The following is a 53,545-nucleotide window of genomic DNA, read 5'->3' as shown; positions in this document are numbered from 1 at the left end:
TTGCCGCGGGCAGCTGCGCTGCTTTGCTTTTCTGTGGGAGCGAGCCTGCTCGCGAAGGCGGCCTGACAGCCGACCTGATTCTTGGATATACACCGTCCCTTGGCGTTTAGAACACGTCGGGCGGCTAGGGTGTTGTGGCCGTCGAGCCGACAAGCCACGGCGAAATTGCGCGCGTTGATCGATCATTTGTCCACGCGGCTTTTTCCTGATGGCCATGACCGGTAAAGTTGTAACCGATTCTTGACACTATTCCATGCGCCATGGGGCGGCGATCTGTTGCACAATACGCCCCGGACTGTTTTCCCTCAGGATGTTCAATGTTGATTTCCACTCCCATGCGTGTTGTCGGGCTGGCGCTTTTGTTGACTGCGGTGGCCGGTTGTTCGAAGGACAAGCCGATCTATGAGCATGAGAACTTCGATGACTCCGGCACCTTTTCGCGCAATTATCCGGTAACCGACACCGCCAGTTGCGAAGCGGCCCGGCGCGCGTTGCTCAGTCAGGGCTACATCATTACCAGCAGTGATCCGAAGCTGGTCAGCGGTCACAAGAGCTTCCAGCAGACCGGCGAGACCCATCTCGAGATCAGCTTCAACGTGGTCTGCGCCGAAGATGGCAGCGCCGGGCATCATGCGACGGTGTTCGCCAACGCCTTGCAGGATCGTTATGCGTTGAAGAAGACCAACAACTCGGCCAGCCTCGGGGTTGGTGTGTTGGGCTCGGTGTCGATGCCGATCGGCTCCTCGGATGATTCGATGGTCAAGGTCGCCAGTGAGACGGTCACGGCGCAGAAGTTCTACGAGCGTTTCTTCACACTGGTGGAGCAGTTCCTGCCCGCCGATGCGAAGAAAGCGGCGCATATCGAAGAAAAACCGAAAACCGACCTCGGCGTGCCAGAACCAAAAGCCGCGCCTGCACCTGCTCCTCTGGCGCCTGCAGCGGAACCGGCAGCAACGCCAGCGCCGGCTGCAGAACCTGCACCAGCCCCGGCTGAAACCGCACCAGTGAGTTCCGAGCCGGTGGTACCGCCAGCGGAGTCGACGCCGATTACGCCGGCGCCAGCGCCCGTGGAAGAGCCCGCGCCGGCCAGCGAAACCATCACGCCACCGACCAACCCGGATATTCCTCCACCGTCCGAGCCGATTCCGGCGATGCCAGCGTCGGGCCAATAAGAAACCAAGCGAGACCCTGTGGGAGCGAGCCTGCTCGCGAAGGCGGTGTATCAGTCGACAGATGATCAGACTGAAATACCGCCTTCGCGAGCAGGCTCGCTCCCACAGTGGTTTTCGGGTTGGCTTAAGATCTGGTTACATACCTGCGACATCAGCGCCGCGATAAATCCCCAACCGCCTGCTACGTTTTATTCATGAAGGTCGCGTTTCACTTTTCCTTCATACGGGCACTTTATGCTCGGGGCACAGGTCGATTGATCAGGCCATTTTCATAGCGAGTAGTTGGGGGATTTATACGATGGATGAGTATCAGGAAGAACTGCTCGAATACCAGGCCTTTGAACTGGATCAACCAGAACCGGCTGACGACGCGACGGAGCTCTGAGCTTCAGGCTCCCGAGCGGTAATTTCGTCGGGATTCGCCGGGCGTCTGCCCGCTCCAGCGTTTGAATGCACGCTGGAAGGCTTCGGCTGAGGCAAAGCCCAGCAGGTAGGCGATCTCGCCGAACGCCAGTTCGGTGTCGCGGATGTAGGTCATCGCCAAATCGCGGCGTGTGTCATTGAGGATCGCGCGAAATTGCGTGCCTTCCTCTGCTAGTTTGCGCCGCAGGGTCCAGGTCGGCAGTTTCAGGCGTGCCGCGACTTCCTCAAGATCCGGCTCGCGGCCGCCGTTGAGCAACGGGCCGAGCAACTGAGTGATGCGCTCGCGCAAACTGCGGGTGCGGGTCAGTTGTTCCAGCTCCCGCTCGCACAATTGCAGCAGATGTCGCCAGGTGCTCGGGCAATGTTCGGGATTGCGCAGGGCAAGGCTGTTCAGGCTCAGGCGCAGCTGATTGCGTTCGGCGCTGAACTGGATCGGGCAGTCGCCAAGCATTGTGTAGGCTTCGCGGTAATCCGGCGCTTCGAATTCGATTTCGATTCTCTCGGCCCGCAACGTTTCGCCGCACAGGCTCGACAACTGATGCAGCCAGCCGGCGAGGATCGAGTCGACCACGAAGCGGTTATAGGCGTTGTACGGGCTGATCGAGTAGAAGCGCAGCCACGCACCGTTGGCGTCTTCGTGGAAACTGGACTGCCCGCGATAGTTGGAACCGTATAGCGGTTCGAAGCGCGTCAGGCAGCGGGCCGCTTCGCGCACGGTGGGTGCTTGCGCGGCGGTGATGCCGGCCAGCCCAGCCTGATTCAAGCGGATCATCCGGCCCATGCGCAGGCCCAGGGCCGGATCGCCGGTCAGTTGAATCGCCGCATGGCCCAGGCGCATGTAACGCGGGATCGACAAGCGTGCCCCGGCCTCGGCCAGTCGCGCGGCATCGAGGCCGTATTGCTCGAGCAGAGGCAGCGGATCGGCGTCGTGGCTGCGCACGGCGTCGGCCAGACTGTGGACGAAGCCCACCGACAGATCCCCGAGGCGCATCGGCTGCGGCTTCATGGTTTACAGCCAGACGTTCAGCAAGCGCGCACCACGGGCCTCGCCATCGGCGAACTGCTGGCCGTTGCTGCTGAGAAAGCTTGTGCCGGTACTCGGCTTGTCCCAGAACTGCCCGCGCATGAACACACTCATGCCGGCAATCGCGTGGCTGCTCGGTGGTTGTGCGGTGAGGGTCAGTCGGTGCCAGGCCTGACCTTCACTGAGGTCGCCGGGCTTGAGGCTGACCGAGCCCGGCGTGCTCGAACCCTTGTAGCCACGCCATGGCTTGTCCCATGCGCCTTGGCCGATAACCTGCGCCGGCACCGCCACCAGTTGCGCGCCTTGCTCATCGAGGGTGCGGTAGTTGGCGGGGTACCAGCTGTCACTGCCGATCAGGATGCCCAGGCGTCCGGCCGGGGTATCGACGACCTGTATGGCGTGTTTGTCTTCGGCCTGAATCACACCTTGCTGATCAAAGATCGGATGCATCTGCCGCTGCGGCTGGCCCAACGGTACGCCGTCGCGACCAAATACCACGCTGCTGTTGAACAGGGCGCCGCTGCCGGGCTTGAGCCGGCCGTCGCGGATGCTTGGCTCCGGCAGCACGATGGAGCCGGCCACCAGGGTGACCTGGAACTCCTTGGCCAGACCGCCGAACAGCGCCTGGTAATCCTTGGCCATGGCCTTCGCTTTCATCCGCAGATAAGCGTCATCCAGACGTTGCTCGCCCTTGGCCCGCAGCCAGGCACGGGCAAACAGCAGTGGATTGCTCGCCGCCAGCCAGTTCATTGCCTCCGCCAGCGTTGGCGCCTGATACAACTCGTCTTTCTCGCCGCTGATCATCAGCCAGGTGCCGACGTGCTCGGGCAACACCACCACGGTTTTTTCGTTGAGCAAGCCCTGATCGCGGGCCTGCTGCAGATACGCCGCGAGTTTGCGGTGCAGGCGTGCGGAGCTTTGGTAATCGGTGGGGAACAGTTCGGGCTGAATGCCGAGCAGATTGCCACGGTCGGCGGGCGTGCCCTGATTGACGGCGAGCTTGATGCGCAGGTCCGACAGGTAATGTCCCGCCGGCCGGTCTGCCGCCCACATGGCGTAGGTGGTCAGGGCGGCAACGAGGGCCATGGAGAAAAACAGATACAGAAGTTTGCGCATGAAAACCAACAACAGCCGGGTACAGAGTGTGGCGCCTAGGGTAGGGCCCATGGCCCTGATTGCCAAGGGGCGCTGCGCATTTGGATCAATAACTTGTCAGTTACGGTCATTGAGTGACAGCGGTGCGACTCTTAGTCTGTCGAACATGACTGACGGGGGACGCAGAGCTCCCGCAACTTTTCCGTGATCGCTCGTTGTGGAGTTACCGATGACCGCCGCTCATTACCCGCATTTGCTGGCCCCGCTGGACCTGGGATTCACCACGCTGCGCAACCGTACCCTGATGGGCTCGATGCACACTGGCCTTGAAGAAAAGCCGGGCGGCTTCGAGCGCATGGCGGCGTACTTCGCCGAACGTGCCCGTGGCGGTGTCGGCCTGATGGTCACCGGCGGCATCGGCCCGAATGACGAGGGCGGCGTGTATTCCGGCGCGGCCAAGCTCACAACTGAAGAAGAGGCGCTCAAGCACCGCATCGTCACCCGCGCGGTGCACGAGGCGGGTGGCAAGATCTGCATGCAGATTCTTCACGCCGGGCGTTACGCCTACAGCCCGAAACAAGTAGCACCGAGCGCGATTCAGGCGCCGATCAACCCGTTCAAGCCCAAAGAGCTGGACGAAGAGGGCATCGAAAAGCAGATCAGCGATTTCGTCACCTGCTCGGTATTGGCGCAAACCGCCGAATACGACGGCGTCGAGATCATGGGCTCGGAAGGTTACTTCATTAACCAGTTCCTCGCCGCGCACACGAATCACCGCACCGACCGCTGGGGTGGCAGCTACGAAAACCGCATGCGCCTGCCGGTAGAAATTGTCCGTCGTGTGCGCGAAGCGGTCGGGCCGAATTTCATCATCATCTTCCGCCTGTCGATGCTCGATCTGGTCGAAGGTGGCAGCACCTGGGATGAAATCGTCATGCTGGCCAAAGCCATCGAACAGGCGGGCGCGACCATCATCAACACCGGTATCGGCTGGCACGAAGCGCGGATTCCGACCATCGCCACCAAGGTTCCGCGTGCAGCGTTCAGCAAGGTCACGGCCAAGTTGCGCGGCTCTGTGAGTATTCCGCTGATCACCACCAACCGCATCAATACCCCGGAAATTGCCGAGCAGATTCTTGCTGAAGGCGATGCCGACATGGTCTCCATGGCCCGACCATTCCTCGCCGATCCGGACTTCGTCAACAAGGCCGCCGCAGGGCGTGCCGACGAAATCAACACCTGCATCGGCTGCAACCAGGCGTGCCTCGACCACACCTTTGGCGGCAAGCTCACCAGTTGCCTGGTCAACCCGCGTGCCTGCCACGAAACCGAACTCAATTACCTGCCTGTGCAGCAGATCAAGAAAATCGCCGTGGTCGGTGCCGGCCCTGCCGGTTTGTCCGCCGCCACCGTGGCCGCCGAGCGCGGTCATCAGGTGACGCTGTTCGATTCGGCCAGCGAGATCGGTGGCCAGTTCAACATCGCCAAGCGCGTACCGGGCAAGGAAGAGTTTTTCGAAACCCTGCGCTACTTCAACCGCAAGCTGCAAACGACGAATGTCGAGGTGTGCCTGAACACCCGTGTCGACGTGGCCAAGTTGGTTGAGGGCGGTTACGACGAGATCATCCTAGCCACCGGTATCGCCCCGCGCGTGCCGGCGATTCCGGGCGTCGAGAATGCCAAGGTCCTGAGTTATCTGGATGTGATCCTCGAGCGCAAGCCGGTCGGCAAGCGTGTCGCGGTGATCGGTGCGGGCGGGATCGGTTTCGATGTCTCGGAATTTCTCGTTCATCAAGGCGTGGCCACCAGTCTGGATCGCGCGGCGTTCTGGAAGGAATGGGGCATCGACACGCAACTGGAGGCCCGTGGTGGTGTGGCGGGAATCAAAGCGGCACCGCATGCGCCGGCCCGTGAGGTGTTCCTGTTGCAGCGCAAGAAAACCAAGGTCGGCGACGGTCTGGGCAAAACCACCGGCTGGATTCATCGCACCGGTCTGAAGAACAAGCAGGTGCAGATGCTCAACAGCGTCGAATACCTGAGCATCGATGACCAAGGCTTGCACATTCGCATCGGCGAAAGCGGTGAGCCGCAACTGCTGGCGGTGGACAACATCGTGATCTGTGCGGGGCAGGATCCGTTGCGTGAATTGCACGATGGTCTGGTTGAAGCCGGGCAGAACGTACACTTGATCGGCGGCGCGGATGTCGCGGCGGAGCTGGACGCCAAGCGCGCGATCAATCAGGGTTCGCGGCTGGCGGCTGAGTTGTAAGCGCACCGCATCACCTGTGGGAGCGAGCCTGCTCGCGAAAGCGGAGCGTCAGCTATGAGGATTTCGCCTGACACGACGCCTTCGCGAGCAGGTTCGCTTGCAAACAGCAGGTTTTTTGCCACTGCTGTTAAGATGCCGGCTCTGCAGACAGAGCCGGCATTTATGCTTTTGCCTCCCCCCGACTGGCTAGCCCAAGCCCCCCTCGAACCGCTCCGTCTAGGCTGGCTGGCAGACGCCGGCATCGAGGTCGCGATCCTGCGCCTGGACCGCATCGACCCGCTGATCAGCGGCAACAAGTGGTTCAAACTCGTTGAACATCTCAAAGCCGCCGAGCGTGCCGGCGCCGAGGGCATCATCAGCCTTGGCGGTGCGCATTCCAATCACCTGCACGCGCTGGCGGCGGCGGGCAAGCGGCTGGGATTCAAAACCGTGGGACTGCTGCGCGGGCACCCGCAGGACACGCCGACAGTGCGGGATTTGCAAACGTTCGGCATGCAGTTGCATTGGCTCGGTTACGCCGGCTACCGCGCGCGGCACGAAGCGGGATTCTGGGTGCCATGGCAAGCGCAATTTCCTACGCTGCATGCGGTGCCCGAGGGCGGTGGTGGACTGGCCGGCGCCTTGGGTTGCGCAGCGATCAGGCAGCAGGCCGAAGAGCAATTGGCCAAGCTGGGCTGGAATGATTTCGACGCCTGGTGGCTGGCCTGTGGCACCGGCACGACACTGGCCGGACTGGCGCTCGCCGAGCAAGGCAAGCGCGTGGTGTACGGTGCTCTGGCAGTGCCGGATGATCACGGCGTAGCGCCGAACATCGAGTCGATCCTCGCGCACGCCACCGAGCCTGCGGCTGACTATCAACTGATCGATGCCAGCCGTGGTGGTTTCGCCAAAGTTGACCAGGCGTTGCTGACCTTCATCGATCAGACCGAGCAAACCAGCGGCATCCCTTTGGAACCGCTGTACACCGGCAAGGCCTTGCTGGCGCTCAAGCAGCATGTCGAGTCAGGCGAATTCGCGGTCGGCACGCGTCTGGTCTTTGCCCACACGGGTGGCCTGCAGGGACGGCGCGGATTTGCAGCGATGTAGCCGATGGTCGCGATCAATACATGCCAACCTGCGGCGTGATGATATTTGCAATCAATCGAAGTGCGAGTTTTACGGTTTATGACTTCTGTTTATTGAAAGTTATTGTTGTACGTTGGTCTGTGCAGCGTAACTCTATGTTGTTTATATCTTGTGGTTTCTTTTGGTTTGAATAGTTGGTTGTGCGTGATTATTGTCGGGTCGGCTCTTTAGTTTGTTATTAAAGATCAAAACTATATTTATCAATTTGAGTGTGAATATGAAAAGTCCGATCTCGAAGCCTCGCCCTATTACCACTACGTCAAAGCCGGTAACAACAAAGCCAGTTGCGCCAACCAAACCAGTTGCGCCAACCAAGCCAGTAATTCCAACCAAACCAGTGGCGCCGACCAAGCCGGTAGCGCCGACCAAGCCAGTGGCGCCGACCAAGCCAGTTGCGCCAACCAAGCCAGTGGCCCCGACCAAGCCGGTAGCGCCGACCAAGCCAGTGGCGCCAACCAAGCCGGTAGCGCCAACTAAGCCAGTGGCGCCAACCAAACCAGTGGCCCCGGTTGACACCAAGCGTCCGCCAATGCCATGGCCGACCCTTAACATCAACATCGATCCTGTGGCCTTGATAACGCTGATTCAAACAATTGGTGCGAAAGTCAATGTCGATGGCTCCACCACACTGCCTGACGGCAGCGTAGTCGCTGTAGATAAAACTTCGATCAAGCGTCCCGACGGCATCATTCAATATGAAGACGGCCGGGTAGAGTATCCGGACGGGCGAATCGTCTGGCCGGATAATACCGTTGAATATCCGGATGGCCGTATTGTCTGGGAAGATGGAACTGAACAATTGCCGGACGGAAGTGTTAAACATCCCGATGGTCTTGCGTACGATGCGCAAGGTAACCTTATTTCCGAATAAGTCATAACCAAGCGATGTCTTCATTCAAGGCCGTGCAAAAAAAACACCGCTGATTACCATCAGCGGTGTTTTAGTTTTCCAGCCTCAGGCGTTTTGCGGCATCTCACCGTTGGCCAGACGCTTGTTGATGTCGGCGATCACTTTCGGCAGATCGCTGATGGTGTCGATCATGTAATGCGGCCGCGAATCTGCGAACAGCGCGTGGATGCGCTTGCGCTCGCTGGCCAGTTCATCGCTGCCCAGCGCGCGGAAACCCTCATAATCCAGACCCAGCGCGTTGCCCGAGCAAATCAGCGCAACCGTCCACATGCCGGCCCGGCGGCCTTCGAGAATGCCCGGCACGGTGTCGTCGATCTTCACGCACGCTGCAACATCGTCGATGCCCAGAGCGATCACGTTGGCCAACGCTTGCGCCGGCCATGGACGACCGTTTGGCACTTCGTCGGTGGCGACCACGTGGTCGGCGACGTAGCCGTTGCTGGCGGCGAGTTCGACGACTTTGTCCATGACTGCTTTCGGGTAGCCGGAGCAGGAACCGATCTTGATGCCTTGCGCGCGCAGTTGGGCGATGGCGTCCAGCGCGCCGGGAATCAGGGCCGAGTGCTCGGCGATTTTCTCGATCTGCAACGGCATGAAGCGGTTGTAGATAGCGGTGACGTCATCGTCGGTCGGCGTGCGACCGAACACCTTGCGATAACGCTCGGCCACTTGCGGCTGATCACAGAGGGTGCGGATGTGGTCCCACTTGCCCATGCCCATCGGCCCACGGGCTTCTTCGATCGATACCTGGACATCGAACTCGGCGAAGGCTTCGACGAAGATCTGCGTCGGCGCGAACGAGCCGAAATCGACCACGGTACCGGCCCAGTCGAGGATCGCGGCTTGCAGCTTGCTTGGATTGGTGTAGTTCATGGCGTGAATTCCTGATTTGAATATGAGATCAAAATGTGGGAGCGAGCCTGCTCGCGAAAGCGGTCTGACATCAGCCTATGTGTCGCCTGGGACGACGCTTTCGCGAGCAGGCTCGCTCCCACAGGGGATTTGAGGTGAGGCTCAGATGTCGAGCACTTCCATCTCGCGCAGCACTTCACCCACTGCTGCTACGGCCTTGCGCATTTCGTCCGGGGTGACGTGGCCAATGCAGCCGACGCGGAATGTTTCGACCTGGGTCAGTTTGCCGGGGTAGAGGATGTAACCCTTGGCCTTGACCCGCTCATAGAAGTCCTTGAACTGGTAGCGCGGATCCTGCGGCGCATGGAAAGTCGCGATGATCGGCGCCTGAATCGCCGCCGGCAGGAAGCTGCGCAAACCGAGCTTGTTCATCTCTTCCATCAGCGCCTGACAGTTCGCCGCATACCGCGCATGCCGCGCTGGCAGGCCGCCTTCTTCGCTGTATTGCAGTAGCGCTTCGTGCAGCGCCGCGACCACATGGGTGGGCGGGGTGAAGCGCCATTGCCCGGTTTTCATCATGTAGGCGTGCTGGTCGTACAGGTCCATCGCCAGCGAGTGCGAGTTACCGGCAGATGCGGCCAGAGATTCCTTGCGGGCGAAGACAAAACCCATCCCCGGTACGCCTTCCAGGCACTTGCCGGAGGCTGCGATCAGCGCGTCGAACGGTACTTTTTGCGCATCCACGGGCAATGCGCCGAATGAGCTCATGGCGTCGATGATCAGACGTTTGCCATGTTGCGCAACGACCTCGGCGATCTCGGCCAGCGGATTGAGAATGCCGGTGCTGGTTTCGCAGTGGATCAGCGCCACGTGGGTGATGTCAGCGTCGGCGCGGAGCAAGCGGTCGACGTCGGCGGCGGTGGTCGGTTCGTCTTCGGCGGTTTCGAAGGTGCTGAACGACCGGCCGAGCACTTCGCAGATCTTCGCCAGACGCTTGCCATACGCGCCATTGATCAGCACGAGGATTTTGCCGTCGCGCGGCACCAACGTGCCGATCGCCGCTTCGACAGCGAAGGTGCCGCTGCCCTGTAACGGTACGCAATGGTGGCTGGCGGCGCCGTTGAGGATGGCCAGTAATTGCTCGCACAGGCTGGCGGTCAGCTGGTTGAAGCGGTCATCCCACGAACCCCAGTCGACCATCATGGCCTGACGGGTGCGGGCCGAAGTGGTCAACGGGCCGGGAGTGAGCAGAATCGGTGCGGCGGTACTCATTCGTGTGTCCTCGCGAAAACGCTGTGGGATGAAGCTACGGGGCCTACGTTGCAATTCGCCGTTGCATCAATCAAATTGTTTGTTGTTATGCCAGCCATCAGTGAAGGTTATCCATGAATCTGTTTCAGCTGCGCGCCTTCGATGCCGTGGCCCGCGAAGGCAGCTTCACCCGCGCGGCTGCGCGGTTGTTCATCAGCCAGCCAGCGGTCACCGGACACATCAAGGCACTGGAAGAGCATTACCAGATCACCTTGCTGCGGCGCACCGCGCGACGGGTGGAACTGACCGAGGAGGGCACCAAACTGGCAGCGATCACCCGCGCCATGTTCGGCCTGGCGGAAGAAGCGCAGACGCTGCTCGAGGCCAATCGGCAATTGTTGACCGGGCGTCTGGAGGTGGCGGCGGATGGGCCGCACATGGTCATGCCGATGCTGGCGAGCCTGCGCGCACGCTATCCGGGCATCACCGTCAACCTGCGTCTGGGCAACGCGCAGGAAACCCTGGCGGCGCTGTTGTCGGAACACGCCGATGTCGCGGTGCTGACCGAGGTCGAGCCGCGCAAGGGCCTGCATCTGCAAGCGCTGAGCGAATCGCGGATCTGCGCGCTGGTGCCGGCGGGGCATCGCTGGGCGAATCGCTCAGGCGAAGTGAAACTCAAGGAGCTGGATCAAGTGATCATGGTCCTGCGCGAGCCGACTTCGATTACCCGGCGCACGTTTGACCAGGCGTGTATGCAGGCGTCGATTCAGCCGCGGGTGTTGCTGGAGCTGGACAGTCGCGAGGCGGTGACCGAAGCGGTCGCGGCCGAGTTGGGGGTCGGTGTGGTGTCATCGGTGGAGGTCAGTCATGACCCGCGCGTGGTGGCGGTCCCGATTGGCGGGGAAGGGCTGGTGAACCGGCACATGATTGGCTGCATGGAGCGCCGGCGCGAGTTGCGCCTGATTCAGGCGTTTTTTGATCTGGCGCCAGCCGCACCGTGATCGTTCCCACGCTCTGCGTGGGAACGCAGCCCGGGACGCTCTGCGTCCCATCCAAAGCCGAACGCGGAGCGTCCGTTGAGGCATTCCCACGCAGAGCGTGGGAACGATCAGGACAGGGAGTGAGTCAGGTCAGGCTCTCGCGAACCATATCGAGAAACGTCGCCACCACCCGCCGCGAACTCTGTTCGCGCAAGCACACCAGGGTTTCGGTCAGGCGCCTCGTGCAGTCGGTGATCGGCAACGCGCAGACCCGTGAGTCGGCGCCGAACTCCGCCGCTGAAACCACACCAACTCCGATCCCCACCACCACGGCTTCGCGCGCCGCTTCCCGACCTTCAACCTGAATTGCCGGGCGAATGCGCAAGCCCGCTCGAGCCATTTCCTCTTCCAGGGTCTGCCGGGTTACTGAACCGATCTCACGCAGCACCAGTGGCGTGTCATCCAGATCGGCCAGACAGATCGATTCGCGCTCGGCCCACGGATGATTGCGCGAAACGAACGCCACCATCGGATCGTTGCGCAACGGCACGCACAGCAAGCGTTCATCGGTCACGTCGCGGCCGAGCAGCGCCAGATCGGCCTGATAGTTGAACAGGCGAAACAGCGATTCATCGGTATTGCCGGTTTCGATTTTCACGCTGATGCCCGGGTAGCGTTCGCAGAACCGTGCGATCTGCGGCAACACGTGGATCGGCGCGTCCACCGCGAGAATCAGGCTGCCGGTCTGCAGGGCCTGGGATTCCTGCAGCAATTCCTGCGCTTCGGCTTCGATCACGAACAGGCGCTGGGTGATCGCCAGCAGGCGCTCGCCCAGGTCGGTCAGGCGCACGGAACGTTTATTGCGGTGAAACAGCAGCACGCCGAAGCGTTCTTCGAGTTTGCGTACCTGGTCGGAAATCGCTGGTTGCGTCAGATAAAGCCGCTCGGCGGCGCGGGTGAAGCTGCCATGGACGGCCACCGCGTGGAACGCTTTGAGTTGGGCGTGAGAGACGGACATGGTGGCTCCAGTAACAAGCTCAGCTTATGTGTGAAATACGATAAATCGATTTTATTTATTAAACAGTAATTGCTTTGATCGGCTCACGCCATCGCTGACTGTTCGGTCGAACAGCAGCGCCGGCCCATGAGCCTGTGCGTGCAACAGCAGACTCATCTGACCGCTATCGCCGAAGGGAAGGGGCGGTAACGCAGTGCTCAACAATAAAAAACACAGGCGTTTTTCTTAATCGATTCTGCCGGCACACTCACACCCTGAGGTCAGAACCACCATGAACAAGCACATCGGCACCCTGGCGCGTTGGCGCGTGCAGATCTTCGCTATTACCTGGCTCGCGTACGCCGCGTTCTACTTCACCCGCAAAGCCTTTTCGGTAGCCAAACTGGGCATCGCCGAGGACCCTGATTTCACCCTCGACAAAATGGCCATGGCCAACCTCGACGCGATCTATCTGGCGGCGTATGCCCTCGGACAGTTCACTTGGGGCATGCTCGCCGATCGCTTCGGTCCAAGAGTCGTCGTGCTTGGCGGTTTGCTGATATCCGCCGCTGCGGCGCTGGTGATGGGCAGTTTCGCTACATTGCCGATCTTCGCCACGTGCATGTTGATTCAAGGTTTGGCGCAGTCCACTGGCTGGTCCGGGCTGTGTAAAAATCTTGGCAGCTTCTTCCCGTCCGAGCAGCGCGGGCGGGTGCTCGGCTTGTGGAGTTCCTGTTACGCGTTTGGTGGTCTGGTCGCCTCGCCGTTCGCCGGCTGGTGGGCCTACACGCTGGTCGGCACCTGGCACGCGGCATTCATTTCCAGCGCGGCGGTGGTCGCGGTGGTCGCCGTGCTGTTCTTTATCTTCCAGCGCAACAAACCGGAAGACGTCGGCTTGCCGGCGGTGGAGCCCGAGCCGGAACTGACCGCCGAAGAAGCCGCAGCCAACAGCAAACTCAGCGTCTGGGAGCCGTTGAAGGAAATCCTGCGCAACCGCACGGTGCTGGTGCTGGGCCTGGCGTATTTCCTGCTGAAACCGGCGCGCTACGCGATTCTGTTGTGGGGCCCTGTGATTGTTTTCGAACAGATGCCCAGTGTCGGCAAGGTCGGCGCGGCGATCATTCCCACCGCGTTTGAACTGGCCGGATTGCTCGGGCCGATCATGATCGGCCTGGCCTCGGACAAACTGTTCGGCGCCCGACGCATGCCGGCCTGCGTGCTGAGTCTGCTGGCGCTGACCGTGACGCTGGCGCTGTTCATGGCTGCGCTGAACACCGGCAGCGTGTTGCTCGTTGTCGCGTTGCTGTTCGTCATGGGCCTGACGTTGTACGGCCCGGACTCGATGATCAGCGGTGCGGCGGCCATCGATTTCGGCAAGGCCAAGGCCGGTGCCACCGCCGCCGGTTTCGTCAACGGCTGCGGCTCCGTTGGCGCGGTGCTCGGCGGTTTGCTGCCGGGCTACTTCGACTCGGTGACGGTGTTTATCGTCTTCGCCGGATGCGCGCTGTTCTCGGCGCTGGTGCTGATTCCGCACTGGAACAGTCGGCCGGTCGGCGTGATGGAGCCGCGCGCGGCGATCCCCAACTGCCCGCTGAGCGTCAAACCGCTGCGTTCCTGAAACCCTTCGCCCCGTGGCCTGCTGCGCGGTGCGCGGCAGGCTGCGTCGTGGCTTTCTGACTGGAGATTTCCCATGCGACCGTTCTGGCTCGAGCAAGCCTTGCAGGCCGACCCATCCGAGCAGTGTCCACCGCTGCAAGGCGAGGTGCGCACGGATGTGTGCATCGTTGGCGGTGGTTACACCGGATTGTGGACGGCGATCATGCTCAAGCAGCAAAACCCGGAGCTGGAGGTGCTGCTGATCGAAGCAGACATCTGCGGTGCCGGCGCCAGTGGCCGTAACGGTGGTTGCGCACTGTCATGGTCGGCCAAGTATTTCACCCTGGAGCGCTTGTTCGGCGTCGAAGAAGCGGTGCGTCTGGTCGGGGAATCGGAGCGCAGCATCCATGCGATCGGCGAGTTCTGCGAGCAGTACGGCGTCGATGCCGACTACCGCCTCGACGGCACGCTGTACACCGCGACCAATCGCGCCCAGGTCGGCGCAACTGATGCGGTGATCGCGGCGCTGGAGCGTAATGGCATCAACTCGTTCAGCCAGCGCCCGCTTGCCGATGTGCAGCGCATGGCTGGCTCAGCAAAACATCTGGAGGGCTGGTTTTCCCCGGCGGCTGCCAGCGTGCAACCGGGCAAACTGGTACGCGGTCTGCGCCGGGTGGCGCTGCAATTGGGCGTGAAGATACATGAAGGCACGGCGATGACCGGGCTGGAAGAGGGCCGCCCGGCACGCATCCACACACCCAGCGGCAAGGTCATCGCCGACCGCGTGGTGCTGGCGATGAATGCGTGGATGGCCCGCGCGTTTCCTCAGTTCGAGCGCAGTGTGGCGATTGTTTCCAGTGACATGCTGATCACCGAACCGCGCCCGGACCTGCTGCAGCAAATCGGTTTGACCAGCGGCGTCAGCGTCCTCGATTCGCGGATTTTCGTGCATTACTACCACAACACCCCGGACGGCCGGATCATGCTCGGCAAGGGCGGCAACACCTTCGCCTATGGCGGGCGGATGCTGCCGGTGTTCGATCAGCCGTCGCCTTATGTCGGATTGCTCAAGCGCAGTCTCGCGGATTTTTTCCCGGCGTTCGCCGAGGTCAAAATCGACGCGACGTGGAACGGCCCGTCGGATCGTTCAGTGACCGGTTTGCCGTTTTTCGGCCAGATGAGCTCGGCGGGCAGCGTGTTTTACGGCTTCGGTTATTCCGGCAGCGGCGTCGGCCCGTGTCATATGGGCGGGCAGATTCTCGCCGCGCTGGTGCAGGGCCTGGATAACCCGTGGACCCGTTCGCCGCTGGTCAACGGGCCGCTGGGTTATTTCCCGCCGGAACCGATTCGCTACCTCGGCTCGCTGATGGTGCGCAACGCCATCCGCCGCAAGGAGCGCGCCGAAGATCACGGGCGCCGGCCTCGGCATCTGGACGTGCGCCTGGCCAAGTTCGCGGCGGCGGCGGGCAAGGCGGACAAAGGCTGAGGCGCCGATCAATGCTCGGCGCGGTGCCTCAGCCAGTCGAGCAACAGGCTGTCGCGCGCGGGTTCTGATTCGCGCTCCGGCGGCTGGCGTGCGTGGCTGAGGCACAGGATCGGTCGGTCCGGATCACTGTCGAGGAAACTCACCCACACTTCACTGCCGGCACGCGGTAATTGATCGACCGCGACGGGGCCGCTGAACCGGCTCATGGCGATCGGCAGCCACAGGGCGTCGCTGGCGGATTTATCCGCAGACGGCCACAGGCTTACAGCGAGGCAGCCGTTTTCGTCCACTTGCGCAGGTTGCCCAGGCGCACCCGCGACTTTCGCCAAGTGATAACCGGCAATATTCGGGCGAGCTTGTTTGAGTGGCGGACGGAAGTCGGTCGACCAGGGCTGCGCAGTGAAGTCGTTGTGATAACGCTGAACGCTTGGCGTCGGATCAAGGATCGAAGGGTGCTGCCCTTGGTGGCGCACGGCGCATATCAGCCATTGTTCGTTGAAATGATGAATCGGATGGTCGGCCACAAGCAGCAGTCGGCCACTGAGCAAATCGCTGCAATCACTGCGCCCGTGAATGGAGCGCAACTGGCAGCGCTGGCGTTGCAGATGGCGCCGGCTGCGCTGTTCGGCGTGCAGACGTTCCGGCGATCGCGCGGGCATCGGCAACTCGGTCGAGACCTCGTTGGCGGCTTCGGCATTGCCGGTTGGCTGACCGCGATTGCGCACCGCATGCAGCATCGGCACCGGCGCCGCGCGATGTTGTTGATAGAGTGCGCTGACGCAGGGCGATGGGGGTTGCTCATCAGCATTGAAAGGGATTTCAACCGGTTCCTGGGGCAGGCTCAGGCTGTCGTCGGCGAACACCACGACGTGTCCGTGCGGCCCGTGTTCGAAGTGATAGTGGATGCCTTCTTCTTCGCATAGCCGCTGCAGCAGGGCCAGATCGCTTTCTTCGTACTGAATGCAAAACGCCCGCGGCGGGTAGTGACCGACGCTCATTTCAATGCGGTAGCTGTGCGCTGGCAGGGCATGTTCTTCGAGCAGTTGCTGGATGATTTGCGGCGTACTCAGGTGAGTAAACACGCGGCGCTTGTGCGTTTGCGCCAGTTGCTGCAGATGCGGCACCAGAATCAGTCGATAGCCGACCCGATGGGTCCCGCGATGTTCGCAACTGGCGCTGGAAATGACGCCGTGGAACCCGTGCTGCTCACTGAGCCGCAAAAAGGCTGGCCTGTGCAGGAAGGATCCCGGGACGATGGCCGGGGCCAGTGCGAGCAGTTCGATGTCGAAACGGTAAGGCTGGTTCAGCGCTTCCTCGCCGCGAAAACGCACCACCGGCAGGCGCAATCCGCTGTCGGTCAGCGTAAGGGTGAATGGACTTTCCTTGTCATTGAGCATTCGAGCAGGCCCTGTCAGGCGATACGGGGTTTCAAGGGTACGAAACCGTCGGCCTGAATGGTCATGTCAAAGGCGCTTTTCAGAATCCCCCTACATGCTTTGGTGAAGATGTCGATTCCGTCGGCTGTTTTTTTGGTCGATTGCCGACTTTAGGCCGTATAAACTTGCCGCCACGCGTCGGCCAATAGATGTCTCGGCGCCACAGATCAAGAGAGTGAGTAATGGGCGCACAGTGGAAGGTTAAACACAAAGAAGCGGCAGCCAACGCCAAAGGGAAGATCTTCGGCAAACTGGTGAAGGAAATCACCATTGCTGCACGCAACGGTGCCGATACCGCCACCAACGCACACCTGCGTCTGGTGGTCGAGCAGGCGAAGAAAGCCTCGATGCCAAAAGAAACCCTCGATCGCGCGATCAAGAAAGGCGCCGGTCTGCTGGGTGAAACCGTGCAATACCATCGCGTGACCTACGAAGGCTTCGCCCCGCATCAGGTGCCGCTGATCGTCGAATGCGTCACCGACAACATCAACCGCACCGTCGCGGAAATCCGCGTGGCGTTCCGCAAGGGCCAGTTGGGCGCTTCCGGTTCGGTGGCGTGGATGTTCAACCACGTCGGCATGATCGAAGCCTCGCCGGACAGCCCGGATGCCGATCCGGAAATGGCTGCGATCGAAGCCGGTGCCCAGGATTTCGAGCCGGGTGAAGAGGGCGCGACGCTGTTCCTCACCGACCCGACCGACCTCGACGCCGTGCAGAAAGCTCTGCCGGAACAAGGCTTCACCGTGCTCTCGGCCAAGCTCGGCTACCAGCCGAAGAACCCTGTCAGCGGCTTGAGCGACGAGCAGATGGCTGAAGTCGAAGCGTTCCTCGAAGGCCTCGACAACCATGATGACGTGCAGGACATGTTCGTCGGTCTGGCTGGCTGATCTGTCGCGCCAGTAATGACCTCTTCGCAAGCAGGCTCGCTCCCACACTGGAATGTATTGCAACTGTGGGAGCGAGCCTGCTGGCGATTGACCGTGCAGCGGTCACAGATTCTCCAGCACCTCAATGACTTCGCTGAACCCCGGCCGCCCCAGCACATCGGCCTGACAGCAACGTCGTTCCAGCGCCTGCAGTTGCGCGCGCCGCTCCGTACTCAATCCTGAGTCGACACGCTCCAGCAATTCCCCCAACAACACACCGAACGCACGGACTTCCAGGCGCTGCAATGCGCGCGTCTGCACATCATCGCCGGTGGCATGAAACGAGGCCGCGCCGAAATCCCCCAGCAGACAATCGCCGCGATCGTTCAACAGAATGTTGTGGCCATACAGATCGCCGTGGGTGATGCCTTGGCGGTGCAGGTGCTCGGCCGCTGAGGCGATGCCTTTGGCGACGCGCAGGGCAACGTCGGCGGAGAACTGGCGATCTTCGGCGTAAACATCCCGCGAGCACGAGTCCAGGCTGGGCAAACCGGCGAGATTGCCGAAGCTCGGATCAATCAGTTGCATTACCAGCCCCTGCTGTTGATCGGGATGGCCGCTGATGCGCCCTTCGACGCGGATCAGGTTCGGGTGCAGGCCTGCGGTGATGCAAGCGTTCATCTCATGCAACGGCGAGCCGTCGCTGGTCATCTCGCCTTTGTAGAGCTTCACTGCAACCGCCTGCGCCGTGCCGTCGTCGCGCTGCCAGACTGCCTTGGAAATCACCCCGGAAGCGCCTTCGCCCAGTTGCTGCTCCAGGCGCAGCGCCGACCAGTCGATCAGCGGCGTGGCCTCAAGGGCAGCGGCATCGGCTTCGGTCTCCAGCGGATTGCCGGCGTAGGCCAGCCAGGTCAGGCTCGGCAAGGTCAGCAACCACTGCGGCAGTTCGCTGAGTTGGTTGGCAGCGATGCGCAGCAATTCCAGCCGATGGCAGTGGCGCAGGGAGTCTGGCAGCGTTTGCAGCCGATTGCCGGCGAGCATGAGCTTCTGCAGAGCGGGGCGTTCACCGAGTTCGCTGGGCAGGCTTTCGATGCGGTTATCGGTGAGGATCAGCCAGCGCAGCTGCGGCGGCAGGGCGGCACCGGGCACATTGACGATGCGGTTGGCCTTGAAGCCGACCATGGTCAGCGCGGTGCACTGGCCGAGGCAGGCCGGCAGTTCGCTGAACTGGTTGTCGGAGCAGAACAGCACGCGCAGGCGGGTCAGGCGATGCAGGTCGTCCGGCAGGCTGCTCAGCGCGTTGCCGCTGAGGTTGAGCACTTCCAGCGTCTCGGCCAGTTGGAAAATTTCGTTGGGGAATTCGGTCAGCCCGCAGGACAGGTCGAGGCGGGTGATGCCTGACAGTTCGCCGGCGCGCAGTTGAGCAAGGGTGTGCATGTCTGGTTTCGCTATTGATCGGTGGAGCGACGCGGGGGGCGCTGGAATGGGCGACATGATAGCGGTAAAGCGGATGCTGAACGGATTTTGAGTTGTCCCGGGACCTTGTGGGAGCGAGCAGGCTCGCTCCCACAGGGCTCGCTCTCACAGGGTAGGGAGTCAGTTGGGAGCGTGAATTTCCTGCAACTGCCCCAACCGGCTGCGCGTGCGCGCCAGGTCAATGGCCTGACCTTCCAGGCTCTGGCCCAGCGGCAACCGGCCGAGCAGGGTCAGGTGTTTGTCCTGATCGTAGAGCACGTCGATCAGATTGATGAAGCGCTGCTGCACGGCGATCGGACATTCGCCGAGCTGCGGCAGGTCATCGATGATCCACTGGTCGAAACGCTGGCACAGTTGCAGATAATCCATCACTGCCGTTGGCTGTTCACACAGGTCGTTGAAGGTGAAAGCGACTCGCCGGCCTTGGCAAAAACGGGCCTGAAGCTGGCGCTTGCCAACTTCGAGGGCAAGGGCAGGCGCGTCGGCTGGTGGCAGGTCCAGTGTCTGACGTTGAGCTGCCGTCGCCGGCCATACGTAATGTCCTTGGGTAAACACTTGATGCGTGTGTTGGCGGTTGAGTGCGCGGTAGTCGTGGGCGCCACCGACTTCCATCACTTGCATGCGCGTGTTGATCAGCTCGATCACCGGTTTGAAGCGCGCGTGATACAGCGGATTAGGCAGCAGGCCCTCGGGTGCATAGTTGGAGGTCACCAGCAGCATGATCTGCCGTTTGAACAGGGCCTTGAACAGCCGCGTGATCAGCATCGCGTCGCCGATGTCGTGCACATGGAATTCGTCGAAACACAGCACCTGGCAATCTTCCAGCAACTCATCCAGGGTGATTTCCAGCGCGTCTTCCTCCAAGCGATGACGGAACATGCCGTCGTGCAACCGAGCGAAGAACTGATGGAAATGCAGGCGGCGTTTACGCGGGATGGGTAGTGCCTGGAAGAAACCGTCGAGCAACCAGCTCTTACCGCGCCCGACGGCGCCGTACAGGTACAGACTCGGCGGGGTGTGGCCGCTGTCGCCGAGCAGCACGCTGGCTTGCTGCGCCATGCAGTCGATGACTTGCTGCTGACTGCGGCTGAGGGTGTAGCCCTGGCTTTTGGCCTTGTCACGGAAATAATCGCGGATGGTCGCAGCGTGGGCATCGTGGCCGGCGCTGGCGGGCAGGCCTTTGCCGAACAGGCGGCGCAGCAACGGCCAGCGTTGGCTCAGTCGTGATCGTTTCGGCGTTCGGGCGGGCACGCGGGACAGGCTCCTGGTTTCTCAGACCGGCTCCACAGCGAGCGCGGTGGCCCCAGTGTAACCAGAGCCCGGGCGTCGGCTCCATGAAATATCACCATCAGAACGGTGGCGATTGCTTGAGCAACTCTGCCGCCGGCGAGTCGGTCGGGCTGACCACCGCATAGTTGTAGCCCGGCCCTGACCAGTAATCGGCCTGCAGATCGCCATCGCTGCGCGAGCCACGCGGCAGCAGGGTGTTTTTCGGCCCCGGTGGACGCAGGTAGAAACTGACCTTGTGACCGCTGCCATCCTCATACATCACCATCGCCGCCGCGCCTTCATCGGTGCTGAGCAAGCGCCCGCTGACCGGCTCGAATCCGGCAGCTTTCAAGTCCGGCAAGCGCCCGGCACCGCTGAAGTAGCGGTCGAGCCAACGCTGCATGTCGCCGTCGCTGTCGACCTTGTAATCGGCGGGCAGTACGCCTTGCTGGGCGATCAGGCGATAGGCTTGCAACGCGTCAGTCATCGGCAATTGCGCAGGGCGCGCCAGGGTCATTTCCCGCGCCTGCCAGCCACTGAAACCGCCGATGCTGACGGCAATGAGCAACACCGCCGCGCTGGCCAGGTGGCGACGGGACTGCTGGCGGCGGCGCTGGCGAATCATCATCGGGTCGAGCGCCGGATTGGCCGGTTGCTGCAAGGCGCCACTCAGCGCTGCGCGCAACTGCTGGGCGTCGCGTTGCCAGGCGCGCACCTGAGCCGCTTCTTCAGGGTGGCTGGCGAGCCAGGTCTCGAGTACGCGCCGATCGGCGTCGCTGAGCTGGTGGTCGACGTAGGCGTGCAAATCACGTTCGCTGGGAGGCAGGCTGATCATTTGAGTATCCGTAAGGAAGGGCTGCTGATTTCGCCGTCGCTGAGTTGGCGCAAGGCCTGGCGGGCGCGGGACAGGCGCGACATCACGGTGCCGATCGGGGCGCCGAGGATCTCGGCGACCTCTTTATAGGACAGACCTTCCACCGAGACCATCAGCAGCAAAGCGCGCTGTTCGGTGGGCAGGCGTTCGAAGGCTTGCAGGGTCGACTGGGCAATCACCGTACGTTCCACCGACGGCTCGGCATCGTCGCGACCGGTGAAAAATTCCAGCATTCGCGCATAGCGCCGCGAGCGACGGTGCGCATCGAGAAATTGCCGATAGAGAATTGCGAATAGCCAGGCGCGCAAGTCGCCTTCGGCGCGTTTCTCGCCCCAGGCCGACAGCGCCCGCTCGAGGCTGGCCTGGACCAGATCGTCAGCGCTGCTGCTGTTGCGCGTCAACGACACGGCGAAGCGGCGCAATCTGGGAATGATTTCTCTCAACTGTTCGTCGAATTCGCTCATGAATTTCTGCTGGTCGCTACGCTGTGGACTAGGAAGACGCCCGTCAGCGCAGGTTATTCCCCGTGCGCAAAAATAAATACCGCGCCGTGGAATAAACCCGGACGGGGTGCGTCTTGCTGACTCTTTCCACTTGTGGCCGATGGCCTGGAGATATTCATGGTTGATCGCTCGTCCCCCAACGCTGCACCGCCCGGCAGGCCGCCGCGCCAGCCACTGAGCGCCGCGAGCCTGATTTTTCGCCTGGGCGGCATTGCCGTGATTGTCGCCGCCGTGGCCGGGGCGTTTGCCTACGTGCATGGCAACCTTGACCCACAACGATTGACGCCAAAAGCGTTGGTCGATGTGCTGGAAAAGAACAACGGCGTGCATCCCGGCTTTCGTCGCAATCATGCCAAGGGTGTTTGCGTGATCGGCCATTTCGAAAGCAGCGGCGAGGCGCGCGCGTTCTCTACAGCACAAGTGTTCAACCTGCCGCAGACACCGGTGGTGGGGCGTTTTGCCTTGCCGGCCGGCAATCCCTATGCGCCGGACAGCGCCGTACCGATCCGCAGTCTGGCGCTGCGCTTCACCCAGGCGAACGGTCAGCAATGGCGCACCGGCATGAACAGCATGCCGGTGTTTCCGGTGGGCACGCCTGAAGCGTTTTACCAATTGCAGCAGGCGCAGTCGCCGGATCCAGCCACCGGCAAGCCAGACCCGACGAAGGTGCCGGCATTTTTTGCCGCACATCCGGAAGCCGTGCCGTTTCTGACGTGGGTGAAGACCGCCAAGCCTTCGGCCAGCTACGCCACCGAAACCTATAACAGCATCAATGCGTTCTATCTGGTCGATGGCAACGGTAAAAAACAGGCCGTGCGCTGGAGCATGACCCCGTTGGCGCAGGACGCGGCAGATGCCACGGCCCCTGAAGGCGCGGACTTTCTCGAGAAGGACCTGGTGCAACGCCTGGCCGCCGCACCCTTGCGCTTCCAGTTGAACATCACCCTGGCCAACGCCGACGACCCGGTCAACGATGCCAGCAAGACCTGGCCCGCAAATCGCAAAGTGCTGAACGCCGGGACTTTGGTGCTGGAGAAAACCCAGCCGCAGCTCAGCGGTGAATGCCGCGACATCAACTACGACCCGCTGGTGCTGCCGGCCGGGATTCAAGGCTCGGAAGATCCACTGCTGGCCGCGCGTTCTGCCGGCTACGCCGATTCCTACCTGCGTCGCACCAGCGAAGTCAGCCAGTTGCCCGCCGCCAAACAGGAGGTTCGTCCATGAGCAAGCAACCGACGCATTTCGTTTTGCTGGCGCGCCTGCTGCACTGGCTGATGGCGCTGATGATCATCGCCATGCTGTTTATCGGTGCGGGCATGGTCACTTCGGTGTCGTCTCGCCATGAATGGCTGATTCATTTGCACAAGCCGCTGGGCATCGCGATTCTGGCGCTGGTGATCGTGCGCCTGCTGGTGCGCTTCACCACCCGCCAACCGCCACTGCCGGATGATCTGCCGGGCTGGCAGGTGCTGGCAGCCAAGGCTTCCCACGTCTTGTTGTATGCGTTGATGCTGGTGTTGCCGCTGCTCGGCTGGGCGATGATCAGTGCCTCGGGCGAGCCGGTGATGCTCACGGCGTCGCTGCATCTGCCGTCGATTGTGCCGGCTGACGCGCAACTGTTTGCGGTGCTGCGCAAGTCCCATGGCTATCTGGCGTATCTGCTGTTTCTGACGGTGCTGCTGCACCTGGCGGCGGCGCTGTTCCATGGCTGGGTACGCCGTGACGAAGTGCTCGACAGCATGTTGCGCGGGCGTGATCGCGGCTGACCCTGTAACGCAAAAGATCGCAGGTCGGCTGCGATCTTTTGTCGTTACAGAGGAGGGGATCAGCGCAGGGTGTCGACCATGTCGGCGAGGGTGGTCAGCACATCCTTGCCCAATTGCTTCGAACGTTTGCCCGACCAGCCGGTGATCTTGTCCGGGTGGTCGTCGTGGTCCTTGAACGGCATCTCCAGGGTCAGCGACAGGCAGTCGAATTTCTGCCCGACGCTGTTGCAGGCCAGGGTCATGTTGGCCTGTCCCGGTTCGTCGCGGGTGTAGCCGTAGGTGGTCTGGAAGTCTTTGGTGGTGTGCTTCAGATGGCTGCGGAAATGCTCTTCAAGCTTTTCGATGCGCGGTGTAAAGCCAGGATTACCTTCACAGCCGGCGGTAAAGACGTGGGGGATTTCCTCGTCGCCGTGCACGTCGATAAACGCATCGACGCCATATTTTTCCATCTGCTGCTGGACGAAAAGCACTTCCGGACTGATGTCCTGGCTGGCGTTCTGCCAGGCCCGGTTCAAGTCCTGACCCATGGCATTGGTGCGCAGGTGGCCGTGGAAGGCGCCGTCCGGGTTCATGTTCGGCACCAGATACAGATCGGCGCTGGCCAGCAGTTTGTTCAATACCGGATCGTCCTGGCGCTCCAGACGCTCAATCACACCTTCCATGAACCATTCAGCCATGTGCTCGCCCGGATGCTGCTGGGCAATGATCCAGATCTTGCGCTGGCCTTCGGCACCGGTGCCTTTGCGCAGCAGCTGAATGTCCCGGCCCTCGACACTTTTGCCGGTCGCCAGCAATTCGGTGCCAGCCTTGCTCAGCGCCTGTTCGATCAACCAGTCGTGGCGGCCGCGGCTGTAGGGCTCGAAGTAGGCGAACCAGGCGTGGGTCTGTTCGGCTTCGAGGCAGAAGCGCAGGCTGTCGCCTTCGAAGCTGGTGGGGATGCGGAACCAGTTGACGTGGTCGTAGGAAGCAACTGCCTGATAGCCGGTCCAGGCCTTGTTATAGGAGGACTGGCTGGCATTGACCAGACGAAACCAGTGTTCCTGATGCACATGCAGGCCGCTGGCCTTGAAGTGGAACCACTGAAAATGAGCGCTGCGGGTGTCCGGGCGGATGGCCAGAACCGGATTGAGCGGGTTGCTGATGTCGATGACTTGGATATTGCCGCTGTCGAAATTGGCGCTGATGTCGAACGAAGATTTGGCCACGGTCATAATCGCTTCCAGAGCAGGATTTTTATGACCGGTACTTTACACGCAGGCAGGGCTGAAACCGAGGGGAATTGCGGGTGTAGCGGGGGGGGCGTCTTCCGTGACGCGCCAGCAGCTTAGAGGCTATGCGATTGATTCTCAAGTGCTGATTGCCATTAGTTTTGCCCAATGTGGCCGGGCTCGGCTTGCCAATCAATATTCTTTTGATATTATCCGCGCCATCGAATTTGCAGCACCTAAAGACTTCATTAGCCTGAAGACACAAGCCCGAAAAACGGGCAAAAAAAGACCCGGCAAAAAGCCGGGTCAAAAACCGTGATTAGCCTGATGAGGAGATAGTCCAGAAGACCGACCTAAGGTCTCTGGTCCATCGACTGATCTCGCGACCAGCTGCTTGCAATAATAATCATTATCATTTGCAAGTCAAATGTTTTTATCTGCGCGATGGGAAAATTCTTTCCTGCCCGCCCGTACCTTGTCCGCCGTGACTTCGTCGTTGTCGATCGAATGGTCGACCATCGCCCGCGCCATATCCACCATGTGTACCACCGAAAAGGCCAGATCGCGATTGGTGCCTTGCAGGTTTTCTGCGGCCTTGAACGCGGTGGCGGCTGCACATCGCAACAGATCCGAGGCATGCACCAGCGCTTCTTCGCCGCTGAGATGGCCTTTGACATTGAAAAAACGTTCGTCCGTCTCGGGTTCTGAAACAGCCGGTTTCAAGTAGTAGTCCAGCGCGCGCTGTGCGGCGGCATTGCCTTGAGGGGAGGTGAAGCTGGTGTCGATTTGCAGATCGGGCAGGTCTTTGCTGCTGATGTTCATCATGAAACGTCACTCCATGTTCGATTGAAAGTCCGTTCCTCTAGGATAGTACCGCCTGTATTTGTGACTAGGATTTAAATACTACAATATGTGTTTTGCCGGTCGAAGACGTCCGCGTAAGGTGCGGCACATGGATAAATGGATTGAGTTGGTCAAGGCCAAGATGAGTGAACTCAAAGTCACTCAAACAGAGCTCGGAGAGCGCGTCGGCATGTCCCAGGGCGGGATCGGTCATTGGCTGAACAAGCGTCGCGAACCCGGTGTTACCGAAATGAACCGCGTGCTCAAGGCGCTGGGAATGGACTTCCTGGAAGTCGTTCTGGTGATTCGCGAGCCGCAGCCGACGCCGGAAGACGAAATGCCGCTGGCGCAGAAGTACAACCCGTACTTCCGTTATCCGGTCTGCGATTGGCGTGCACCGTGCGAAGTGCGTGACACTGCGGCGAGCTATCCCGGAGCATCAGCGAAGCAGCGCTTCGAACTGACGGATTACCACGCTCGTGGCGGTGCGGCGTTCTGGCTGACGGTGACGGGGGATTCGATGACCGCGCCGAGCGGCCAGAGCATTGCCGAGGGCATGCTGATTCTGGTTGACCCAGAGTTGGAGGCAGTGCCTGGCAAACTGGTGATCGCCCAGTGGCCGGACAGCGAAGAAGCGATTTTCCGCAAACTCGACGAGCAGGCCGGCCAGCGTTACCTGGTGCCGCTCAACCCGACTTGGCCGAAAACCCTGCTCACCGATGAATGCCGGATTATCGGCGTGGTGGTTCAGGCAACGGCGCGTTACTGAGCGGATCGATCCTCGCTCAAGGCGAGGGTCGATCCTTTTATTTCATCCCTCTTCCAGTTCAACCAAAGCGCTGCCTTCACTGACCATATCGCCTTCCTGGCAATACAGCGCTTTGATCACACCGGCGTGCGGCGCGCGGATGCTGTGTTCCATCTTCATGGCTTCCAGCACCACCAGTTGCGCCCCGGCCTCAACCGACTGTCCCGTTTCGACCAGCACGCGCACGATGCTGCCGTTCATTGGCGCGGTCAGACCGCCCTGATGGCTGTGGCTGGCTTCAACGGCACTGATCGGATCGAACGCTTCGATGCGCCGCAACTCGCCGTCCCATTCCAGATACAACGCGCCGCCCTGACGAATCGCCCGCAATGTGCGGCGCACGCCGTCATGCTCGACGGTCAGCGCCTCGCCCAGCAGTTTTGCAGGGGCCGCAGTTCTCAAGGTCAACGCGCGATCCTGTCCCTCGCAGCTCAAATGCAAGGTGATTTCCGCCGGCAAGCCTGCGCGCAAACCACTGTTGCAAGACCAGGGGGAAGCGGGATCATCCGCCCGCGCACGCTTCGGCAAACTCTGCGCAAATGCCTGCGCCGCCGCTTGCCAGAACTCATCGCTCAACATGCCCGGCGCTGGCAGCAATTGCTCCTGATAGCGCGGAATGAACCCGGTATCCAGCTCTGCCGCCGCAAACGCTGGATGCGCGATGATCCGGCGCAGGAAATTGATGTTGGTCTTCAGCCCGCCGATCGCAAACTCGTCGAGCATGCTCAACAAACGCAAGCGCGCCTGTTCGCGATCTTCACCCCAGGCAATCAGTTTGCCGAGCATCGGATCGTAGAACGGCGAAATCTCGTCACCTTCCTCAACGCCGCTGTCTACCCGCCGCCCCGGTCCCTGTGCCGATTCGCGGTACAAATCCAGACGCCCGGTGGCCGGCAGGAAATCATTCGCCGGATCTTCGGCATACAAACGCACTTCGATCGCGTGACCATTGAGCGGTACCTGCGCCTGGGTGATCGGCAGCACTTCCCCACGGGCGACGCGAATCTGCCAGGCGACCAGATCCAGTCCGGTGATTGCTTCGGTTACCGGGTGCTCGACTTGCAGCCGCGTATTCATCTCCATAAAGAAAAACTCGCCGCGCGCATCCAGCAAAAACTCCACGGTGCCGGCGCCGACATAACCGATCGCCTGCGCCGAACGCACAGCCGCTTCGCCCATTGCCCGGCGCAACTCGGGCGTCAGACCCGGCGCCGGGGCTTCTTCTACGACTTTCTGGTGCCGACGCTGGATCGAGCAGTCGCGCTCGTTGAGGTACAGGCAGTTGCCGTGCTGATCGGCGAACACCTGAATCTCCACATGACGCGGCTTGAGCAAATACTTTTCCACCAGCATCCGCGAATCGCCAAACGACGATTGCGCTTCGCGCTGCGCCGAGGCGAGGGCTTCAGCGAGTTGGCTGACATCCTCGACCACTTTCATGCCTTTGCCGCCACCCCCCGCAGTGGCCTTGAGCAGCACCGGATAACCGATGCGTTCGCAGGCTTCGCGGAAGGTGTCGAGGTCCTGCGCTTCGCCGTGATAGCCCGGCACCAGTGGCACGCCGGCCTTTTCCATCAGCGCCTTAGCGGCGGATTTGCTGCCCATCGCATCGATGGCCGAGGCGGGCGGGCCGAGGAAGATCAGCCCGGCGCCTTCGATGGCGCGGGCGAATCCGGCGTTTTCCGATAGAAAGCCGTAGCCGGGATGAATCGCCTGGGCACCGCTGGCCTTGGCGGCGGCGATCAATTTATCGATTTGCAGATAACTCTCGGCAGCCTTGCTGCCGCCCAGATCCACACGGATATCGGCTTCACGGCTGTGCCGCGCATCGCGGTCGGTGGCGCTGTGCACGGCGACGGTGGTCAGGCCCAGAGCCTTGGCGGTGCGCATCACGCGGCAGGCGATTTCGCCGCGGTTGGCCACCAGCAGGGTGGTAATCACAGGTGCGCTCATCAACGCGACTCCTTGGTTGATGCGGCTTGCCAGTTCGGTGGGCGTTTTTGCAGGAAGGCACGCAAGCCTTCCTGGCCTTCAGGGCTGACGCGAATCCGCGCGATGGCATTTTCGGTGTAGCGGCGCAGGGCCGGGGTCAGCGCGCCGTTGCCGACTTCACGCAGCAAGTCCTTGCTGGCGCGCATCGCGGCCGGGCTGTTGAGCAACAGGTTGTCGATCCACTGTTCGACCTGTTGCTCCAGTTCCGCCGCAGGATAGCTTTCGGCGAGCAAGCCGATCTCCCGCGCCCGCTGCCCGCTGAAGCGCTCGGCGGTCAGCGCATAACGCCGCGCGGCCCGCTCGCCGATCGCCTGCACCACGAACGGGCTGATCACGGCCGGTGCCAGGCCGATGCGCACTTCCGACAGGCAGAACTGCGCGTCATCGGCGCCGATCGCCATGTCACAGCAACTGATCAAGCCCAGCGCGCCACCAAACGCCGCGCCCTGAACCACAGCCAGCGTGGGGATTTTCAGCTTGGCGAGGTTGTACATCAGCTCGGCCAGCTCGCGGGCGTCGTCGAGGTTGGTGTGATAATCAAGTTCCGCTGATTGCTGCATCCACGCCAGGTCAGCGCCGGCACTGAAGTGCTTGCCGCGCCCGCGCAGCAGCAGGAAACGCAGGCTCGAATCGCTGGCGACCTTGTCGAGGGCGAGGATCAGTTCGCGGATCATCTCGGCGTTGAACGCGTTGTTTTTCTCGGCGCGGTTGAGCCACAGCGTCGCGAAACCGCGTGGATCGTTTTGCAGTTCGAGGGTATTGAAGTCGCTCATATTCATCCGTCTCCACGGTTCTTGTGGGAGCGAGCCTGCTCGCGAAAGCGGGGTATCAGTCGATCTATCCGCTGCCTGACAGAGCGCATTCGCGAGCAGGCTCGCTCCCACAAAAAAACATCACATCCGGAACACGCCGAAGCGGCTCGGTTCGATTGGCGCGTTCAGCGACGCGGACAAGGCCAGGGCCAGTACGTCGCGGGTCTGCGCCGGATCGATGACGCCGTCGTCCCACAGCCGCGCGCTGGAGTAGTAGGGGTGACCCTGTTCTTCGTACTGGTCGAGAATCGGCTGCTTGATCTCGGTCTCCTGCTCGGCGCTGAACGCCTGACCGCTGCGTTCCGCCTGTTCGCGCTTGACCTGCACCAGTACACCGGCTGCCTGTTCGGCGCCCATCACGCCGATCCGCGCGTTCGGCCACATCCACAAGAAACGCGGATCGTAAGCGCGCCCGCACATGCCGTAGTTGCCGGCACCGAAGCTGCCGCCGATGATCACGGTGAATTTCGGCACTTTGGCGCAGGCCACCGCGGTCACCAGTTTCGCGCCGTGCTTGGCGATGCCGCCGGCCTCGTATTTCTGGCCGACCATGAAACCGGTAATGTTCTGCAGAAACAGCAGCGGGATGCCGCGCTGGCAGGCCAGTTCGATGAAGTGCGCGCCTTTCTGCGCGGCTTCGGCGAAGAGGATGCCGTTGTTTGCCAGAATCGCGATCGGGTAGCCGTGCAAGTGCGCGAAACCGCAGACCAGCGTGGTGCCGAACAGCGCTTTGAATTCATCGAACACCGAACCGTCGACCAGCCGCGCGATCACTTCGCGCACATCGAATGGCTGCTTGGCGTCAGCCGGAACCACGCCGTACAACTCGTCGCTGGGGTACAGCGGCGCAATCGGCGTGCGCTGCTGCACCTCGCCGAGCTTGCGCCAGTTGAGGTTGGCGACGCTGCGGCGGGCGAGGGCGAGGGCGTGTTCATCGTTCTCGGCGTAATGGTCGGCCACACCAGAAGTCTTGCAATGCACATCGGCGCCGCCCAGATCTTCGGCGCTGACCACTTCACCGGTCGCGGCTTTCACCAGCGGCGGGCCGGCGAGGAAAATCGTCGCCTGGTTGCGCACCATGATCGCTTCGTCCGCCATCGCCGGCACATACGCGCCGCCAGCGGTGCACGAGCCCATGACCACAGCGATCTGCGGGATGCCCATGGCGCTCATGTTGGCCTGATTGAAAAAGATCCGCCCGAAGTGCTCGCGATCCGGAAACACTTCGTCCTGACGCGGCAGGTTGGCACCACCGGAATCCACCAGATAAATGCACGGCAGGCGATTCTGCTGGGCGATGGTCTGCGCGCGCAGGTGTTTTTTCACGGTGAGCGGGTAATACGAGCCACCTTTCACCGTCGCATCGTTGGCGACGATCATGCATTCAACGCCTTCAACGCGACCGATGCCGGCGATCACCCCGGCAGCCGGCACGTCTTCGCCGTAAACCGCATGGGCGGCAAGTTGGCTGATTTCGAGAAACGGCGAGCCGGGGTCGAGCAAGCGATTGATGCGCTCGCGCGGCAGCAATTTGCCCCGCGAGGTGTGGCGTTCCTGAGCTTTGACACCGCCGCCCTGCGCGACTTGAGCGAGCAGGGTGTGCAGCGCGTCAACCTGTTTGAGCATCGCCGCACTGTTGGCGGCGAACTCCCCTGAACGCGGGTTGAGCTGAGTGTGCAGAATCATGGGGCTTACTCCGTAAGCAGCTTCTAGCTACAAGCGGCAAGCTGCAAGTTGGGGCAAGAGCGTGGATCTCTTGCAGCTTGTAGCTTGCGCCTTGCAGCTGACGAAATTCATTTCGTCTCGTTGAACAGTTCGCGGCCGATCAGCATGCGGCGGATCTCGCTGGTGCCGGCGCCGATTTCGTAGAGCTTGGCGTCGCGCAGCAGGCGGCCGGCGGGGAATTCGTTGATGTAGCCGTTGCCGCCGAGAATCTGGATCGCGTCGAGGGCCATTTGCGTGGCGCGTTCGGCGGTGTAGAGGATCACTCCGGCCGCGTCCTTGCGCGTGGTTTCGCCGCGCTCGCAGGCCTGGGCCACCGCGTACAGATAAGCGCGGCTGGCGTTGAGCTGGGTGTACATGTCGGCGACTTTGCCCTGGATCAGTTGGAATTCGCCGATGCTCTGGCCGAACTGCTTGCGGTCGTGGATGTACGGCACGATCAGGTCCATGCACGACTGCATGATCCCGGTCGGGCCGCCGGAGAGCACCACGCGCTCGTAATCGAGGCCGCTCATCAGCACTTTCACGCCACCGTTGAGCACGCCGAGAATGTTCTCCTCGGGTACTTCGACGTCATCGAAAAACAGCTCGCAGGTGTTGGAGCCGCGCATGCCGAGCTTGTCGAACTTGTTGCTGCGGCTGAAGCCTTTCCAGTCACGCTCGACGATGAACGCGGTGATGCCGTGGGGGCCTTTTTCCAGGTCGGTCTTGGCGTAGATCACGTAGGTATTGGCGTCCGGACCGTTGGTGATCCAGGTTTTGCTGCCGTTGAGGACGAAGCGGTCGCCGCGTTTGTCGGCGCGCAGCTTCATCGAGACCACATCGGAACCGGCGTTGGGCTCGCTCATCGCCAGGGCGCCGACGTGCTCGCCGCTGATCAGCTTCGGCAGGTATTTGCTTTTCTGTTCGTGGTTGCCGTTGCGGTTGATCTGGTTGACGCAAAGGTTGGAGTGCGCGCCATAGGACAACGCCACCGACGCCGAGCCACGGCTGATCTCTTCCATCGCCACTACGTGCGCCAGATAACCCAGACCCGCGCCGCCGTACTCTTCCGGCACGGTGATGCCGAGCAGGCCCATGTCACCGAATTTGCGCCACATGTCGGCGGGGAACAGGTTGTCGTGGTCGATCTGCGCAGCACGCGGGGCGATCTGATCGGCGACGAAGGACTGCACCTGATCGCGCAGCATGTCGATGGTTTCACCGAGGGCGAAATTCAGGGATGGATAGCTCATGTGGCACCTTTTGGCTTTTTTATCGGGTGGAGCGCACGACGAATCGGCGTTCAGCTTTACGTTAACGTAAAGCTTCCACAGTTGGACTGTCAATCGGCTTTACGTAAGCGTCAACTTGGGCGAGAGTAAGGGCAGTTCAGGATCAGATATCGGTTTGTTTCTGGTGGGAGCGAGCCTGCTCGCGAAAGCGCTGTATCAGTCGCCCTAAAGGGTGAATGACGCAGCGTATTCGCGAGCAGGCTCGCTCCCACAGGGATTCAAAACCGGGAAAACCCACTAATAAAGACAATAGGGGTCGTCATGGATCAACCCAGTGCAAACCCGCAGCGCAGCTACAGCCGTGGCTCTCAGGACCACGCCCTGCTGGCGATGACCATTGGTCAGCGCTTCGATCAGACTGTCGCGCAACACCCGGACGGCGAGGCGTTGGTGGTGCGCCATCAACGGCTGCGGTATTCGTGGCGGCAACTGGCCGACGCGGTGGATGAGCAGGCCAGGGCCTTGCTCGCACTGGGCTTGCAGACCGGCGATCGCCTCGGCATCTGGGCGCCGAATTGCGCGCAGTGGTGCATTACCCAGTTCGCCACGGCGAAGATCGGCGTGATCCTGGTCAATATCAATCCCGCCTATCGCAGCTCCGAACTCGAGTACGTGCTCAAGCAATCCGGCTGTCAGTGGCTGGTCTGCGCCGGAGCATTCAAAACCTCGAATTACCACGCGATGCTCCAGAGCTTGGCGCCAGAATTGGCCGAGCACGCCATCGGTCAGCTGCGCAGCGAACGCCTGCCGGAGCTGCGCGGCGTGATCAGCCTCGATGCCAATCCGCCGCCCGGTTTTCTGCCGTGGTCGCAGCTCAGCGATCTGGCCGCCAGCGTCTTGTCCGAACAGCTGCGCGAACGCAGCGCCAGTCTGCATTTCGATCAACCGGTGAACATCCAGTACACCTCCGGCACCACCGGTTTCCCCAAGGGCGCGACCCTCAGTCACTACAACATTCTCAACAACGGCTACATGGTCGGCGAAAGCCTCGGCCTGACGGCTGCCGATCGTCTGGTGATTCCGGTGCCGCTGTATCACTGCTTCGGCATGGTCATGGGCAACCTCGGTTGCGTCACCCATGGCAGCACGATGATTTACCCCAATGACGCGTTCGATCCGGCGCTGACCCTGCAAGCGGTGGCCGAAGAAAAAGCCACGGCGCTGTACGGTGTGCCGACCATGTTTATCGCCATGCTCGATCAGCCGCAGCGGCAGACCTTCGACCTGTCGAGCCTGCGCACCGGGATCATGGCCGGCGCCACCTGTCCGATTGAGGTCATGCGCCGGGTGATCAACGAAATGCACATGAGCGAAGTGCAGATCGCCTACGGCATGACCGAAACCAGCCCGGTGTCGCTGCAGACCGGGCCTGCGGATGAGCTGGAATTGCGCGTCACCACGGTCGGGCGCACCCAGCCGCAACTGGAAAGCAAGATCATCGACACCGCCGGCAACCTCGTGCCGCGCGGCACCATTGGCGAATTGTGCACGCGCGGTTACAGCGTGATGCTCGGTTACTGGAACAACCCGCAGGCCACCGCCGAAGCCATCGATGAGGCCGGCTGGATGCACACCGGCGACCTGGCGAGCATGAACGAGGAGGGTTACGTCAACATCGCCGGGCGTAACAAGGACATGATCATTCGTGGCGGCGAGAACGTTTACCCCCGTGAGCTGGAGGAGTTCTTCTTCACCCATCCGGCGGTGGCCGACGTGCAGGTGATCGGCATTCCGTGCACGCGCTACGGTGAGGAAATCGTCGCCTGGATCAAATTTCACCCCGGCCACAGCGCCTCGGAGCTGGAGCTGCAAACCTGGTGCAAGGAACGCATCGCCCATTTCAAGACACCGCGTTACTTCAAATTCGTCGACGCGTTTCCGATGACGGTGACGGGCAAGATCCAGAAATTCAGGATGCGCGAGATCAGTATCGAGGAGCTGAAAACAATCGAGGGATAATCACAAAACTTCTGTGGGAGCGAGCCTGCTCGCGAATGCGGTGTGTCATTCAGCGCAAATGTGTCTGGCACACCGTTTTCGCGAGCAGGCTCGCTCCCACAGGGGTGCAGTGATAGAGAGACGAATCGCAGAAAGCACAAAGGGGAGCCGAAGCTCCCCTTTAATTTGTCGTTGCGTGCTCTTTTTATTATTGAGGGTCGGTCTGTTGTTGTTTTTGGCAACCGTGGCCCTGTACAGCTTTTTGGCGACCCCCATCCGGGGTCAAGAGCAAACGTATTTTTTTGAGCGCTGATCTGCTTTCTCGTTTAACGATCCAACCGATTCGGGAGCTACCTGAAGGTAGTTTTATTGTTCTCTGCCCGGTTGCGGGTCACTCCTGAGAGCACCCTGAAAAGCACACCTTCTCCAAAAAAATCTGTTAGCTGCGTCTCTGCCGTGTTGTTCTTGTTATGTCAGAGTCGTTTCGTCTTGTTTTTATTGGTTTGCGGCTTTTTATTCTTGTTATGCGATAGAGATAGCAGGTGTCGTGCCAACTTTTAAAAGCCTTTATAAATCAACGGCTTAACTTTTTCAGGCTTTTTCGACTCCAGGCAAAGCCAGACAATTTGTTTCCGTGTTACTCGCTTTTGCCCACATCGCTGACGCAGCGGTAACACCTCACTGCGCGCTGCGCGCCTTGGCCACCCGCGAACCGCTCGGACGGCCGAGCACTGCGCTGATCTGCTGGCCCGCGGCAATCAAGGCGTCCAGGTCGATACCGGTCTCGATGCCCAGGCCATCGAGCAGGTACACCACGTCCTCGGTGGCAACGTTACCGCTCGCGCCTTTGGCGTACGGGCAGCCGCCGAGGCCGGCGATAGAGCTGTCGAACACCGCAATGCCTTCGAGCAGGCTGGCGTAGATGTTGGCCATGGCCTGGCCATAGGTGTCGTGGAAATGCCCGGCGAGTCTGTCCCGTGGCACCTGCGCCGAGACCACCTCGAACAGGCGCCGGGTCGCGCCCGCCGTGCCGGTGCCGATGGTGTCGCCCAGCGACACTTCATAGCAGCCCATCGCGTACAGCTCACGGGCGACCATCGCCACTTGCTCCGGCGCAACCGTGCCTTCATACGGGCAGCCCAGCACACAGGAAACGTAACCGCGCACGGTAACGCCGTGTTGTTTGGCGGCCTCCATGATCGGCGCAAACCGCGCCAGGCTTTCGCTGATCGAGCAATTGATGTTGCGCTGCGAGAACGCCTCGGAGGCGGCGGCGAACACCGCGACTTCCTTGACCCCGGCGGCGAGCGCGTCTTCAAAGCCGCGCAGGTTCGGCGCCAGTGCGCCGTAGGTCACGCCAGGTTTGCGCTGGATCTGCGCGAACACTTCGGCGGATCCGGCCATCTGCGGCACCCATTTCGGCGAAACGAAACTGCCGACTTCGATGTAGCCAAGCCCGGCGGCGCTCAGCGCATCGACCAGTTGCACCTTGTCGGCGACGCTGATCGGTTGGGCTTCGTTCTGCAGGCCATCGCGCGGGCCGACTTCGATCAGGCGTACTTGGGAGGGGAGGGACATGGGTGGGACCAGCCTGTTTTTTGAGTTCACGAAGAACCCTGTGGGAGCGAGCCTGCTCGCGAAAGCGGTGGATCAGTCACCGTTAATGTTGGATGACAGAATGCATTCGCGAGCAGGCTCGCTCCCACAGGGGCACCAATATTTGCTAGATCGCCTGCTGGCTCTTGAGCGTCTGCTCCAGCGCCTGCACACAGCGCTCTTCGGCTGTGTCCAGCTCGAGCTTCATCTGTTCGATATCCAGCAGCTGCTGTTCGAGCTGTTCGCGGCGTTCGCTGATTTTCGCCAGCATGCTGTTGAGCTGTTTGGTGTTACCGCCGGACGGGTCGTAGAGTTCGATCAGCTCGCGGCATTCGGCCAGGGAAAAACCGATGCGCTTGCCGCGCAGGATCAGCTTCAGAGTGACCTTGTCGCGCGGCGAATAGATCCGTTCCTGGCCACGACGCTCGGGGCTGAGCAGGCCTTGCTCTTCATAAAAGCGGATCGCCCGGGTGGTGATATCCAGCTCGCGGGCGAGGTCGGAAATGCTGTAGGTCTGACTGCTCATGAAAGCGCTCGGAAAATGGGCATGGCGCTAAGCTAATCGGTGGTTTACGTTTACGTCAAGCGGGATGGTTTTGGGGTGTCTGTACAGGCCTCTTCGCGAGCAGGCTCGCTCCCACATTCGACCGCGTTCCTTCAGATGAAATGCAATTCATTGTGGGAGCGAGCCTGCTCGCGAAGAACGATAACGCGGTAAAAAAGCCCTACACCTTCTCCAGCTTCTTCTCCTGCGCCGTCACCTGCTGGCACAACTCGATCATCTGCTCGCGCATCCAGCGGTTGGCCGGGTCCTGGTCGGTGCTTTCGTGCCAGTACAAATGCGTTTCCACCGAGGGCACATCATTCACCGGCAAATTGAACGACTGCAAATCATGGCGGCGGGCGAAGCGTTCCGGCACGGTCATGACCATGTCGGTCTGCTGCATCACTTGCGAAGCCATCAAATAGTGCTGCGAGCGCAGGGCGATCTTGCGCTGGATGCCCATTTTGCCCAGCGCCAGATCGACATAACCCAGACCGCTGCGGCGGCTGGAAATATGGATGTGGGTCAGCGACAGGTAGTCGTCGAGGCTGAGTTTTTCCTTGCCCGCCATTGGGTGGCCCTTGCGCATGGCGCAGACGTAACGGTCGTCCATCAGCTTGACGTGGCGCACCTGCGGGTCGGTATTGAGCGGCGCATCCACGGCGAAATCCAGACGCCCGGCCGCGAGTTCCTTGGTGGTTTCCCGGCGCTTGGACAGAAAGCTTTCGATGATCACCGTTGGCGCGAGGCGGCGCAGGCGCTGGAACAGTGGCGGCAGAATGATTGCTTCCGTCAGGTCGGTCATGCTGATGCGGTAGGTCTTGACCGCCTGCGCCGGGTTGAAGATGCGACTTTCCTGCACCGACACGCGCAGCAGCGACAGGGCGTTGCGCACCGGGCCGATGATGTTCTGCGCCATCGGCGTGGGCACCATGCCCTGAGCGGTACGCACGAAGAGCGGGTCGTTGAAAGTTTCGCGCAACCGCGCCAGCGCGTTGGACACCGCCGGCTGGGTGATCCCGACAATCTGCCCCGCGCGGGTCAGGTTGGCTTCGGTGTAGATCGCGTCGAAGACGATGAAAAGGTTCAGGTCGACCTTGCTCAGATTCATAACGCGGCTTCTCTTGTTATTAAGTGCAAGTGTTTTGGGGCTGACGATCAGCGGATCATATATTGGTGATGAATGTTTATACACGCCGAGAATAGGCTAGGTAAATGATCAGCGCTGTTCTAGCATCGATTGCATGACTTGAACAACCTCTGCCCGAGAAGGTAACTACCCATGGATTTCGCTTATTCGCCCAAGGTTCAGGAACTGCGTGAGCGCGTAACTGCGTTCATGGATACTTACGTTTACCCGGCCGAAGCGGTGTTCGAACGCCAGGTCGCCGAGGGCGATCGCTGGCAGCCGACCGCGATCATGGAAGAGCTCAAGGCCAAGGCCAAGGCTGAAGGGCTGTGGAATTTGTTTCTGCCTGAGTCCAAGCTGGGCGCCGGCCTGAGCAACCTCGAATATGCGCCATTGGCGGAAATCATGGGCCGTTCCCTGCTGGGGCCGGAGCCGTTCAACTGCTCGGCGCCGGACACCGGCAACATGGAAGTGTTAGTGCGCTACGCCAACGAAGAGCAGAAACAGCGCTGGCTCGAGCCGCTGCTGCGCGGCGAAATCCGTTCGGCGTTCGCCATGACCGAGCCTGATGTGGCGTCTTCCGACGCAACCAACATGGCCGCCCGAGCTGTGCGTGACGGCGATCAGTGGGTAATCAACGGCAAGAAATGGTGGACTTCCGGCGCCTGCGATCCGCGCTGCAAGATCCTGATCTTCATGGGCCTGAGCAACCCCGACGCGCCACGTCACGCCCAGCACTCGATGATTCTCGTGCCCGTCGACACCCCCGGGGTGAAAATCGTCCGGCCGCTGCCGGTGTTCGGTTACGACGACGCACCGCACGGTCACGCCGAAGTGCTGTTCGATAACGTTCGGGTGCCGTACGAAAACGTCCTGCTCGGTGAAGGACGCGGCTTTGAAATCGCTCAGGGTCGCCTTGGCCCAGGCCGCATTCACCATTGCATGCGTTCGATCGGCATGGCTGAACGGGCATTGGAACTGATGTGCAAACGCTCGGTGAGTCGCACCGCATTCGGCAAACCGCTGGCGCGTCTGGGCGGCAACATCGACAAGATCGCCGACTCGCGGATGGAGATCGACATGGCGCGTCTGCTGACGTTGAAAGCGGCGTACATGATGGACACCGTCGGCAACAAAGTGGCGAAAAGCGAGATTGCGCAGATCAAAGTCGTCGCGCCGAACGTGGCCTTGCGGGTGATCGACCGGGCGATTCAGATGCACGGTGGGGCAGGGGTGTCGAACGATTTCCCGCTGGCCTATATGTACGCGATGCAGCGCACCCTGCGTCTGGCCGACGGCCCGGACGAAGTGCACCGCGCGGCGATTGGCAAGTTCGAGATCGGCAAGTATGTGCCGAAGGAGATGATGCGTAGCGGCCAGTAACACCTCGTTATCGTTCATCGCGGGCAAGCCCGCTCCCACAGGGATCTACAGTGGACATGAATCTCGTGTTCACCATCGAACCTGTGGGAGCGGGCTTGCCCGCGATGGCCTAAGCAGGTTCACCACAGCAGGGGCTGAGTCAATACACCCAAACCTCAACCCGCCGATTCTTGATCCGCCCTTCATCCGCGCTGTTGGTCGCCACCGGCATCAGTGCGCCGAAGCCACGGACTTCGCGCATGACCACACCGTTTTTGACCAGCTCGCGCCGCACCGCCATCGCCCGTAGCTTCGACAGCAGATCGGCCCGCGCCGGGTCATCCTTCAAATCACCAAACCCCACCAGCGTCACCGCCCGCTCGGTCTTGCCATTGCGCTTTATATAGTCGAGCACCCGCGCCAGATCCTGCCGCGCCTTGTTGTCCAGACTGGCGCTGCCCTCGGCAAAACGAAAATTCACTGTCAGACGCTGAGCATGCCGGCTGAGGGATTGGTAACCCTCGGGCATCAGCGCATTCGGCGTCACGCTCATGGCTTGTACGGTCTGGCTGATAAAACCGCTAGTCGCGACGATCGCCTGTCCCTGTGGACTTTGCGCGAACGTTGCCAACGCCTGCGCCCAAGGATTGCGGCTGTCCGGCGGCAGATAAAAGAACAAGCGCCGCGACAGCGGATAATCTTCGGTGGCGATCAGGCTATTCAGCGGCAACATCGCTTGCGAGGCGCCGTCGGCAATCGCCACGGCTTTGGCCTGACGCACGTAAGGCAAGCCGATGAAGCCGATACCTTGCGGATCGTTGCTGACCGCATCGGACAATTGCTCGCTGGATTCGAAACGTTTCGCCGCGCTGCTCAGACTTTTCCCACGCCGGCTCAGGACCAGTTCCTTGAACGTGTCGTACGTCCCGGACTGATCATCCCGCGCATATAAATGGATGGCGCCGCCACGGCTACCGAGTTCTTCCCAGGTTTTCACTTCGCCGGCAAAAATCCGCGCCAGTTGCTCGGTGTTCAACTGCTCAAGCGGGTTGGCCGGGTTGAGGATGATCGCCAGGCCGTCGATGGCAATGACTTGCTCGGCCGCCGGGCTTTTCAGATCGCCGAGGGCTTGCAGAGCAAGCAGTTCGCTGTCCTTGATCTCACGGGAAGAGGCGGCCAGATCGGCGCTGGCGTTTTTCAACGCGGCGAAACCGGTGCTGGAACCGTGGGCGGCGACTTCGATGATTACGCGTTGCCCTTGTGCGGTCTGGCCAACGATGCGTTGTTCGTTGGCGGTGTCCGGGGTTTCGCGGTGGATTTTCAGCAGGCCTTGTTCCTGCAACAGGCCTTCGACCAGCGCCGGGCCGAGTTCGGCGCCGATGGTGTTGGAGCCCTGAATGCGTAATGCCGGGCCGTTTTCGGGGATCGGCAGAGCGGCGGCGGACACCGACAGCCAGCCACTCAACAGGAAAACGCAGAGAACACGCAGGGTCATGCCGGCACCGAATCAAGCCAAGGGGATTGCCGGGGAGATTAAGTCAGGCGCGTGACCGAAATATGACAGGGATTGAAGGGTGTAAATATCAATTGTGGGAGTGAGCTTGCTCGCGAAGGCGGCGTATCAGCAACATATCTGATTACTGACACTCCGCCTTCGCGAGCAAGCTCGCTCCCACAGGGATCTCAGGCAACTCGCGAATCAGGCCAGCTCAAGCCAGATCGGCGCATGGTCCGATGGTTTTTCCATGCCGCGCAGTTCGTAGTCCACGCCGGCATCCTTGACCCGTGGCAGCAGGCCATGGGACGCCAGAATCACATCGATGCGCAGGCCACGCTTCGGTTCATCTTCGAAACCACGGCTGCGATAGTCGAACCAGCTGAACATGTCGCTCACGTCGGGATTGAGGTGACGGTAGCTGTCGGTCAGGCCCCAATTCTTCAGGCGCGCCATCCACTCGCGTTCTTCCGGCAGGAAGCTGCATTTGCCGGTTTTCAGCCAGCGCTTCATGTTGTCCGGGCCGATGCCGATGTCGCAGTCTTCCGGGGATATGTTCACATCACCCATCACCACCAGTGGCTGTTCATTGTGGAACTGGCTTTCCAGCAGCGCTTGCAGGTCGCTGTAGAAACGCTCCTTGGCGGGGAATTTGGTTGGGTGGTCGCGGCTTTCACCTTGTGGGAAATAGCCGTTCATGATCGTCACCGGCACGCCGTTGGCATCGGCGAAAGTGCCCCAGATAAAGCGCCGCTGCGCATCTTCTTCGTCGGTGGCGAAGCCTTTATGAATGGCGATCGGTTCGTTGCGCGAGAGCAGGGCGACACCGTAATGGCCCTTCTGGCCATGGAAGTGCACGTGGTAACCGAGGGCGCGGATGTCTTCGTGGGGGAACTGGTCGTCGTGGACCTTGGTTTCCTGCAGGCCGATCACGTCGGGCTGATGTTTTTCGATCAGCGCTGCCAGCTGATGCGGACGGGCACGCAGTCCGTTGATGTTGAAGGAAACAATCTTCATGGTCGGCAGTCCTGGCAAAAGGCCGATGCTAGCTGACATGGGGGAGATGGGCCAGTGTGGGACAAATCATTTTGGCCTGTGGGATTTGTGATGCCCTATGCAGCGCCTCTGTGGGAGCGAGCCTGCTCGCGAAGAGGCCGGCAAGATCGATGAAGATCCCGACTTGGTCTATACCTGTCAGGGGAACCACATCACCCGCCCAAGGTTCGTACCAACAAGCGCGCCAGTCTCCGAGCGCGCCCCCGGGGAGAATCACTGCAATGCCTGAAACCCAGTCCGCCGTTGCCGACATCCACATGCTCGACCGCGGCTATTCACGCGAAGCCCGCTCGTTGCTGTATCAGGCCTATCGCCACGAGCCGACCTTCGGCTACCTGTTCGAAGCCGAGCGTCCCGGCTACGAACAGCGCGTGCGCGCGACGGTGCGCGAGTTGGTCAAACAGCATTTTCTCCAGGACCTGCCGGCGATCGGCCTGTTGGTCAACGATCGCTTGATCGGCATTGCCCTGATCGCACCGCCGCAACGGCGCCTGGGCGTTACCGAGAGCTGGGCGTGGCGCTTGCGCATGGTGCTCAGCACCGGTTTTCGCTGCACCCGGCGTTATCTGGAATACCACGACGCCGTCGCCGCCTGCGTGCCGGGTGACTCGGTGCACATGCTGCCGTTGCTCGGTGTGCATCCGCAGTTTCAGGGCAAGCACTACGGCGAACAGTTGCTCACCGCCGTGCACAACTGGTGCGCGGTCGATGAAACCTCGCAAGGGGTGGTGCTCGACACCGGCAACCCGCGCTACCTGGAATTCTATAAAAGGCAGGGTTATCAGGAGATCGGCGAGGTTGCCGTCGGGCCGGTGCGCGAACACGTATTTTTCCACGCCAATCCGCAGGTGTTACAAACAGCAACGGGATAACGATCGAACTTCTTCACAAATTACCTGTTCTATCAGGCTCCCGAGCCCGTGATAGCATCCGCGCCTATGAAGTTTCCACGAAGATTTACCAGCGGCGTGCTGATGCTGTTATCCAGCTGCGCGGCGCTGGCGCAAAGTGAATTGGATGTACGGATCAAGCCGTCCAACGATGAACTCAAGGCCAATATAGAAGGCTATATCGGCAGCCTCGGCGATCGCGACGAAGAAGCCTTGCTGCGTTTCAGTCGCGGAGCCGAAGAGCAGGCGCGCAAAGCGGCTCAGGCGCTGGGCTACTATCAGCCGCAGATCGACAGTGACGTCAAGGGCGGGGAAAAACCGCGTCTGGTGCTGAACATCGATCCCGGCGAGCCGATTCGCCTGCGCAACGTCACCGTGCGCGTCGACGGCCCGGCGGCCTCGCTGAAATCCTTTCGCGTACCGAAAAGCGACCTGCTCAAGTCCGGCGCCGTGCTCAACCATGGCCGTTACGAAGACGCCAAACGGGTGATCCAGAATCAGGCCTCGCGCTTCGGTTACTTCAGCGGTCATTTCACCAGCCAGAAACTCATGGTCGATCCCCGCGCGGGCGTGGCCGACATCGAATTGATCTACGACAGCGGCCCGCGTTATGCGCTGGGCAAAGTCAGCTTCGAGGGCGACACGCCGTTCGACGAAGACCTGCTGCAACGCATGGTGCCGTTCAAGGCAGGCGAGCCATACGACTCGGAACTGATCGCCGAACTCAACCGCGACCTGCAATCGAGCGGCTATTTCGAAGGCGTGCGCGTCGATGCAGCACCGACGGCAGCGCAGAACGATGTGATTCCGGTCGCCGTCAAACTCGACACGTGCAAGCCGCGCACCATGGGTCTGGGCCTCGGTTATTCGACCGACGTCGGCCCACGGATCAAGGCCAACTGGACGCGCCACTGGGTCAACCCGCAGGGCGACAGCTATGGCTGGGAGGCCGAACTCTCGGCGCCCCGGCAGAACGTCGGGCTGTTCTACGACATCCCGCTCGACCCACCACTGACCGACAAATTGCGTTGGGCCGGTGGCTATCAGTTCGAAGACATCGAAGGCTCCGACACCCTCAGCAAACTGCTGACCTTCGGCCCGGAATGGCACAGCAAGTTGCCCAGCGGCTGGCAGCGGGTGATCTCGCTGAAATGGCAACGTGAAGAATACGAACTCGGCGACGACTCCGGCCTGAGCACGTTGCTGATGCCCGGCATCAGTTATTCGTACCTCAAAAGCGACAACCGCATCGACCCGCGCAACGGCTATCGCCTGAGCTTCGAAAGCAAAGTCGCCAAGGAAGGCCTCGGTTCGGACAACAACCTTTTATATGGCACCGCGCTGGTCAAAGGCCTGACCACGGTGTTCGACAAGCACCGCTTGCTCGGCCGCGTGCAGGTCGGCGGCAGCGCCACCAACGGCTACAACTCGATTCCGCCATCGCTGCGCTTTTTTGCCGGTGGCGATCAGAGCGTGCGCGGTTACGACTATCAGAGCCTGTCGCCGAAAAATTCCGATGGCAAACGGATTGGCGGTCGCTACATGGTGGCTGGCAGCGTCGAGTATCAATACTCGATCGCCGAAAAATGGCGGGTCGCGACCTTCGTCGACCAGGGCAACTCTTTCAACAAACTTGAACTGCCCGACCTCAAGACCGGGGTCGGTGTGGGTGTGCGCTGGGTCTCGCCGGTCGGGCCGATCCGCCTTGACCTGGCCCACGCGCTGGACGACGACGGCGGCATCCGGCTGCATTTTTCCATGGGGCCTGAGCTGTGAAGCGTGGTGTGAAAATAACAGCGCTGACTTTGTTGGCGCTGGTCTTGTTGATCGTCTTGAGCCTGGCCGCACTGCTTGGCACGCAGGCCGGCAGTCGTTGGGCGCTGGGCCTGGTGCCGGGCCTGAGCGTGGAAAATTTCCACGGTCGCCTCGCTGGGCAATGGAGCGCCGATCACCTGGTGTGGCAGCAGGACACCAGCCGAGTCGAGCTGAACAAGGCGATCTTCGCCTGGTCGCCACTGTGCCTGACGCGCATGACCTTGTGCATCGATCAGCTCAAGGCCGAGCAGGTGATCCTGCAATTCCCGCCGAGCGAAGAAACCACCGAGAGCGGCCCGATCACACTGCCGGACCTGCAATTGCCGTTGGCCATTGAACTGGGCGATGTCGAAGTCGGCAGCCTGTTGTTCAACGGCAGCGAACAGCTCAAGGGCTTGCAACTGGCGGCGCACTGGACCGCTCACGGCCTGCAGATCGACAGCGTGAAATTGCAGCGCGACGAGCTCAGCCTGAACCTGTCCGGCCTGCTGCAACCGAGCGGCAACTGGCCGCTGACGATTCAGGGCGATTTGACTTTGCCGTCTCCCGGCAGCGAGCCGTGGACGCTGGCGCTGAAAGTCGACGGCGATCTGCTGAAAACCCTCAACCTGCACGCCGACAGCCGTGGCTACCTCGACGGTCAGTTGAACGGCGAGTTGCAAGCGCTGGCGGAAAACCTCCCGGCCAAGCTGCGCATCACCAGCGACGCGTTCAAACCCAGCGCCGATCTGCCGGACACCCTGCAATTCAATCAGCTTGTGCTCACGGGCGAAGGCGACCTGAAAAACGGTTACCAACTGCTCGGCAACGCCACGCTGCCCGCCGAAAAATCGCCAGTGGCGCTGCTGCTCAAAGGCAAGGTCGACGCCAACGGCGCGCAGATTGCCGGGCTCGACCTCAACGCCAACGACACGCAAAGCCTCAAACTCACCGGCAATGTCGATTGGAGCAAGGGCCTCAGCGCTCAGGCCAATATCAACTGGCAAGACTTCCCGTGGCACCGGCTCTATCCGGAAATCGACGAGCCGCAAGTGACGTTGCGCACCTTTACCGGCGAAGTGTCCTACACCGACGGCCAGTATCTCGGTAATTTCGACGCGGCGCTGGATGGCCCGGCCGGGGCGTTCACCTTAAGCAGTCCGTTCAGCGGCAGCCTCGAACAGATCGCCTTGCCGCAACTGGTCATGCAGGCCGGCCAGGGCAAGGCCGAAGGGCACGTCAATATGCGCTTCGCCGACAGCATCGCCTGGGATACCGCGCTGGATCTGTCGGCGCTCAACCCGGCGTACTGGGTCGCCGAACTGCCGGGCACGCTGGCCGGGCCGTTGCAGAGCAAAGGCGAGATGAAGAATGATCAGCTCAGCCTCAGCGCCGACCTCGACCTCAAAGGCAAGCTGCGCGGCCAACCGGCGATTCTGCAGGCCAAGGCTGACGGCGCGGGCGAGCGCTGGAACCTCAACGCTCTGCAGATCCGCCTCGGCGACAACAGCATCAATGGCAAGGGCAGCCTGCAGGACAAACTCGGCGGGCAGATCGACATCAAGCTGCCGCGTCTGGCCCAGCTCTGGCCGCAATTGCGCGGGCAGGTCAACGGTCAGGTCAACGTCGCCGGTACGCTGAAGGCGCCACAGGGCAAGCTTGATCTGCAAGGTTCGCAACTGGCTTTTCAGGACAATCGCCTGCAAAGCCTCAACCTCGACGCCACGCTCGACAGCGCGCAGCGGGCGAAGATCAATCTCAAAGGCAGCGGCATTCAGACCGGCGACACCTCGCTCGGCACCCTGACCGCCAGTGCTCAGGGCGATATCAAAAGCCAGAAACTCAACCTCGACCTGATCGGACCGAAGCTGAAACTGGCGCTGGGTCTGGACGGCAATCTCGACAAGGGCAACTGGCGCGGACGCTTGGCCAGTGGCGACATTCAGGCCGGTGGTCAGGACTGGAAGCTGCAAAGCCCGGCCAAGCTGGAACGCCTGGCGGACGGCCAGATCAATTTCGGCGCGCATTGCTGGCTGTCCGGCAACGCCAGCCTGTGTGGCGAAGACCAGCGCCTGATGCCCGAGCCGAAGCTGCGTTATCACCTCAAGCAATTCCCGATCGAAAGCCTTGCGCAGTGGCTGCCCAAGGACTTCGCCTGGCAGGGCCGACTCAACGCCGATCTGCAACTGGACTTGCCGGCGAGCGGCCCGAACGGCGTGGTCAGTGTCGATGCCAGCGGCGGCACCCTGCGCGTGCGCGACAAGGATCAGTGGCTGGATTTCCCCTACCAGACCCTCAAACTCAGCAGCAAGCTCACGCCCAAGCGCGTTGACACCGAGCTCAATTTTGTCGGCGGCAAACTCGGCGAATTGCTGGTCCAGGCGCAGCTCAATCCGCTGCCGAAAAACAAACCGCTGAGCGGCTCGTTCCGCCTTTCCGGCCTCGATCTATCGGTGGCGCGGCCGTTCGTGCCGATGGTGGAAAAACTCACCGGCCGGCTCAACGGCAGCGGCACTATTTCCGGTGGCCTGCTCGCACCGCTGGTCAACGGCACCGTGCAGCTCAGCGACGGCGAAGTGTCCGGCGCCGAACTGCCGATGGAGCTGCAGAATCTGCAACTGACTGCAGCGATCGCCGGCGAATCGGTGCGCCTGGACGGTGGCTGGAACAGCGGCAAGACTGGCAAGGGCAGCCTCAACGGCAACGTCGCCTGGGGTCAGGCACTGGTGGTCGATCTGGCGCTCAAGGGCTCGCAATTGCCGGTCAGCGTCGAACCCTACGCCAAACTGGAAATGGCCCCGGACCTGAAGATTTCCATGGCCGGCGATGAGCTGAAAGTTGCCGGCAAGGTACTGGTGCCGAAAGGCGAAATCACCGTGCGCGAACTGCCGCCATCGACGGTAAAAGTCTCCGACGACACGATCATCGTTGGCGCGCAGACCGAAGAGGGCAAACCACCGATCGCGATGAAAATGGACATCAACGTGATCGTCGGCCAGGACAAGCTGAGCTTTGCCGGTTTCGGCCTGACCGCGAATCTGCAAGGTCAGGTGCACATCGGCGACAACATGGACACCCGTGGCGAACTCTGGCTCAACGACGGCCGCTATCGCGCCTATGGCCAGCGCCTGACGGTGCGGCGTGCGCGCCTGTTGTTCGCCGGCCCGATTGACCAGCCGTATCTGGACATCGAAGCGATCCGCCAGACCGACGACGTCATCGCCGGTATTCGCCTGAGCGGCAGCGCCGAACAGCCAACCACGCAGATCTTCTCCGAACCGGCGATGAGTCAGGAACAGGCGCTGTCGTACCTGGTGCTGGGCCGTCCGCTGAGCACCAGCGGCGAAGACAACAACATGCTCGCGCAAGCGGCATTGGGTCTGGGTCTGATGGGCAGCGCCGGGATCACCAGCGGCCTGGCCAAGGATCTGGGTATTCAGGACTTCCAACTCGACACCCAAGGCAGCGGCAACGACACCAGCGTCGTCGCCAGCGGCAACATCTCGGAAAAACTCAGCCTGCGCTACGGCGTCGGCGTCTTCGAACCGGCCAGCACCATCGCCCTGCGCTACAAGCTGAGCAAGAAGGTCTACGTCGAAGCGGCAAGCGGCGTGGCGAGTTCGCTGGATATTTTCTACAAGCGGGATTTCTAGAGCGCACCTGCTCATTTGAACCGAGTCGCACCCTTCGCGAGCAGGCTCGCTCCCACATTGGAACGCGTTTTCCCTGTGGGAGCGAGCCTGCTCGCGAATGCGGTTGCGCACGCAATAAAACCCAGTTCACTTGTCAATAAATTACCAAGCCCCCTAACTATTGCGTTGACATTCGCTGCCTAAGCAGTAACATCTCGACATACATTCACTGCCTAGGCAGTTATCAGGTCGACCCATGAAGCATTTCACCCCGGAAGAATTCAAACATTGCCACCTCGGCCTGTTGCTCGGCCGTGCCGCGTTGCTCAAGGACCGGATCATCGACACCCACATGGAACCCCACGGCATCACCGCCGCGCAGTTCAAGGTGTTGATCATCATGGCCCAGTTCGGCGTCGATACCCCGGCCGAGCTGTGCCGCCATCTGTCGCTGGACAGCGGGTCGATGACGCGCATGCTCGATCGCCTCGAGCAGAAGGCTTTTCTGATTCGCCAGCGCAGCGAAGGCGACCGGCGACAGGTGCAGTTGAAACTGACCGAGCAGGGCCAGCAACTGGCTGATCGCCTGCCGCACATCGGTGCCGATGCGATGAATGAACTGGCCGGCGCGATCTCCCGCGAAGAGCTGAAAACCCTGGAATACATCCTGAAGAAAATCCTGCTGGCCGCCGGTGATCCGATCACCATCCAGCGTCTAGGTGATCACAATGAGCGCTAACACTTTGCGCAGCAGCCTGACGCTGTTGCTATCGGCGATGATCCTCGCCGGTTGCGCCAATTACAGCGGCCTCGACACCGAAGGCCAGCGCCTCGACGCGAAGAGCCTGAAGACAGCGCAGTCTCTCGATGGCATCACCCTGTCGCCAGCGGCGTGGCCGAAAAGCGATTGGTGGAGCAGCCTCGGCGATCCGCAGCTCGACGGCCTGATCCGCGAAGCCCTGCACGACAGCCCGGACATGCAGATCGCCGCAGCCCGCGCCCATCAGGCCAGTGCCGCCGCCTATGCCGCCGATGCCGAGCGTTATCCGACCCTCGACGCCAGCGCCGGCATCAGCCGTTCGCGGCTGGCTCGTGATCAGGATCCGCTGGGGCAGGGCGGCGCCTATGCGACGGTGCGCAATGTCAGCGCCGGTTTCAATTACAACTTCGACTTGTGGGGCGGTCAGCGCGATGCCTGGGAAGCCGCACTCGGCGAGGCTCGCGCTGCTGAAGTCGACCGTCAGGCCGCGCAGCTGACACTTGCCGCTGACGTCGCCCGTGCGTATAGCGATCTCGGTCAGGCGCACATCGTTTACGACCTCGCCAGCGAAGACCTCAAGCGCACCCGGCAAATGCTCGACCTCAGCCAGCGCCGCTTGAGTTCGGGAATCGACAGCCAGTACCAGTTCCAGCAAACCCAGAGTCTGGAAGCCAGTTCTCAGGCCAGCCTGATCGACGCGGAAAAACGCTTGAACAGCGCGAAAATCGCCTTGGCCGTATTGCTCGGCAAAGGCCCGGATCGTGGCAACGAAATCGCTCGACCGAAAGTTCTCCAAGCCAGCGCCGTGGCGGTGCCGTCGGTGTTGCCGGCGGAACTGCTCGGCCGCCGCCCGGATCTGGTCGCGGCACGCTGGCGTGTCGAGGCGGCGAGCAAGGACATCGATGCGGCGAAAACCCGCTTCTATCCCAACCTCAACCTGTCGGCCTCGGCCGGCGCCGAGTCGTTGCTGGGTGATGCGATGTTCGGCTCGGCCAGTCGCTTCTTCAACATCGCGCCGACCGTGTCGCTGCCGATTTTCGATGGCGGACGCTTGCGCGCCAACCTCGATGCGCGCGACGCCGATTACGATCTGGCGGTGGCGCAGTACAACAAAAGTCTGGTGAAAGCCCTCGGCGATGTCGGCGATACGATCAATCAGCTGCGCGATATCGGCCGGCAGATCGGCGCGCAGCAACATGCCACCGACATCGCTCAGGATTCTTACAACACCGTCGTCCAGCGTTACGGTTCCGGCATCGGCAACTACCTGGACGTGCTCAGCATCGAGCAGCAATTGCTCCAGGCCCAGCGTCAGCTGGCGACCCTCAATGCCGAGCAGATCGACCTGTCGATTCAACTGATGCAAGCGCTGGGCGGCGGCTTTCAGGGTGAAAACCTGAACGCAGCCAACGCCAGCCCCGCGTCCTCGCACCCATAATTCAAGGTATTTGTCATGGCTACTGCCGAAAACACCCAAGCTCAAGACAACACCCCGGACACCGGCAACCCGCGCAAACGCAAGGTGATGCTGCTGGCCCTCGCCGTGGTGGTCCTGCTCGCCATTGCCGGCGTCTGGGCCTATCACGAGTTCATCGGGCGCTTTAACGAAAGCACCGACGATGCCTACGTCAACGGCAACGTCGTGGAGATCACGCCGCTGGTCACCGGCACCGTGGTCAGCATCGGTGCCGACGACGGGGATCTGGTCCAGGAAGGCCAGGTGCTGGTCAACTTCGACCCCAACGATGCCGAAGTCGGCCTGCAAAGTGCCAAGGCCAAACTGGCGCGCACCGTGCGTCAGGTGCGCGGCCTGTATAGCAACGTCGACGGCATGAAAGCCCAGGTCAACGCGCAGCAGGCCGAAGTGCAGAAAGCCCAGGACAACTACAACCGGCGGAAAAACCTCGCCCAGGGCGGGGCGATTTCCCAGGAAGAGCTGTCCCACGCCCGCGACGACCTGACCTCGGCGCAGAACGCCTTGGCTAACGCCAAACAGCAACTGAAAACCACCAGCGCGCTGGTCGACGACACCGTGGTCTCGTCGCATCCGGACGTAATGTCGGCGGCTGCCGATCTGCGTCAGGCCTATCTGACCAATGCCCGCAGCACCCTGATCGCGCCGGTCACCGGTTACGTCGCCAAGCGCACTGTGCAACTCGGTCAGCGCGTGCAGCCGGGCACCGCGCTGATGGCGGTGATTCCGCTGGATCAGCTGTGGATCGACGCCAACTTCAAGGAAACCCAACTGCGTGACATGCGCATCGGTCAGCCAGTGGATATCGAGGCCGATATTTATGGCAGCGATGTGAAATACAGCGGCACCGTCGACAGCCTCGGCGCCGGTACCGGCAGCGCATTTGCCTTGCTGCCGGCACAGAACGCCACCGGTAACTGGATCAAGATCGTCCAGCGTGTGCCGGTGCGTATCCACATCAATGCCGAAGAGCTGGCCAAGCACCCGCTGCGTGTCGGTCTGTCGACCAATGTCGAGGTCAATCTGCACGACCAGAGCGGCCCGGTGCTGGCCCAGCAACCGCCGCAAAAAGCCTCGTTCAGCACCAACGTCTACGAGCGCCAACTGGCCGAGGCGGACGCGATGATTGCCCAGTTGATTCACGACAACAGCGCAGCAGCAGGCAAGACCGCGCAGCGCTGAGAGCACACCGGATCAGAAGCAGGCTCTGTGGTGAGGGGTTATCTGTGGCCACAGATAATCCCCTCGCCACAAGGGCCTGTTATCACAGGGCCGGCTGTGTTCATCAGGCCGCAGCGACCATCAGGTTTCATAGGATTCACAATGAGCAATAACGCTTCTTTCACGCCGCCCAGCCTGTTGCTCAGCACCATCGGCCTGTCGCTGGCGACGTTCATGCAAGTGCTCGACACGACCATCGCCAACGTGGCGTTGCCGACGATTTCCGGCAATCTCGGGGTGAGTTCGGAGCAGGGCACCTGGGTCATCACTTCGTTTGCCGTGAGCAACGCGATTGCGCTGCCACTGACCGGTTGGCTCAGCCGCCGCTTCGGCGAGGTGAAGCTGTTTCTGTGGGCGACGATGCTGTTTGTACTGGCGTCGTTTCTCTGCGGTATCTCGACTTCGATGCCTGAGCTGATCGGCTTTCGCGTGCTGCAAGGCCTGGTCGCCGGGCCGCTGTACCCGATGACGCAGACGCTGTTGATCGCGGTGTATCCGCCGGCGAAACGCGGGATGGCCCTGGCGCTGTTGGCGATGGTCACGGTGGTTGCGCCCATTGCAGGTCCCATTCTCGGCGGCTGGATCACCGACAGCTACAGCTGGCCGTGGATCTTCTTTATCAACGTGCCGATCGGCATCTTTGCGGTGATGGTGGTGCGTTCGCAACTGGCGAAACGGCCGGTGGTGACCAGTCGCCAGCCAATGGATTACGTCGGTCTGATCACGCTGATCATTGGCGTTGGCGCGTTGCAGGTGATCCTCGACAAGGGCAATGACCTGGACTGGTTCGAGTCGAATTTCATCATTGTCGGCGCGGCGATTTCCGTGGTCGCCCTGGCGGTGTTCGTGATCTGGGAAATGACCGACCGCCATCCGGTGGTCAACCTGCGCCTGTTCGCCTATCGCAACTTCCGCATCGGCACGCTGGTGCTGGTCTTGGGTTACGCAGGCTTCTTCGGCATCAACCTGATCCTGCCGCAGTGGTTGCAGACGCAAATGGGCTACACCGCGACCTGGGCGGGACTTGCCGTGGCGCCGATCGGGATTCTGCCGGTGCTGCTGTCGCCGTTTGTCGGCAAATACGCGCACAAGTTCGACCTGCGTCTGCTCGCCGGCATTGCGTTTCTGGCGATTGGCCTGAGCTGCTTCATGCGTGCCGAGTTCACCAACGAAGTCGACTTCCAGCACATTGCGCTGGTGCAGTTGTTCATGGGCATCGGCGTGGCGCTGTTCTTCATGCCGACCCTGAGCATTCTGATGTCGGACTTGCCGCCGAGCCAGATCGCTGACGGCGCAGGCCTGGCGACTTTCCTGCGGACACTGGGCGGCAGCTTCGCAGCCTCACTGACCACGTGGATCTGGATTCGCCGGGCCGATCAGCATCATGCGTATATGAGCGAAAGCATCAGCACGTTTGAGCCAGCTACCCGCGAGACCTTGAATCAATTGGGCGGGGCGAGCCAGTCGGCGTATGCGCAGATGGATCAGATCCTCACGAGCCAGGCGTACATGCTGTCCACCGTGGATTACTTCACGTTGCTGGGCTGGGGGTTCATGGGGTTGATTCTGATCGTGTGGCTGGCAAAACCGCCGTTTGCCGCCAAGGCCGGGCCGGCAGCTTCGGGGCACTAAGATCAAGATCAAAAGCCCCTCACCCTAACCCTCTCCCGGAGGGAGAGGGGACTGACCGCGGTGGATGTTCGGTAGACATCGACCTGCCAGACTGCAGTCGAACTCAGGTTTGGATTGCATGAAGATCGGCTCCCTTTCCCCCTCGCCCCCCTGGGGGAGAGGGCTGGGGTGAGGGGGTGCAGCTTTTAGCCGTGCGGCAATGCCAGCGGCGGGGCGAAATCGAATGGCGCCAAGGCATACCCACTCTCATCCACCTGCAACGCCCATCCCTGACGATCCCAATCCCCTAGCACAATCCGCTTCGCCGCTTGTTCACCCAGCTGCAACTTGTGAATTGCCGGGCGGTGAGTGTGGCCGTGGATCAGGGTTTTCACGCCGAATGCCTGCATCACTCGCGGAATCTCTTCCGGGGTGACATCGACAATGTCATTGGCTTTCATCCGCGTCTGTGCACGGCTTTCGCTGCGTAGCTTGCGCGCCAGTTTGTGGCGGCTGCTCAGCGGCAGGTGACGGAGGATGAACAGGGTGATCGGGTTGCGCAGGTAGCGGCGCAGCTTCATGTAGCCAACGTCGCGGGTGCACAGGCTGTCGCCGTGCATCAGCAGCACCGGTTCGCCGTAGAACTGCACGACACTCGGATCCTTCAGCAAGGTGCAGCCGGCCTGTTTGCAGAAGGCCTTGCCAAGCATGAAATCGCGATTGCCGTGCATCAGGAATATGGCCGTGCCGCTGTCGCTCAAATCGCGCAGGGCCTGGCAGATGGAACGCTGAAAGGGCGTCATGGCGTCGTCGCCGATCCATGCCTCGAAGAAGTCGCCGAGGATGTACAACGCACTCGCCGAGCGGGCGCGTCCGGCGAGCAAATCCAGAAACGCCCGGGTAATGTCCGGGCGCTCCTCTTCCAGATGCAAGTCTGAAATCAGCAATATCACGCTGCGATGATCTCGGCTTTCTCGATGATCACGTCGTCTGCTGGTACGTCCTGGTGGCCGG

General features: G+C 61.3%; 43 protein-coding genes and 1 pseudogene. 22 read left to right on the top strand and 22 right to left on the bottom strand.

The window, feature by feature from the left end:
• Positions 1 to 129 precede the first annotated feature (129 nt).
• Positions 130 to 225, top strand: a pseudogene (locus tag D8U71_RS28725) (LysR family transcriptional regulator); the annotation flags it as partial.
• Between the two features lie 92 nt (positions 226 to 317).
• On the top strand, positions 318 to 1,172 hold the full coding sequence (locus tag D8U71_RS28175) for a DUF2242 domain-containing protein (protein ID WP_130889203.1): 855 nt from the start codon (positions 318 to 320) through the stop codon (positions 1,170 to 1,172).
• A gap of 388 nt (positions 1,173 to 1,560) precedes the next feature.
• Here D8U71_RS28175 and D8U71_RS28165 read toward each other — a convergent pair whose 3' ends face one another.
• Together D8U71_RS28165 and D8U71_RS28160 are read right to left on the bottom strand one after the other, a co-directional pair.
• Entirely contained in the window at positions 1,561 to 2,601 is a 1,041-nt protein-coding gene (locus D8U71_RS28165) for an AraC family transcriptional regulator (protein WP_130889201.1), read from the bottom strand.
• Between the two features lie 3 nt (positions 2,602 to 2,604).
• Entirely contained in the window at positions 2,605 to 3,735 is a 1,131-nt protein-coding gene (locus D8U71_RS28160) for a nitrilase-related carbon-nitrogen hydrolase (RefSeq protein WP_122612106.1), read from the bottom strand.
• 208 nt (positions 3,736 to 3,943) lie between these two features.
• On the opposite strand from D8U71_RS28160, the gene D8U71_RS28155 reads away from it, so the two are divergent.
• The 3 genes from D8U71_RS28155 to D8U71_RS28785 all read left to right on the top strand — a co-directional run bounded on the left by D8U71_RS28155 (position 3,944) and on the right by D8U71_RS28785 (position 7,979).
• Complete coding sequence (locus D8U71_RS28155; RefSeq protein ID WP_123442093.1) at positions 3,944 to 5,983, top strand: NADPH-dependent 2,4-dienoyl-CoA reductase; 2,040 nt, start codon at positions 3,944 to 3,946, stop codon at positions 5,981 to 5,983.
• A 162-nt stretch (positions 5,984 to 6,145) separates the two neighbouring features.
• Positions 6,146 to 7,069, top strand: a complete 924-nt coding sequence (locus D8U71_RS28150; protein WP_130889200.1) for a pyridoxal-phosphate dependent enzyme — start codon at positions 6,146 to 6,148, stop codon at positions 7,067 to 7,069.
• 211 nt (positions 7,070 to 7,280) lie between these two features.
• Positions 7,281 to 7,979: a hypothetical protein gene (locus tag D8U71_RS28785; protein WP_277751624.1), complete on the top strand. Its 699-nt coding sequence runs from the start codon at positions 7,281 to 7,283 to the stop codon at positions 7,977 to 7,979.
• 84 nt (positions 7,980 to 8,063) lie between these two features.
• Here D8U71_RS28785 and phnX read toward each other — a convergent pair whose 3' ends face one another.
• The gene (gene phnX, locus D8U71_RS28135; protein ID WP_130889198.1) at positions 8,064 to 8,891 is read right to left on the bottom strand and encodes a phosphonoacetaldehyde hydrolase; all 828 of its coding nucleotides are present in this window, start codon (positions 8,889 to 8,891) and stop codon (positions 8,064 to 8,066) included.
• Positions 8,892 to 9,032: 141 nt separating this feature from the next.
• Positions 9,033 to 10,142 (bottom strand): 2-aminoethylphosphonate--pyruvate transaminase, encoded by a 1,110-nt coding sequence (locus tag D8U71_RS28130; RefSeq protein ID WP_125927382.1) that lies wholly within the window; start codon positions 10,140 to 10,142, stop codon positions 9,033 to 9,035.
• A gap of 113 nt (positions 10,143 to 10,255) precedes the next feature.
• Between D8U71_RS28130 and D8U71_RS28125 the strand changes: the two genes are divergently transcribed.
• Positions 10,256 to 11,122, top strand: coding sequence for a LysR substrate-binding domain-containing protein (locus D8U71_RS28125; RefSeq protein ID WP_125927383.1), 867 nt, complete (start codon positions 10,256 to 10,258; stop codon positions 11,120 to 11,122).
• A 124-nt stretch (positions 11,123 to 11,246) separates the two neighbouring features.
• Here D8U71_RS28125 and D8U71_RS28120 read toward each other — a convergent pair whose 3' ends face one another.
• Positions 11,247 to 12,119 (bottom strand): LysR family transcriptional regulator, encoded by an 873-nt coding sequence (locus D8U71_RS28120; RefSeq protein ID WP_024013451.1) that lies wholly within the window; start codon positions 12,117 to 12,119, stop codon positions 11,247 to 11,249.
• A gap of 271 nt (positions 12,120 to 12,390) precedes the next feature.
• Between D8U71_RS28120 and D8U71_RS28115 the strand changes: the two genes are divergently transcribed.
• Positions 12,391 to 13,716 (top strand): MFS transporter, encoded by a 1,326-nt coding sequence (locus D8U71_RS28115; protein WP_024013450.1) that lies wholly within the window; start codon positions 12,391 to 12,393, stop codon positions 13,714 to 13,716.
• Between the two features lie 72 nt (positions 13,717 to 13,788).
• Complete coding sequence (locus D8U71_RS28110) at positions 13,789 to 15,180, top strand: FAD-dependent oxidoreductase (protein WP_130889197.1); 1,392 nt, start codon at positions 13,789 to 13,791, stop codon at positions 15,178 to 15,180.
• An 8-nt stretch (positions 15,181 to 15,188) separates the two neighbouring features.
• Here the strand turns inward: D8U71_RS28110 and tssI are convergent, their stop codons facing one another.
• Positions 15,189 to 16,577: a type VI secretion system tip protein TssI/VgrG gene (gene tssI, locus D8U71_RS28105; RefSeq protein WP_130889196.1), complete on the bottom strand. Its 1,389-nt coding sequence runs from the start codon at positions 16,575 to 16,577 to the stop codon at positions 15,189 to 15,191.
• Positions 16,578 to 16,798: 221 nt separating this feature from the next.
• Between tssI and D8U71_RS28100 the strand changes: the two genes are divergently transcribed.
• Positions 16,799 to 17,503: a YebC/PmpR family DNA-binding transcriptional regulator gene (locus D8U71_RS28100; RefSeq protein ID WP_073471330.1), complete on the top strand. Its 705-nt coding sequence runs from the start codon at positions 16,799 to 16,801 to the stop codon at positions 17,501 to 17,503.
• Positions 17,504 to 17,605: 102 nt separating this feature from the next.
• Here D8U71_RS28100 and D8U71_RS28095 read toward each other — a convergent pair whose 3' ends face one another.
• The 4 genes from D8U71_RS28095 to D8U71_RS28080 all read right to left on the bottom strand — a co-directional run bounded on the left by D8U71_RS28095 (position 17,606) and on the right by D8U71_RS28080 (position 21,565).
• A complete protein-coding gene (locus D8U71_RS28095) occupies positions 17,606 to 18,919 on the bottom strand; it encodes a protein kinase (protein WP_130889195.1) in 1,314 nt (437 codons plus the stop codon).
• 159 nt (positions 18,920 to 19,078) lie between these two features.
• A complete protein-coding gene (zapE, locus tag D8U71_RS28090) occupies positions 19,079 to 20,209 on the bottom strand; it encodes a cell division protein ZapE (protein ID WP_130889194.1) in 1,131 nt (376 codons plus the stop codon).
• Positions 20,210 to 20,306: 97 nt separating this feature from the next.
• The gene (locus D8U71_RS28085) at positions 20,307 to 21,062 is read right to left on the bottom strand and encodes an anti-sigma factor (protein ID WP_110600761.1); all 756 of its coding nucleotides are present in this window, start codon (positions 21,060 to 21,062) and stop codon (positions 20,307 to 20,309) included.
• On the bottom strand, positions 21,059 to 21,565 hold the full coding sequence (locus D8U71_RS28080) for a sigma-70 family RNA polymerase sigma factor (RefSeq protein ID WP_016775320.1): 507 nt from the start codon (positions 21,563 to 21,565) through the stop codon (positions 21,059 to 21,061). Before D8U71_RS28080 ends, D8U71_RS28085 begins: the two co-directional genes overlap by 4 nt.
• A gap of 156 nt (positions 21,566 to 21,721) precedes the next feature.
• Here D8U71_RS28080 and D8U71_RS28075 point away from each other — a divergent pair, with 156 nt between their 5' ends.
• Together D8U71_RS28075 and D8U71_RS28070 are read left to right on the top strand one after the other, a co-directional pair.
• On the top strand, positions 21,722 to 22,828 hold the full coding sequence (locus tag D8U71_RS28075) for a catalase family peroxidase (RefSeq protein ID WP_130889193.1): 1,107 nt from the start codon (positions 21,722 to 21,724) through the stop codon (positions 22,826 to 22,828).
• Positions 22,825 to 23,370: a cytochrome b gene (locus tag D8U71_RS28070; RefSeq protein ID WP_024013443.1), complete on the top strand. Its 546-nt coding sequence runs from the start codon at positions 22,825 to 22,827 to the stop codon at positions 23,368 to 23,370. Before D8U71_RS28075 ends, D8U71_RS28070 begins: the two co-directional genes overlap by 4 nt.
• A 59-nt stretch (positions 23,371 to 23,429) precedes the next feature.
• Here the strand turns inward: D8U71_RS28070 and D8U71_RS28065 are convergent, their stop codons facing one another.
• Positions 23,430 to 24,581, bottom strand: a complete 1,152-nt coding sequence (locus tag D8U71_RS28065) for a M14-type cytosolic carboxypeptidase (RefSeq protein ID WP_122698442.1) — start codon at positions 24,579 to 24,581, stop codon at positions 23,430 to 23,432.
• A 97-nt stretch (positions 24,582 to 24,678) separates the two neighbouring features.
• Here D8U71_RS28065 and D8U71_RS28060 point away from each other — a divergent pair, with 97 nt between their 5' ends.
• Positions 24,679 to 24,897, top strand: coding sequence for a hypothetical protein (locus D8U71_RS28060; RefSeq protein WP_125927390.1), 219 nt, complete (start codon positions 24,679 to 24,681; stop codon positions 24,895 to 24,897).
• 104 nt (positions 24,898 to 25,001) lie between these two features.
• Here the strand turns inward: D8U71_RS28060 and D8U71_RS28055 are convergent, their stop codons facing one another.
• Positions 25,002 to 25,400: a DUF3077 domain-containing protein gene (locus D8U71_RS28055; RefSeq protein ID WP_125927407.1), complete on the bottom strand. Its 399-nt coding sequence runs from the start codon at positions 25,398 to 25,400 to the stop codon at positions 25,002 to 25,004.
• A gap of 130 nt (positions 25,401 to 25,530) precedes the next feature.
• Between D8U71_RS28055 and D8U71_RS28050 the strand changes: the two genes are divergently transcribed.
• Entirely contained in the window at positions 25,531 to 26,190 is a 660-nt protein-coding gene (locus D8U71_RS28050) for a S24 family peptidase (RefSeq protein WP_038861876.1), read from the top strand.
• A gap of 42 nt (positions 26,191 to 26,232) precedes the next feature.
• Here the strand turns inward: D8U71_RS28050 and D8U71_RS28045 are convergent, their stop codons facing one another.
• The 4 genes from D8U71_RS28045 to D8U71_RS28030 all read right to left on the bottom strand — a co-directional run bounded on the left by D8U71_RS28045 (position 26,233) and on the right by D8U71_RS28030 (position 31,990).
• Positions 26,233 to 28,182, bottom strand: a complete 1,950-nt coding sequence (locus tag D8U71_RS28045; protein ID WP_130889192.1) for an acetyl/propionyl/methylcrotonyl-CoA carboxylase subunit alpha — start codon at positions 28,180 to 28,182, stop codon at positions 26,233 to 26,235.
• Positions 28,182 to 28,994, bottom strand: a complete 813-nt coding sequence (locus D8U71_RS28040) for a gamma-carboxygeranoyl-CoA hydratase (RefSeq protein WP_130889191.1) — start codon at positions 28,992 to 28,994, stop codon at positions 28,182 to 28,184. The genes D8U71_RS28045 and D8U71_RS28040 overlap by 1 nt, the downstream gene beginning before the upstream one ends.
• 120 nt (positions 28,995 to 29,114) lie before the next feature.
• Positions 29,115 to 30,719, bottom strand: coding sequence for a carboxyl transferase domain-containing protein (locus D8U71_RS28035; protein ID WP_130889190.1), 1,605 nt, complete (start codon positions 30,717 to 30,719; stop codon positions 29,115 to 29,117).
• Between the two features lie 107 nt (positions 30,720 to 30,826).
• The gene (locus tag D8U71_RS28030; RefSeq protein WP_016775311.1) at positions 30,827 to 31,990 is read right to left on the bottom strand and encodes an isovaleryl-CoA dehydrogenase; all 1,164 of its coding nucleotides are present in this window, start codon (positions 31,988 to 31,990) and stop codon (positions 30,827 to 30,829) included.
• Positions 31,991 to 32,290: 300 nt separating this feature from the next.
• Between D8U71_RS28030 and D8U71_RS28025 the strand changes: the two genes are divergently transcribed.
• Entirely contained in the window at positions 32,291 to 33,988 is a 1,698-nt protein-coding gene (locus D8U71_RS28025; RefSeq protein WP_130889189.1) for an AMP-binding protein, read from the top strand.
• Between the two features lie 657 nt (positions 33,989 to 34,645).
• Here D8U71_RS28025 and D8U71_RS28020 read toward each other — a convergent pair.
• The 3 genes from D8U71_RS28020 to D8U71_RS28010 all read right to left on the bottom strand — a co-directional run bounded on the left by D8U71_RS28020 (position 34,646) and on the right by D8U71_RS28010 (position 37,218).
• Entirely contained in the window at positions 34,646 to 35,545 is a 900-nt protein-coding gene (locus tag D8U71_RS28020; RefSeq protein WP_122691939.1) for a hydroxymethylglutaryl-CoA lyase, read from the bottom strand.
• A gap of 145 nt (positions 35,546 to 35,690) precedes the next feature.
• Entirely contained in the window at positions 35,691 to 36,089 is a 399-nt protein-coding gene (locus tag D8U71_RS28015; RefSeq protein ID WP_016775309.1) for a MerR family DNA-binding transcriptional regulator, read from the bottom strand.
• 199 nt (positions 36,090 to 36,288) lie between these two features.
• Positions 36,289 to 37,218, bottom strand: a complete 930-nt coding sequence (locus D8U71_RS28010) for a LysR family transcriptional regulator (protein ID WP_016775308.1) — start codon at positions 37,216 to 37,218, stop codon at positions 36,289 to 36,291.
• Between the two features lie 171 nt (positions 37,219 to 37,389).
• Between D8U71_RS28010 and D8U71_RS28005 the strand changes: the two genes are divergently transcribed.
• Complete coding sequence (locus tag D8U71_RS28005) at positions 37,390 to 38,619, top strand: acyl-CoA dehydrogenase (RefSeq protein ID WP_130889188.1); 1,230 nt, start codon at positions 37,390 to 37,392, stop codon at positions 38,617 to 38,619.
• Between the two features lie 139 nt (positions 38,620 to 38,758).
• Here D8U71_RS28005 and D8U71_RS28000 read toward each other — a convergent pair whose 3' ends face one another.
• Both D8U71_RS28000 and xthA read right to left on the bottom strand, forming a co-directional pair.
• Positions 38,759 to 40,093 (bottom strand): phosphate ABC transporter substrate-binding/OmpA family protein, encoded by a 1,335-nt coding sequence (locus tag D8U71_RS28000; RefSeq protein ID WP_110600792.1) that lies wholly within the window; start codon positions 40,091 to 40,093, stop codon positions 38,759 to 38,761.
• 204 nt (positions 40,094 to 40,297) lie between these two features.
• Positions 40,298 to 41,110 carry an exodeoxyribonuclease III gene (xthA, locus tag D8U71_RS27995; protein ID WP_073471316.1) on the bottom strand — a complete coding sequence of 271 codons (813 nt, stop codon included), beginning with the start codon at positions 41,108 to 41,110 and terminating at the stop codon, positions 40,298 to 40,300.
• Positions 41,111 to 41,370: 260 nt separating this feature from the next.
• Between xthA and D8U71_RS27990 the strand changes: the two genes are divergently transcribed.
• From D8U71_RS27990 to D8U71_RS27960, 7 genes are all read left to right on the top strand, one after another.
• Entirely contained in the window at positions 41,371 to 42,021 is a 651-nt protein-coding gene (locus tag D8U71_RS27990; protein WP_016775303.1) for a GNAT family N-acetyltransferase, read from the top strand.
• Positions 42,022 to 42,087: 66 nt separating this feature from the next.
• Complete coding sequence (locus D8U71_RS27985; protein ID WP_130889187.1) at positions 42,088 to 43,815, top strand: autotransporter assembly complex family protein; 1,728 nt, start codon at positions 42,088 to 42,090, stop codon at positions 43,813 to 43,815.
• Entirely contained in the window at positions 43,812 to 47,486 is a 3,675-nt protein-coding gene (locus D8U71_RS27980; RefSeq protein WP_130889186.1) for a translocation/assembly module TamB domain-containing protein, read from the top strand. The genes D8U71_RS27985 and D8U71_RS27980 overlap by 4 nt, the downstream gene beginning before the upstream one ends.
• Before the next feature lie 235 nt (positions 47,487 to 47,721).
• On the top strand, positions 47,722 to 48,204 hold the full coding sequence (locus D8U71_RS27975) for a MarR family transcriptional regulator (protein WP_024013429.1): 483 nt from the start codon (positions 47,722 to 47,724) through the stop codon (positions 48,202 to 48,204).
• Positions 48,194 to 49,663 (top strand): efflux transporter outer membrane subunit, encoded by a 1,470-nt coding sequence (locus D8U71_RS27970; protein WP_130889185.1) that lies wholly within the window; start codon positions 48,194 to 48,196, stop codon positions 49,661 to 49,663. The genes D8U71_RS27975 and D8U71_RS27970 overlap by 11 nt, the downstream gene beginning before the upstream one ends.
• Positions 49,664 to 49,678: 15 nt before the next feature.
• Positions 49,679 to 50,881 carry an HlyD family efflux transporter periplasmic adaptor subunit gene (locus tag D8U71_RS27965; RefSeq protein WP_016775298.1) on the top strand — a complete coding sequence of 401 codons (1,203 nt, stop codon included), beginning with the start codon at positions 49,679 to 49,681 and terminating at the stop codon, positions 50,879 to 50,881.
• Between the two features lie 141 nt (positions 50,882 to 51,022).
• Entirely contained in the window at positions 51,023 to 52,552 is a 1,530-nt protein-coding gene (locus D8U71_RS27960; protein WP_039763332.1) for a DHA2 family efflux MFS transporter permease subunit, read from the top strand.
• 185 nt (positions 52,553 to 52,737) lie between these two features.
• On the opposite strand, the gene lpxH is transcribed toward D8U71_RS27960, so the two are convergent.
• Positions 52,738 to 53,484 (bottom strand): UDP-2,3-diacylglucosamine diphosphatase, encoded by a 747-nt coding sequence (lpxH, locus tag D8U71_RS27955; protein ID WP_016775296.1) that lies wholly within the window; start codon positions 53,482 to 53,484, stop codon positions 52,738 to 52,740.
• Between the last annotated feature and the right edge of the window lie 61 nt (positions 53,485 to 53,545).

This window comes from Pseudomonas sp. Sample_21 (genome assembly GCF_004307525.1).
Classification (GTDB): domain Bacteria; phylum Pseudomonadota; class Gammaproteobacteria; order Pseudomonadales; family Pseudomonadaceae; genus Aquipseudomonas; species Aquipseudomonas atacamensis.
The sequence above is the reverse complement of the archived record's forward strand: the minus strand, read 5'-3'. Positions and strand labels throughout refer to the sequence as shown.

Bases quoted from the DNA above. Each gene is read 5' to 3' on its own strand.
- D8U71_RS28175 (WP_130889203.1), top strand. From the start codon at position 318: ATGTTGATTTCCACTCCCATGCGTGTTGTCGGGCTGGCGCTTTTGTTG.
- D8U71_RS28165 (WP_130889201.1), bottom strand. From the start codon at position 2,601: ATGAAGCCGCAGCCGATGCGCCTCGGGGATCTGTCGGTGGGCTTCGTC.
- D8U71_RS28160 (WP_122612106.1), bottom strand. From the start codon at position 3,735: ATGCGCAAACTTCTGTATCTGTTTTTCTCCATGGCCCTCGTTGCCGCC.
- D8U71_RS28155 (WP_123442093.1), top strand. From the start codon at position 3,944: ATGACCGCCGCTCATTACCCGCATTTGCTGGCCCCGCTGGACCTGGGA.
- D8U71_RS28150 (WP_130889200.1), top strand. From the start codon at position 6,146: ATGCTTTTGCCTCCCCCCGACTGGCTAGCCCAAGCCCCCCTCGAACCG.
- phnX (WP_130889198.1), bottom strand. From the start codon at position 8,891: ATGAACTACACCAATCCAAGCAAGCTGCAAGCCGCGATCCTCGACTGG.
- D8U71_RS28130 (WP_125927382.1), bottom strand. From the start codon at position 10,142: ATGAGTACCGCCGCACCGATTCTGCTCACTCCCGGCCCGTTGACCACT.
- D8U71_RS28125 (WP_125927383.1), top strand. From the start codon at position 10,256: ATGAATCTGTTTCAGCTGCGCGCCTTCGATGCCGTGGCCCGCGAAGGC.
- D8U71_RS28120 (WP_024013451.1), bottom strand. From the start codon at position 12,119: ATGTCCGTCTCTCACGCCCAACTCAAAGCGTTCCACGCGGTGGCCGTC.
- D8U71_RS28115 (WP_024013450.1), top strand. From the start codon at position 12,391: ATGAACAAGCACATCGGCACCCTGGCGCGTTGGCGCGTGCAGATCTTC.
- D8U71_RS28110 (WP_130889197.1), top strand. From the start codon at position 13,789: ATGCGACCGTTCTGGCTCGAGCAAGCCTTGCAGGCCGACCCATCCGAG.
- tssI (WP_130889196.1), bottom strand. From the start codon at position 16,577: ATGCTCAATGACAAGGAAAGTCCATTCACCCTTACGCTGACCGACAGC.
- D8U71_RS28100 (WP_073471330.1), top strand. From the start codon at position 16,799: ATGGGCGCACAGTGGAAGGTTAAACACAAAGAAGCGGCAGCCAACGCC.
- D8U71_RS28095 (WP_130889195.1), bottom strand. From the start codon at position 18,919: ATGCACACCCTTGCTCAACTGCGCGCCGGCGAACTGTCAGGCATCACC.
- D8U71_RS28085 (WP_110600761.1), bottom strand. From the start codon at position 21,062: ATGATCAGCCTGCCTCCCAGCGAACGTGATTTGCACGCCTACGTCGAC.
- D8U71_RS28080 (WP_016775320.1), bottom strand. From the start codon at position 21,565: ATGAGCGAATTCGACGAACAGTTGAGAGAAATCATTCCCAGATTGCGC.
- D8U71_RS28075 (WP_130889193.1), top strand. From the start codon at position 21,722: ATGGTTGATCGCTCGTCCCCCAACGCTGCACCGCCCGGCAGGCCGCCG.
- D8U71_RS28070 (WP_024013443.1), top strand. From the start codon at position 22,825: ATGAGCAAGCAACCGACGCATTTCGTTTTGCTGGCGCGCCTGCTGCAC.
- D8U71_RS28065 (WP_122698442.1), bottom strand. From the start codon at position 24,581: ATGACCGTGGCCAAATCTTCGTTCGACATCAGCGCCAATTTCGACAGC.
- D8U71_RS28055 (WP_125927407.1), bottom strand. From the start codon at position 25,400: ATGAACATCAGCAGCAAAGACCTGCCCGATCTGCAAATCGACACCAGC.
- D8U71_RS28050 (WP_038861876.1), top strand. From the start codon at position 25,531: ATGGATAAATGGATTGAGTTGGTCAAGGCCAAGATGAGTGAACTCAAA.
- D8U71_RS28045 (WP_130889192.1), bottom strand. From the start codon at position 28,182: ATGAGCGCACCTGTGATTACCACCCTGCTGGTGGCCAACCGCGGCGAA.
- D8U71_RS28040 (WP_130889191.1), bottom strand. From the start codon at position 28,994: ATGAGCGACTTCAATACCCTCGAACTGCAAAACGATCCACGCGGTTTC.
- D8U71_RS28035 (WP_130889190.1), bottom strand. From the start codon at position 30,719: ATGATTCTGCACACTCAGCTCAACCCGCGTTCAGGGGAGTTCGCCGCC.
- D8U71_RS28030 (WP_016775311.1), bottom strand. From the start codon at position 31,990: ATGAGCTATCCATCCCTGAATTTCGCCCTCGGTGAAACCATCGACATG.
- D8U71_RS28025 (WP_130889189.1), top strand. From the start codon at position 32,291: ATGGATCAACCCAGTGCAAACCCGCAGCGCAGCTACAGCCGTGGCTCT.
- D8U71_RS28020 (WP_122691939.1), bottom strand. From the start codon at position 35,545: ATGTCCCTCCCCTCCCAAGTACGCCTGATCGAAGTCGGCCCGCGCGAT.
- D8U71_RS28015 (WP_016775309.1), bottom strand. From the start codon at position 36,089: ATGAGCAGTCAGACCTACAGCATTTCCGACCTCGCCCGCGAGCTGGAT.
- D8U71_RS28010 (WP_016775308.1), bottom strand. From the start codon at position 37,218: ATGAATCTGAGCAAGGTCGACCTGAACCTTTTCATCGTCTTCGACGCG.
- D8U71_RS28005 (WP_130889188.1), top strand. From the start codon at position 37,390: ATGGATTTCGCTTATTCGCCCAAGGTTCAGGAACTGCGTGAGCGCGTA.
- D8U71_RS28000 (WP_110600792.1), bottom strand. From the start codon at position 40,093: ATGACCCTGCGTGTTCTCTGCGTTTTCCTGTTGAGTGGCTGGCTGTCG.
- xthA (WP_073471316.1), bottom strand. From the start codon at position 41,110: ATGAAGATTGTTTCCTTCAACATCAACGGACTGCGTGCCCGTCCGCAT.
- D8U71_RS27990 (WP_016775303.1), top strand. From the start codon at position 41,371: ATGCCTGAAACCCAGTCCGCCGTTGCCGACATCCACATGCTCGACCGC.
- D8U71_RS27985 (WP_130889187.1), top strand. From the start codon at position 42,088: ATGAAGTTTCCACGAAGATTTACCAGCGGCGTGCTGATGCTGTTATCC.
- D8U71_RS27975 (WP_024013429.1), top strand. From the start codon at position 47,722: ATGAAGCATTTCACCCCGGAAGAATTCAAACATTGCCACCTCGGCCTG.
- D8U71_RS27970 (WP_130889185.1), top strand. From the start codon at position 48,194: ATGAGCGCTAACACTTTGCGCAGCAGCCTGACGCTGTTGCTATCGGCG.
- D8U71_RS27965 (WP_016775298.1), top strand. From the start codon at position 49,679: ATGGCTACTGCCGAAAACACCCAAGCTCAAGACAACACCCCGGACACC.
- D8U71_RS27960 (WP_039763332.1), top strand. From the start codon at position 51,023: ATGAGCAATAACGCTTCTTTCACGCCGCCCAGCCTGTTGCTCAGCACC.